Source organism: Rhizobium sp. WYCCWR 11146 (genome assembly GCF_013591995.1).
In the GTDB taxonomy this organism is placed as follows: domain Bacteria; phylum Pseudomonadota; class Alphaproteobacteria; order Rhizobiales; family Rhizobiaceae; genus Rhizobium; species Rhizobium indicum.
Genome location: NZ_JACCEY010000009.1, coordinates 57,672 through 113,976, shown reverse-complemented (window position 1 = coordinate 113,976; position 56,305 = coordinate 57,672). Strand labels below are relative to the sequence as shown.

Genomic DNA, 56,305 nt, shown 5'->3' with positions numbered 1-56,305 from the left:
GTTGGATTTCAGCACATCAAGGGTGATAACGCTGCGGCGGCCCATTTCGACGCCCTGTTCAATGGTGATGCGGACGTTCATATCGGCCTCCGGCGCAAGCGAGACGAGATAGGCGCCAAGCGCCGCGGAAGCGCTGCCGGTTGCCGGATCTTCGGGCACGTTATCGAGGGGCGCGAACATACGGGCGCGAATATTCCATGGATTTTCGGCTGTCCTCACATAGAGGAAGAGCGAGAAGTCGTGGCCGCTCGTCGTCTGGCGGCCGGCAGCTGCCTGGAACCCGGCAAGGTTCGGACGGGCGGCGGCCAGCGCTTCGAGCCCGTTCACTTCTGCGATGGCGAAGTTCAGCCCGACGGATGCAAAGACCGGGGCATGGGTGGTGTCGACGATGACGCCCGGGTCGAGCGAGACGCAGCCGGCGATGGTTTGCGCGGCGATGGTGTCGCCGATCGTCAGCGGCTGCGGCGCGCGGATGGCGGCAGCAGCAACCTTTCCGCCGCTGCGTTTCAGGCTGACTTCGACGATGCCGGCCTTTTCCTCAAAACGCAGCGTATCGCCGACCGGCTTGCCGAAAATCTCCGCCTGCTGGCCGAGCACATAGGCGGTGCCGACGTTCGGATGGCCGGCAAAGGGTACTTCCATCGTCGGGGTGAAGATGCGCACGCAGGCGGAATTTTGCGGGTCTTCCGGCGGCACGACGAAGGTGACTTCGGAATAGTTGAACTCGGTGGCGATCTTTTGCATCGCCACATCGCTCAGACCGCGCGCATCGGAAATGACGGCAAGCGGATTGCCCTCGAAGCGGGTGGAGGTGAAGACATCGACGGTGACGTAGGAGAGGGTGTTCATGGCGGCTCCTGTTGTGACAGGGCGCTATGAGTAATCACGGTTTCTCGCGGAACGAAGCGGTTTCTTGTCGCCGTGACAATGAGAGGGAAGGAAACGGCGGAGAGGGCAGGAAGCTGCGTTCGCCGCTCCCTGCCCATTAGTTCAAAGCTCCAAAACTCAGGCTGCCTTTTCCAGGTCTTTCTTCCAGTTGCCCTTGGCGGCAAGGCTGTTCATCTCGGCGCGGTGGGTGAATTCGCGCTGGCCGGCAGCGACGTTTTCCTGCTTGCCGTTCCAGGCCCTGAGCGCGCTGTCCTGCAGGGCGCGGCCGTAGGAGAAGGTGACGAACCAGGGCAGGTCGCCGCTGGCATTGATCGCCGAAAGATGGGCTGTCGCCTCTTCGGTCGTTTGGCCGCCGGAAAGGAAGGCGATGCCGGGAACGGCGGGAGGAACGGTCGCCTTCAGCACCTTGACGGTGCGCTCAGCAACTTCCGCGACCGAGGCCTTGCGGGCGTTCTTGCCGTCGATCACCATGTTCGGCTTGAGGATCATGCCTTCGAGGTTGACGCGGGCATCGGCCAGTTCCTCGAAAACGATGCGCAGCGTGGATTCGGTCACTTCGGCGCAGCGGTCGATATTGTGATCGCCCGGTTTGCCGTCCATCAGGCATTCCGGCTCGACGATCGGAACGATCCCGGCCTCCTGGCAAAGTGCGGCATAACGAGCAAGCGCCTGAGCGTTGGCGCGGACGGAACCGCGGGTCGGCAAGGTCGACGAGATGGCGATGACGCCGCGCCACTTGGCGAAGCGGGCGCCGGCTTCATAATATCTGGCAAGGCGCTCGCCGAGACCGTCGAGGCCCTCAGTGATGGTTTCAGCGGGATATTTGGCCATCGGCTTGGCGCCGGTGTCGACCTTGATGCCGGGGATGGCGCCGGCTGCGCGGATGATATCGACGAAGGGCGTGCCGTCCGCGGCCTTCTGGAACAACGTCTCTTCGAAGAGGATGACGCCGGAGATATATTTCTTCATCGCCTCGTCTGAGCGGAAGAGCATCTCCCGGTAGTCTCGCCGGCTCGTTTCGGTCGATTCGAGGTTGATCGTGTCGAAACGTTTCTTGATGGTGGAGGTCGATTCATCGGCGGCGAGCAGCCCCCGGCCGCCTGTAACCATCTGCACTGCAATGTCTTCCAGTCGTTCGCTCATTTCGTTCTCTCCACAACAATAAACATCGGCACTTCAGGAATATAGAACGCGGATAACAGAAGTTTATAGGGAGGAAAATGGAAGGCTAAGTCATTGAAACGATTGAATTCAATTCAATCGTTTGAAAGTTGGGATTTTTTTCGTCCTCTGAGCAAAAGACCGCGGAAGCTGTTTTTCTTCCACGGTCTATCCACATGTAAAATCTGCGAAATCAGTCTTGCGGATTACCTTGCAGCGTTGAGGACCGCGACGCCGGGAAGCTCTTTGCCTTCCATCCATTCGAGGAAGGCGCCGCCGGCGGTCGAAACATAGGTGAAATCGTCGGCAACGCCGGCATGGTTGAGCGCCGAGACGGTGTCGCCACCGCCGGCAACGGAGGTGAGCTTGCCGGCTGCCGTGCGCCCAGCGGCGTATTTCGCAGCAGCGACCGTTGCGGCATCGAAGGGTTCGATCTCGAAGGCGCCGAGCGGGCCGTTCCAGACCAGGGTTGCGGCGCGTTCGATCCAGGCGTTGATGGCCTCGACGGATTTCGGGCCGACATCGAGCACCATGGCATCGGCGGGAATGGCGTTGATATCGACCGTCTCGTTGGCGGCACCCGCCTTGAACTCGCGGGCAATCACGCCATCCTCCGGCAGGATGATGGCGCAGCCGGCGGTCGCGGCCTCGATCATGATCTGTTTGGCGGTTTCGGCGAGATCATGTTCGCAGAGCGACTTGCCAACATTGGTGCCGCGGGCGGCGATGAAGGTATTGGCCATGCCGCCGCCGATGACGAGCGCATCGACCTTCTTCACTAGGTTCATCAACAGGTCGATCTTGGTGGAGACCTTGGCGCCGCCGACGATCGCGACAACAGGGCGAGCGGGATCACCGAGGCCCTTCTCCAGCGCTTCCAGCTCGGCCTGCATGGTGCGGCCGGCATAGGCCGGCAGGTGGTGGGCAAGACCCTCGGTCGAGGCATGGGCGCGGTGGGCGGCCGAAAAGGCGTCGTTGACATAGATGTCGCCATTGGCGGCAAGCGCCTTGGTGAAGTCTGCGTCGTTCTTTTCCTCGCCCTTGTGGAAGCGGGTGTTTTCCAGAAGCAGGATATCGCCGTCATTCATCGCGGCAACGGCGGAGGCGGCGGCTTCGCCGATGCAGTCGGGGGCCGTCAGCACGGCATGATCAAGCACTTCCTCGACCGAAGGGGCAATCAGCGACAGCGACAGATCCGGCGAAGGGCCATCCTTCGGCCGGCCAAAATGGGCCAGCAGGATCACCTTGGCACCCTTTTCGGACAATTCGAGGATCGTCGGCGCCACACGCTCGATGCGCGTCACATCGGTGACCTTGCCGTCTTTCACCGGGACGTTGAGGTCGACGCGGACGAGAACGCGCTTGCCGCGGATGTCGGAAAGATCGTCGAGGGTCTTGAAAGAAGGCATGGGGAGGATCCTGTCGTGGTTGGCGAAAGTTGCGCCGAACATAGCAAGGATCATTCGAGACGCAAGGCGTTCAGCGGCCGTTTTCGCGTGTGCCTTCGTCGCGTCCTGCCGGCGGTTTCGGCGTGCTTTCGGAGGCTGCGGTTTCCCGGTTCCGGCGTCCGTTCAGTCGGTCGCGGATGCGCTGGATGATGTCCTTGAGATTGAGGAAGATCGGCAGCGTAATTGCCGGTTCGACGGCTTCGAGCGACATGCCGACGGAGGTGATATGATCGTGCTCGTCTAAATCGCGGACGATGAGGATGATCGAGCCGAGGCGGACGCGGTCGGCATAATCGGCCTTGCCGCCGAGGCGCTGCCGCATCAATTCGGCGATCGTCAGGCCCTTTTCGGATTCGTTGAGCAGGCCGGGGCCATAGGCGGCGTCGAGATCGGCGGCGGGGCGGGCAGGAGAGAGCGCGAAGGCCCCGAAGAATTCGGCATCGTCGTCATCGACAGGCGCCCGGCTGGCGAAGAGCCGGTCGAGCAGGCGGGAATAGCTCGGCACGATGAAGAGGTAGACGAGATCGTGCTCGCGCAGCCGCCCGGCATATTGATAGCGCATCGACTTACCGTCGCGGATGACGAGCGAGGGGGTTGCCCAGCGCGGAATGCGCTCGCCGCGCAGCACCGGGCTATCCTTGATGACGCGGTAGGAGAGCAGTTCGTGGTTGGCCGCGCCCGGCAGGTCGACCTCGACCTTGTCGACGGCGCCGATGCGCGGCGGAATGATCAGCCCGAGCTTTTTGGCGACGGGTTTGATCGTCCAGCCCTGGAGGAGCAGCGAGACCAGCACGATGATGAAGGCCGTGTTGAAATAGATCTGACCGTTCTCAAGCCCGCCGAGGATCGGCATGATGGCAAGCAGGATGGAGACGGCGCCGCGCAGGCCGACCCAGGCAACGAAGCCGATTTCCTGCTGCGTGTAATCGAAGGGAAGCAGCGACAGCCAGATCGCCAACGGCCGGGCGACGAAGATCAGGAAGAGGGCGAGCAGGATGGCCGGCACGATAATGACAGGGAATTGCGACGGCGTGGCGAGCAGGCCGAGCACCAGGAACATGATGATCTGCGCCAGCCAGGTCATGCCGTCCTGGAAGCGCTTGATGGTGCCGATCGCCTGCATCTTCCGGTTCCCGGCGTAGATGCCGGCGACATAGACGGCGAGGAAGCCGCTGCCGCCAACCGCGCCGGTGAAGGAGAAGACGAGAAGAGCGAGCGCCAACACGAAGATCGGTGTCAGGCCGCGATCGGTATCGAGCTTGCTGACGATCAGCACGATCATCATGCCGCCGAGCAGGCCGAGAATGACGCCGAGGCCCATCTGCTGCACGAACATGGCGAGCATGCCGATATTGATGCCGGCATAACGCTCGCCGCTCGCCAGCACCTCGACGAGGGCGATGGTGAGGAAGATCGCCATCGGATCATTGGTGCCGGATTCGACTTCCAGCGTCGAGCGCACCTTGTCGCGGATGTTGATGCCGCCGATGCGCAGCAGGAAGAATACGGCGGCGGCATCCGTCGACGCGACGATCGAGCCGAGCAGCAGTCCTTCCAGCCAGGTGAAATTCAAAAGCCACATGGCGGCGAAGGCAAAGAGCGAGGCGGTGATCAGCACGCCGACCGAGGCGAGCGCCAGAGAGGGCACGGCCGCCAGCCGGAAGGCCTGCATCGGCGTGCCGAAGCCGGAATCGAAGAGGATGATGGCCAGCGCGATGGAGCCGAGAATATAGGCGAGATAATTGTTGCTGAACTCGATGCCGAGGCCATCGACGCCGGCGGCAAGGCCGATCATCAGGAAGAGCAGCAGCAGGGGGGCGCCGAAGCGGAAGGCGAGCAGGCTCGAAAAAGCGGCAAGAAGCACGAGCGCCGTCGAAACCAGCACCACGATATAGAACGCTTCCATGCCCACTCCTTTCCATCGACTGCTTCGCGAACACAGCCGCCCCGGCCGATCCGCCTTTATTCAACCCCTCCGTCACGCGCGGCGATCCGTCAGTAAACGGCAAAACGTCAGAGAAGGGTAGGCCTTGCGGCTTAACCTCGTCGCGATGCTGCTTCATGCTGCTGAACGGCTGCCGGACGGCCAACCGACACGGAATGCTACGGGAGAAATTCTCTATAAGGAATGTATAGGAAAATCAGGCGAGAGCAGGGCAAAAAAGACAGGCATGGATTTTTCCTGCCGGTATCTGCGAATGGCAACAGAATAAGACCCGCTCCTCGTTTCACCCGGCCCGTTTGCCTTGTCCAATGACGGGAAGCCTGGATTGCACGCGCGGATGCGGAGAGGGGAAAATGAGCGCTGAGAGATTTCGATATCGGGTGGACATGCCGGCCGCCCAGCGAGAGCAGCCGGCTGCAGTTTTGTGCCAGAAGCGGCCGGCTCTTGCTCTGCTATCCCAATACTTCCTGAAGTATGACGATGGCGAGAAACGAGAGGCCAATGAACGCGGCGACCCAGATGACCAGACGATTAGCCTTTGCCAACACGGCAGGTCTGACGTCCCGCTTGGGGTGAAACCGTTGCCGCCGTTTGAGGGTGGTGTGGGACAAGCGTTTTTGTGCCTCTGCCATTTATCACCTCCACTTGGCTCATTTTAGCCATTGTGCAGTGCTGCGCACGCATTTCCTCAATCTAGCACGCTTGGCCAGCGGATTGCCAACCCGTGATCAATCCTTGCGGCCAGGGATTTCGTCGACGATGGTTTCGCGCAGGAACGTCTATCGAATTCGAACCCGCCGCTTCGATCTGACTTCGGAACCGGAAAAATGCGGATCGTCGGTCAGTCTTCTGTGTCCTCGCCCTCGTCGGTCAGATCCGCGACCGGGACCAGGAACACGACGAACTCGTCCTCGATGGTCCGTTCGGGATCATCGTCGAATTCATAGGCGTGCTCGACTTCGCTTGCTTCCTCGGCCGTTGCCTTGCGCAGGCTCAGGGCCGCTTTGCGGTCCCAAAGAGGCTTGCCTTCGGATTCCAGGACTGTCAGATCGTCGCGAAAGTCTTCCGCCTCGAAGAAATGCGTCGCTTCCTCGTGATTTTCCGAGCGAAAACTGGCAACGGCGCGGCCGGCGATTTCAACGGTAAAATAATCCATCCATCTCTCTCATTTTCATGCGGGCGACAGTGCTACCGCACGGTATTGGCGTTCCGCACCTGGCCGGTGGCCGATGCGGCGTGAGGAACCGGGCATTTTGGAATGTCCAGGGTGACGTATTCTAACAGATCTCATCCGGGCAATGGGCGAAAACATGCCAGTGCGGGAAGGCCGGTTTCGTTTGGAGGCGCGGCAACAAAAAGCGGCCCGGTTTCCCGGGCCGCTTGCATCTCGATGCCTCAAGTGCGCTCAGATGAGCTTGGCGAAAGCGACTGCCGTGTCGGACATGCGGCTGGAGAAGCCCCACTCGTTGTCGTACCAGGACAGGACGCGCACGAAGTTGCCTTCCATGACCTTGGTCTGATCGGTTGCGAGGATCGACGAGTGGCTGTCGTGGTTGAAGTCACGGGAGACGAGCGGCTCGTCGGTGTAGCCGAGGATGCCCTTCAGCTTGCCGTTGGCAGCAGCCATGATGGCTTCATTGATTTCGCCAACGGTGGTCGCCTTCTTGGAGACGAACTTGAAGTCGACGACCGAAACGTTCGCGGTCGGAACCCGGATCGAGGTGCCGTCGAGCTTGCCTTTCAGATGCGGCAGAACGAGGCCGACTGCCTTGGCTGCACCCGTCGAGGTCGGGATCATCGAGAGGGCGGCCGCGCGGGCGCGATACAGGTCCTTGTGCATCGTGTCGAGCGTCGGCTGGTCGCCGGTATAAGAGTGGATGGTCGTCATGAAGCCGTGGTCGATGCCGACGGCGTCGTCGAGAACCTTCACGACCGGCACCAGGCAGTTGGTGGTGCAGGACGCGTTGGAGATGACCAAGTGCTCCTTGGTGAGCTGGTCATGGTTGACGCCGAAGACGACTGTCAGGTCGGCACCATCGGCAGGCGCCGAGACGATGACGCGCTTGGCGCCAGCCGTCAGGTGAGCGGCAGCCTTGTCGCGGGCGGTGAAGATGCCGGTGCATTCCATCGCGATGTCGACGCCGAGTTCGCGGTGCGGGAGCGTTGCCGGATCCTTGATCGCCGTGACCTTGATCGGCTTGCCATTGCCGACGATGATCGAGTCACCCTCGACCTTCACCGTTGCCGGGAAGCGGCCGTGGATCGAGTCGTAGCGCAGCAGGTGGGCGTTGGTTTCAACCGGGCCGAGATCGTTGATGGCGACGACTTCGATGTCGGTGCGGCCGGATTCGACGATGGCGCGAAGGACGTTGCGGCCGATGCGGCCGAAACCGTTGATGGCAACCTTGACTGTCATGTTCATTCACTCCCGATAGAGTAGGGCCCGATAGTGAGGGCCTGGAATTGAGGAGATGGAGAGCACCTCACGGCGCCCTCATTAAAGCTTTGCTTCCGCGGCCGCAACGACGGCGTCGGCGGTGATGCCGAAATGCTTGTAGACTTCCTTGACCGGGCCGGAAGCGCCAAAGCTCTTCATGCCGATGAAGGTGCCTTCCGGTCCGATGAACGCATCCCAGCCTTCGCGAACGGCGGCTTCGACGGCGATCTTGACCGGCGAGTTGCCGAGGATTTCCCTGCGATAGGCTTCCGGCTGCTCGAAGAACAGTTCCGTGCAGGGAACCGATACGACGCGGACGGTGACGCCCTTGGCTTCGAGTGCCGTACGGGCAGCAACGGCAATTTCGACTTCGGAGCCGGAGGCGAAGATCGTCACCTTGGCGTCGGCATTGCCGGCCAGCGTGTAAGCACCCTGTTCGCAGAGGTTCTTTTCGCTGTATTCGGTGCGGGCCGCCGTGAGGTTCTGACGCGTCAGAGCAAGGCCCGAAGGACGGTTGTGCGTCTTGATGGCGATCTGCCAGCATTCCGCCGTTTCCGTGGCGTCGGCCGGACGGAAGACCATCAGGTTCGGGATAGCGCGCAGACCGGCGAGCTGTTCGACCGGCTGGTGTGTCGGGCCGTCTTCGCCGACGCCGATCGAGTCATGCGTCAGGACGTGTATGACGCGGATACCCATCAGCGAAGCAAGGCGGATCGGCGGGCGGCAATAATCCGAGAAGATCAGGAAGCCGCCGCTATAGGGGATGAGGCCGCCATGCAGCGCAATGCCGTTCATGGCAGACGCCATGCCATGCTCGCGGATGCCCCAATGCATGTAACGACCGGCGAAATCCGTCGGCGTGATCGAATGCATCTGGCTGGTCTTGGTGTTGTTCGACGGCGTCAGGTCGGCGGAGCCGCCGAGCGTTTCCGGCAGGAAGCCGTTGATGACCTCGAGCGCATCTTCCGAAGCCTTGCGGGTCGCAACCGTCGGCTTGGTCTCGGCGAGCTTCTTCTTATATGCGCTGATCGCGGCGTCGAAACCTTCCGGCAGATCGCCTGCCATGCGGCGGGTGAACTCGGCCCTGGCCGGAGCCTTGGCGAGACCGTCTTCCCAGGACTTGACGAGGTCAAGGGAGCGGGCGCCGGCTGCACGCCAGCTGTCGAGAACATCAGACGGGATGACGAAGGCTTCGGCTTCCCAGTTCAGCGCCTTGCGGGTGGCCGCAATTTCTTCGGCGCCGAGCGGGTTGCCGTGGACCTTGTGGGTGCCCTGCTTGTTCGGAGCGCCGAAGCCGATGATCGTCTTGCAGGCGATGAAGGTCGGGCGGTCGGACTTATGGGCAGCTTCGATCGCGTCGGAGATAGCGGCCTGATCGTGACCGTCGATCTCGATCGTGTTCCAATGTACCGCCTTGAAGCGGGCGATCTGGTCGGTGGAATCCGACAGCGAAACGGCGCCGTCGATGGTGATCGAGTTGTTATCCCAGAACAGAACGAGCTTGTTGAGCTTCAGGTGGCCGGCGAGCGCGATGGCTTCGTGGCTGATGCCCTCCATCAGGCAGCCGTCGCCGCAGATCGCATAGGTATAGTGATCCTGGAGATCGGAGCCGAACTCCTCGCGCAGCTTGCGTTCGGCAATCGCCATGCCGACGGAATTGGCAATGCCCTGGCCGAGCGGACCGGTCGTCGTTTCGATGCCGGTGGCGTGACCGTATTCCGGATGGCCGGCGGTCTTCGAGCCGAGCTGACGGAACTGCTTCAGATCCTCGATCGTCATGTCAGGATAGCCGGTCAGATACAGCACCGAATAGAGCAGCATCGAGCCATGGCCGGCCGACAGCACGAAGCGGTCGCGGTTCGGCCAGTGCGGCTTCTTCGGATCGAACTTCAGATATTTGGTGAACAGGACCGTTGCCACGTCGGCCATGCCCATCGGCATGCCCGGGTGGCCGGAGTTCGCCTTTTCGACGGCGTCCATGGCGAGAAAACGGATCGCATTCGCCATCCGGTCGTGTTGTTCGGGAGAGGTCATGGCTTTTCCGCAAGTTCCGGGTGTCGGGGGATGGCCTCGAGCCTCCAAGACCATCGAGTGAAAGCGGCAGAGACATAGCAGTTGGGACGGGCAAGTCAATAAATGGCAGGCCAAATCCGGGCGCGCAGCAGCGATTTTTGACATTTGATCGCACGATTGTACAAATGACGAATCTGATGTGGCGAGCCTATGTAAAACGCTCATCCACAGGATAGGCCGGTGGGCAAGTGACAGGATTTATTGACGGGCCGTCGGCGAGCTGCATATCCTTTTGAAATCGCAGGATCGGCGCGGCGTGCCGATTCGCGGATCCTGCGCGGGAATCGGAAAGACATGATGCCCACAGGCAAAACCATGGAAGCAGCGCTCAACGAATTGAGACAGGCGATATCGAGCCTCGAAAACGCCGTCGACATGCGCGTCGAGCGGCAGCGCGAGCAGGGCGAGATCGAGGGCGAGGTACGGCGTGTGCACGCCGACCGTTCGCGGCTGGCGCAGGAGCTCGACCAGGCCGAATTCCGCGCCAACCGGCTGGAAGAGGTCAATCGCGAGGTATCGCGGCGGCTGGTGACGGCCATGGAAACGATCCGCGCAGTTCTGGATCGCTAGAACAGGATGATTTTAGGCCAGGCCCAAAATCTGAATCCTGTTCTAATTTGAAAAGTTAGAGCATGATGTCGTCCGAAAACCGCTCACACTTTTCGGCATCATGCTCTTATAGAAAGAGTTTGGCATGGCGCAGGTGACGGTAACGATCGACGGCAAGGCCTATCGCATGGCCTGCGAGGAAGGGCAGGAGGATCACCTGACCGATCTCGCCACCCGCTTCGACCGCTATGTCGGCCATCTCAAGGATCAGTTCGGCGAAATCGGTGATCTCAGGATCACCGTCATGGCCGGCATCATGATCGTGGACGAGATTGCCGAGCTGACGCGCCGCGTTGCCGGATTGGAATCCGAGCTCGAGACGCTGCGCGGCAATCGCGATACGGTGCTTGCCGCCACCGCTCGCACCGAGGAAAATCTTGCCGCAGCGCTCAGTGAAGTGTCGAGCCGCATCCGCGGCATCACCGACAAGCTGAACGGCCGGTCGGCCCCCGAACTCAATTGATCTCAATTAAATAGGGGCCGCCTTCCGTCGCCACTGGCGCGCCAGCACAAACGACCTTATATATCGGCATGCGGTCTGCGCCTCTCGACAGGAACCACAATCCCTGGGGCCATACTCGATCCAAAGGGAGCTGTCCCTGGCCAGGCCCGTGGGCCTGGACACACGGCGCCCACCTACGTTTGTAGGCACCCAGGATCGTAAACATCCATCGGTGGTCGTGGATCGCACCCTTTCCTTCCATTTTCAGCGAAGACGCCGGATATGGCGGGCGAACGTGGTTTGCGCGTCCGCCCTTCTTCAGTGCGTCCGTTACTTCTTCAGGCCTGGAAGGGTGACCTGGAAGACTTGGAACATGGTGTCGACGTCGGCACCGCCGTCTGCCTTGTAGGCGGCACCCACCTGGAAACCATCCTGCGTCAAGAAGTCGTTGTCATTGGCGACGAACAGGAAGTAGTCGTCCGGCAGGTTCGGGTCGAGAACGCTCGCAAGACCCATGGCTTCCCACTTTTCCGACAGATTGTTCTTGTCGTTCGGCGCGCCGTTGTGCAAGCCGAAGCGGGCGAGATCGGCCTTGTCGTTGAGGTCGATGAAGGGTGTCAGCGTCGCCTGTGTCAGCGAGGGATCGACGACGCCCTTCGGCGCGATCGGCTTGCCGTCATCGAAATCGCTGCCGGCGATGTCGGTCGCGGCGGAAACGTCGACGATGTCGACCTTGCGGTAGAGCGAGGTGTCGCCCTTCAGGCCTTGGCCGTTGCCGCTGTCACGGGCGAGCATCAGGAAGGTCTTGTCGGAAAGAGCAATGATTTCGCTCTCGGCGGCGATCGTCGTCTTGTCCTTGGCATCCTTGAAGACCGGCAGCGGCACGACATATTCGTGCACCAGTTTCAGGTGATCGGGATCGGCGGCGTCATAGATCAGCGCGCGGGTATTCTGGCGGGTCGAGCCGGAATCGCCGCCGTCCTGGCGGGCAGCCGATTGCAGCACAGCGATGATGAACCTACCATCAGGCGTTATCGCCATGCCTTCGAGACCCTGGTTGTTCTGGCGGCCGGTCTCCGGATCTTTCGGGTCCGGAGCGGAGGCGCCGGGACCGGGATTGTTGGAGGCAAAGCTCAGCGCGCCCTTGCGCATCGGCAAAAGCGCCTTCGGCGGCTGGGTGGCGGAGAGCAGGTGGCCGTCGGCCGAGAAGCGGTAAATATAAGGCCCGTATTCGTCGCTGACGAACATGCTGCCGTCGGCCATGCGGATGATGGCTTCATTGTCGAGCGCGATCTTGCCGTTCGTCGCCTGCGGTAGCGCGGGAAAATTGCCGGCAGCGGGGCGGACGCCGGATTCCGGGTCGAGGCCGGTCATGTCGCCGCCCTTGTCGTCGACGAAGAGTGTGGAATCGACGAGCTTTGCGTCGACGCCCGACTGTTCCTTGCCGGCCTCGGGTGCTGCACCCGGAGCGGTCGGCGTCAGCCCGATCGAGATGGTGTTCAGGCGAGGACGATAGTCGACGGTGCCGACGGCGTTGTAACCGCGGTCGGGCAACAGGTAGAGCGTGCCCTTGTACCCGGCGCCGTCGCGGCTCCAGGCGGCGGGATCGACCGCCATGCCCGAGCCGGAACCGAAGGTCTCGCCGAATTTGTCACGCTGGTTGGCCGGAATGCGGCCGATGCCCACCAGGCCCTTGTTGACGAAGGTGAGGCCGCCGACGGTGGCGGAATTCTCGGCCACTGCGACGACTGGCACGGCGGCGGATGCCGCGAGAACCGCGGCGAACAGCCGCGCTGTGTAAGGTCTGACATTCTTCATGCAAATACCCTCTCGGTCAAAAGCGCTCTCGAAACGGCTTCCGCCCGCAGGCTGGACACCGCTTCAAATGACACCCCCGGCCTGGATTCGATTTCCCGATGGCACAACACGCCCTGGATTTCGTCACCCCATATCCCCGGCAGACGGTCTATGACGGGATCATGATATCTGGATGACGCTTTTCAGTGAAAAGCCCATGCCAAAAGGTGTGAGGCTTTTGCATATCCGCATTTCAGCTCGCTGCTCTATCCGACCGGGTAAGGCCCCTCGGCAAAGACCTCGTCGTGGTAGCCTTTGGAGCCGACATCCAACGCCAAGGGGCTTCGCCACTCCCTGTTGTCGCGCAGGCAATCGAGCACGAAACGGAAATCATATCGCGGCTGCCAGCCGAGTTCCCGCCTTGCGCGTTCGTTGACATAGACACGGTCGAGCGAAGGAAACATTTTCCAACCCCGTGATGCGTAGAGAGAAGCTGCACCCGGGAGCAGTCGTTCGACGACGTGAGGCGCGTCGCGCCTGATCTCGGCAAGATCCCTTGCCGAAAACGGCGTCGTGGCGGAGATGATGTAGCGGCCAAAGCCGATTGCCGGCGCCTTTTCGAGCGCCTGCAGATGAGCGCCGACCACGTCGGTGATATCGACGCGGCGGTGAAGAAGCTCGTTGGCCTGGGCGTTTTCAGCCGAATAGCCGTTGCGAATGTCAGGATCGTCGTCGTTTTCGGGAAAGAAACGCGAAGTCCTGAGAATGACCACCGGCAGACCGGATTTGCGGGCGAAGAGTTCGCATAGACCTTCGGCAGCGAGTTTCGTCACGCCGTAGATGTTTTTCGCGACGGGAAGCACGTCCTCGGTCACCCATGCCGCCGGTTCGCCGGCAGCCGGAGTCAATGCTGCGCCGAAGGTACTGGTGGTGCTGGTGAAGACGAAGCTTGCAACGCCTGCGGCGGCCACTGCTTCTTCGAGCAGGTTAAGGGTGCCGGCGATATTGGTGTCGAGGAAATCGCGATTGTCGTGGGTTGCCACATGCGGTTTGTGCAGCGTCGCGGCATGGATGACGTGGCTGATGCCAGACATCGCCTGGCGGACGAAGGCGCGATCACTGATCGAGCCGACCATGTCGGTAAAAGCCGAGGGCTTGATATCGATGCCGCGCACCCACCGGCTTTCCGCCCTCAAGGTTCGCATCAGCGCCTCGCCGAGATGGCCGGTACTTCCCGTTACCAGTATCGTCATCACATCGTCTCCTGACCGCTCGGCCGCGGACGCTATAAAGACTGGCGTTTCCGGACAACGCATAAATTATGCAGGGGAATGCAGGAAAGCTTGAGGCTCAGCCGATGGTCGTGACGAGGCGGCCGGCGCTACCGTCGGAAAGCATGATCCGTTCCCAGGTCACACGGCCGGCGGCGATTGGCAGCAGCGCATTGCCGTTGGCGCCGGTATCGAGGGTCAACGACGAGAGCCTGCCCTCATGCCAGCCGCGCTCCTCCAGCGACTGCTCGGCGGCGGCGATTTCGGCGGATGCATAAGAGAATATGGAGCGGCCGAGAAAGGCGCCGAGCGGCGCCCGCCACTCCGCCTGCCGCGGGCGAGAGGCGGAGAGCAGCCGGTGGGTGCGGTCGCAGATCAGATGCACCGGCCGGACGGAATCCTCGACCAGCCGCTTCAGCGCCGCATCGACTGCTGCATGTTGCGGTGAGCTGAAAATCCGTTCCAGCTTGGCCGCCTGTTCGGCCGACAGGGCGAGCTGATCGCGCTCCCAGCGTGAGACCGTCGCCTGGTTGACGCGGAGGAGTTCGGCAAGATGTTCCTGCTTCATGCTGCGCAGCAGCCGCATGCGGCGTATGCCGGCGCCCGATATCGTCATCTGCCTGATCCCGTGCCGTTTTGGCCAGCATAAGGCTTCGGCTGGCCGGCAAGCAAGCTGTTGGGCGACTGGATCATTATTCGGGCTGGCCCTCGAGGTCGCCTTTCAGCCGGTCGAGAATCGACAGGGAATGGCCGGCATAGGTGCTGATCCAGCGGTCATAGATGTGTTTGATCGGCAGGCTGTTCAGGTGGTTCCAGCGCTCGCGGCCTTCCTTCCTGGCGATGACCAGGTCTGCCTCCTCCAGCACTTTCAGATGCTGCATCACCGTACAGCGGTCCATCTCCGGAAACATCTCGCAAAGGGTCCCTGTGGTTCGGGGGCCATCCTTGAGCAGATCGAGGATTTCGCGGCGGCGATGATGCGCCAGCGCCTTGAAAACGGGATCGTCGGTTGATTCGCTTGACATGTTATATTTTTATAACATAATGGCGACGAGGACAATGGAATAGACACACTGGAGAAGAGGAGAAGTGTCATGTCTCTCAGAATCCGCATTTCCGGCCGTGTCGGCCGCCCCGTTGCAGAGGTGTTCGATGCCGTCGTCAACCCGAAGAAGCTCAGCAGTTATTTCACCACGATCGGCGGAGCGAGCGCACCGCTCGTGAAGGGCACGACGGTGACCTGGTGGAAGGATGCGCCGGTCGAGGTCGTCGAACTCGTGCCGGAAAGCCGCATCGTGCTGCGCTGGGATGGCGGCACCGGCGAAGACAAGACGACCTATAAGACGCTGGTGGAGATGAACTTCAAGCCGCTGGAAGACGGTGGCACGCTGGTGACCATCGCCGAGACCGGCTGGCGTGAAGACGATGCCGGCCGGCGCGGCACCTATCTCAACTGCGAAGGCTGGACGCAGATGCTCTGCTGCATGAAGGCCTTCGTCGAATACGGCATCAATCTGCGCGAGGGCATGTTCCTCAGCGAGATGAAGGGTGAGCCGGCCAGCGCGCCTGATGTTTGAACGAGTGAGTCGGCATCAAGACGATCGGCGGCGCAATCGTCGCATTTGCCAATATCACCGAGACTTTGCTTGCCTGTCACACTGCGGGTGCTAATTTCCGGATTCGATACTTCATTTCGGTTTCCAGGAGATTCATTATGCAGCTTGGCATGGTTGGTTTGGGCCGCATGGGCAACTATATGGTCCAGCGCTTGATGCGAGGCGGTCACGAATGCGTCGTCTACGACGCCAGGCCGGAAAGCGTTGCCGAGCTCGCAGGCCTCGGTGCGACCGGCAGTGCCTCGCTCGCGGAGTTCGTCTCGAAGCTCGCCCACCCGCGCGCGATCTGGCTGATGCTGCCGGCGGCGATCGTCGACAAGGTGCTGGCGAGCCTAGTGCCGCTGCTTGAGAATGGCGATATCGTCATCGACGGCGGAAATTCTTATTATCATGACGACATCCGCCGCGGCGCCGACCTCATCACCAAGGGCATCCACTATGTCGATGTCGGCACAAGCGGCGGCGTTTTCGGCCTCGAGCGCGGTTATTGCCTGATGATCGGCGGCGAGAAGGGCATCGTCGAACACCTTTCCCCGATCTTCGCGACGCTGGCGCCCGGCGTCGGCAAGACCGAAGCCTCACCGAACCGGAGCGCCGAAGCGGCTGCGGTCAGCACTGCGGAACAGGGTTATCTGCATTGCGGCCCGCATGGCGCCGGTCATTTCGTCAAGATGGTGCATAACGGCATCGAATACGGCCTGATGGCCGCCTATGCCGAAGGTATCAATATTCTGAAACATGCCAATATCGGCGCCGCCTCGCACGAGGCGGATGCGGAAACCGCGCCACTCGCCCATCCGGAACATTTCCAGTATGATTTCAACCTGCAGGATGTCGCCGAAGTCTGGCGCCGCGGCAGCGTCATCACCTCCTGGCTGCTCGATCTCACGGCCGATGCGCTGCATGCCGATCCCGCACTTTCGAAATATGCCGGCCGCGTCTCGGACAGCGGCGAAGGCCGCTGGACCATCATGGCGGCAATCGACGAAAGCGTGCCGACGCCGGTGCTGAGCGCTGCGCTCTACGGTCGCTTCTCCTCGCGCGACAATGACGAATTCGCCAACAAGGTGCTGTCGGCGATGCGCGCGGGCTTCGGCGGTCACGTGGAAAAGCCGGTCCCGAAATCCTGAAGGCAAGCGACTTCACTCACCGTTCCGACAAAGCCGTCATCCTGAAATAGCGAGCGCAGTGCTTCGTTTCGAGGAGGCGGCGAGGTTTGCCTTTACTAGCAATCGGTATGGTTTCCCTACTGCTTGCTGGCGGCAGCGGTCGCGAGTATCCATTGCAAAATGTCAGCGCTGCCTTCTACAAGCGACCGACATTTCATTGGAGGCGGTCATGGAGCGTGGCATGGCAGGAAGCTTGAAGGCCGTCATATTCGGCATGCTGGTATTGCTTGCGCTTTTTTCGGCGGTTTCGCCTGGCTTTTCCCAGACGCCGCCAGCGCAAGTGCCGACCGCGGCCGCCCCGCCGGCCGAAGTGCGTCAGATGATGGAGCTGATGCAGACGCCTCAGGTCAAGCAATGGATGTCGACGCAGATGGCGACGGCGCCCGCGAGCGATGCGGCGGCTGGCGACCAGATGTCGGTGCTCTCAGGTCTGCTCCAGCATGCCCGCCGGCACGTCTCGATGGTCTCCGATGCGGCGATGACGCTGCCCTCGCAGGTCGGCCATGCTTCTTCGCTGTTCTTCGGCGAGATCGCCGCCGCCGGCTGGCCGCGCATGGTGGCGCAGTTTCTGGCGATTTTCCTGCTCGGCACAATCGTCGAGCGCATTGCCCGCTATGCCTTTCGCCGCCGCCGCCAGGGGGCGCAGATGGCGGGCATGCATCTCGCCCCGCGCGTCATCCCGGCGCTGATCTTCGCGATGGCGACGGCGCTTGCTCTTCTCAGCGTCAGCTGGCCGCCGGTCAGCCAGAGCATCGCGATCGTTTGCGTTGTCGCGCTCGTAGTCCAGCGCTTCACGATTTGCCTCGGAGGCGTGCTGGTCGATCTCATCGGGCTGGCGCGAGCCGAGGAAGAACGGCAGGAGATCACCGCGGCAATCATGCCGGCGCGCGCGGTTGCATTCTTCTGGTATCGGCGCTGTGCGACCTTCGTCATCTATTTCATTTTTGGATGGGCGGTGATCCAGTCGATGGAGCCGCTCGGCTATTCTGCGAGCGTGCGGATCCTCGTCGGCTATATCCTGGGCATCGGCCTGCTGCTGATCGCGATCGAGGCGGTCTGGTCGCGGCCGCACAAGGACGAGAAGCGTGGTCACGGGACCTCCTGGGCGCTCACCGTCTATTTCCTCTTGCTCTGGAGCCTCTGGGTCGCAGGCTTCAACTGGCTGCTCTGGCTCGGCATTTACGTGCTGCTGCTGCCGCGCGTGCTTGCCGTCTCGACGATTGCGGTAAAATCGCTGCAGCAGACCGAAGCGAGCTTCCTTGCCACACGCCGTATTGCAGCCGTGCTGTTCGACCGCGGCGTGCGGGCGCTGATCATTGCTGTTGCCGCCATCTGGCTCGGGCATATGCTCGGCGTCGGCGCCGACACGATGGCCGCCGGCGAAACGATGGTCGACAAGATCGCGCGCGGCGTGATCGGCGGCATCGTCATCTTGCTTGCCGCCGATCTGCTCTGGCACGTCATCAAGGCCTATATCGACGGCAAGCTGCTCGATTCATCCGTGGATGGCGGGACAACGGATGAGGAAAAGGCCAAACGCGCGCGGATACAGACGCTGCTGCCGATCTTCCGCAATATTCTCGCCGTGGTGATCGCCGTCATTGCCGTTCTGATGGTGCTCTCCGGCCTCGGTATCGAGATCGGGCCGCTAATCGCCGGCGCCGGTGTTGTCGGCGTCGCGGTCGGTTTCGGCGCGCAGACGATCGTCAAAGACGTCATCAGCGGTATGTTCTATCTCTGGGACGATGCCTTCCGCATCGGCGAATATATCGAAAGCGGCAGCCACAAGGGTGTGGTCGAGGCGTTCAGCTTGCGCTCGGTGAAGCTCAGGCATCATCGCGGGCCGCTGACGACGGTGCCGTTCGGCGAACTCGGGGCGGTGAAGAACCTCAATCGCGACTGGACGATCGACAAGATCAGCCTCAACGTCAAATACGACACCGATCTCGTCAAGGCGAAGAAGGTAATCAAGCAGATCGGCCAGACGCTGCTCGAAAATCCGGAATTCGGCCCTCATATCATCGAGACGCTGAAGATGAAGGGTGTCGAGCAGTTTGGCGAATTCGCGATCGAAATCCGGCTGTCGATGATGACGAAGCCCGGCGAGCAATTTGTCATCCGCCGCAATGCGCTGGCGATGATCCGCAATGCCTTCAATGAAAACGGCATCGAATTCGCCGTGCCGACGGTGCAGGTAGCGGGCGACCGCGACGCGGAGGTGGATGCTGCTGTCGCGCGCTATGCCGCGCATGCGCGGGCGAACGGCGAGCCAGCCGCATGAATGTCCTCACACTGCGCCGGCTGCTGCGATCAGCAGGCCGCCGATGATCGCCAGGTTGGTTTTCCAGGTATTGATCGCGCTGTCGCGCGCCGTTCCCTGCATATCCCAGAAATTCAGCAGCATGACGGTGGCCGTCAGTGTGAAGATGATGAGACCGAATGCCGCTGCCGGGACGAAAAGGCCGAGCATCAGCAGGATGCCGGCGACGATCTGGAACATGCTGCCCAAGACCAGCACCCATTTTGCAAAAGGAACGCCGCGGGCTTCGATCGCCTCGGTCAGCGGCACGATGACGAAAAAATGATGAATGCCGCCAGCGACATAGAGGCCGCCCAGCAGCAGGCGGCCGAGGGCAAGCATCACGAAGGCCGAACCATCCTGCATATCGAACCTTTCTCCCACGTCTCAACTCTCCATCGAGGGCAAGGCTCTGCTGAAGCTTACGAAAATGCAATGCACTGTTACGCCCGCCTGCGCAAATTCGCCCCAATTGAGGATGATTGAGGCGCAGGCGGCGGGGCTGGGGTAGCGGCGGCATGGTTCATAGAGCTTATATGCCTCTCATGTTACGTCATCTGAAATGATTCCCGCCAAGCTGGCAGTTGCAGCAGGGTACGAGAATGTCGGGGCACGGCAATTTGGAAGAGATGGAAGAAACGGGCGGGTTTTCTTTTGGCGGGTTATTCAGACGGTACAGAACGCCGCTGCTGGCAGCCGCGTCACTGGTGGTCTTCTGCCTCGTCGGTTACGCGATCATGCAGCTCACCAACGAGGTGCGCTATGACGACGTCGTCGGTGCGCTCGCCGCCACCAGGCCGAGCTCGATCCTGCTTGCGTTGTTCTTCACGGCGCTCAGTTTCCTCGCACTGATCTTCTACGATCTCAACGCCATCGAATATATCGGCAAGAAGCTGCCCTTTCCGCATGTCGCGCTGACGGCGTTCAGTGCCTATGCCGTCGGCAATACCGCCGGTTTCGGCGCCCTTTCTGGCGGTGCGATCCGCTACCGCGCCTATACGCGCCTCGGGCTCTCGCCGGAGGATATCGGCCGCATCATCGCCTTCGTCACGCTGTCCTTCGGATTGGGGCTTGCGGGCGTCGCGGCAATCGCCCTCATCGTCATCGCCGACGAGATCGGCCCGCTCGTCGGCGTCAGCCCCTTCCTTCTGCGGCTGATCGCCGGTTCGATCGTCGCCATTTTGGGCGCGGTGATGATCATCGGCCGTGACGGGCGCGTGCTCGATCTTGGCCCTGTGGCAATCCGCCTGCCGGATTCGCGTACCTGGTCGCGGCAGTTCCTCGTCACCGCCTTCGATATCGCCGCCTCGGCGTCGGTACTCTATGTGCTGCTGCCGCAGACGGCCATCGGCTGGCCGGTCTTCCTCGCCGTCTATGCGATCGCCGTCGGTCTCGGCGTGCTCAGCCATGTTCCCGCCGGGCTCGGCGTGTTCGAGACCGTGATCATCGCCTCGCTCGGCAGCGCAGTGAACATCGATGCCGTGCTCGGATCACTGGTGCTCTACCGGCTGGTCTACCATGTGCTGCCGCTGCTGATCGCGGTGCTCGCGGTCTCGGCGGCGGAGCTGCGTCGTTTCGTCGACCATCCGGCCGCCTCCAGCATGCGGCGCATCGGCGGAAGGCTGATGCCGCAGCTGCTGTCGGCTCTCGCACTGCTGCTCGGCGTCATGCTGGTGTTTTCGAGCGTCACGCCGACGCCGGACCAGAACCTCGAATTCCTCTCCAACTATCTGCCGCTGCCGATGGTCGAAGGGGCGCATTTCCTCTCCAGCCTGCTGGGGCTGGCACTCGTCGTCGCCGCCCGCGGCCTCGGCCAGCGGCTCGACGGCGCCTGGTGGGTGGCCGTGTTCTCGGCGCTTGCCGCCTTGACTTTATCACTGTTGAAGGCGATCGCGCTCGTCGAAGCCGCGTTTCTTGCCTTCCTCATCTTCGGACTCTTCGTCAGCCGTCGGCTCTTTACCCGCCAGGCCTCGCTGCTTAACCAGGCGCTGACGGCATCCTGGCTGATGGCGATCGCCGTGATCGTCGTCGGTGCCGTCGTCATCCTGCTCTTCGTCTATCGCGACGTTGAATATAGCAACCAGCTCTGGTGGCAGTTCGAATTCACGGCCGAGGCGCCGCGGGGCTTACGCGCCGTTCTCGGCATCACCATCATCTCCTCGGCGATCGCCGTCTTCAGCCTGCTCCGGCCGGCAAGCTTCCGGCCTGAGCAGGCGACGGACGAGGCGCTGGCGCGTGCCGTCGAGATCGTCATGAAGCAGGGCAATGCCGACGCCAATCTGGTGCGCATGGGCGACAAGAGCATCATGTTCTCGGAAAACGGCGACGCTTTCATCATGTATGGCCGGCAGGGCCGCTCCTGGATCGCGCTGTTCGATCCGGTCGGCGACCATCGCGCCGTGCAGGAACTCGTCTGGCGTTTCGTCGAAGCGGCGCGCGCCGCCGGCTGCCGGGCCGTGTTCTACCAGATATCGCCGGCGCTGCTGTCGCATTGCGCCGATGCTGGCCTGCGCGCCTTCAAGCTCGGCGAACTGGCGGTGGCCGATCTCAGGACCTTCGAGATGAAGGGCGGCAAATGGGCGAACCTTCGCCAGACGGCAAGCCGCGCCCAGCGCGACGGGTTGGAATTTGCCGTCGTCGAACCGCAGGACGTGTCTTCGGTCATTGATGACCTTGCCGCCGTTTCGACGGCTTGGCTCGAGCATCACAATGCCAAGGAAAAGGGCTTCTCGCTCGGCGCCTTCGATTCCGATTATGTCTCCTCGCAGCCTGTCGGCATCCTGAAAAAGGACGGCAGGATCGTCGCCTTCGCCAATATCCTCGTGACCGAATCCAGACAGGAGGGCACGATCGATCTCATGCGCTTCTCGCCGGATGCGCCGAAAGGCTCGATGGACTTTCTCTTCGTGCAGATCATGGAATATCTGCGCGGCCAGGGTTTCACCCACTTCAATCTCGGCATGGCGCCCCTCTCCGGCATGTCGAAACGCGAGGCGGCGCCCGTCTGGGACCGCATCGGCAGCACCGTCTTCGAACACGGCGAGCGCTTCTACAACTTCAAAGGCCTTCGGGCATTCAAATCCAAGTTTCATCCGCACTGGCAACCGCGCTATCTTGCGGTATCCGGAGGGGGCAATCCGATGATCGCGTTGATGGACGCGACATTTCTGATCGGGGGCGGGTTGAAAGGGGTAGTGAGAAAATGATCAGGACAATCCTTCTTGCCACGGCATGCGCCTGCATGCTCGCGGCCGCACCGGCTGATGCCGCCGAAGAGACCACACAGAGCTTCGAAGCCGGGCTCATCCCGTCGCCGCACATCTTCCTGCCGGAAGGGGAGGTGAAGGGTACGGTGATGCTGATATCCGATGCTGCCGGCTGGGGCGACTATGAGAAGGCCGAAGCCGACAGGCTGGTTGCCGAAGGCGCCGTCGTCATCGGCGTCGACTTCCCCTCCTATATCCAGGCGCTCAGCCGATACGACGTCAGCCTCAACGACGGTTGCGTCTACATGGTCTCGGACATCGAGTCGCTGAGCCAGCAGGTGCAGCGCGCGACCGGCAACAGCGCCTATCATCTGCCGATCGTCGCCGGCATCGGCGAGGGCGGGGCCTTAGCGCTGGCGATCGCCGCGCAGACGCCGGATGCGACGATTGGCCAGACGCTTGCTGTCGATCCGAAGGCCGGCATTCCGCTCGCCCAGGAACTTTGCACGCCGGCTTCCAAGCAGGTCGTCGGTCAACGCGCCATGTATGGCCTCAGCGACGGCGCTTTGCCGGATCCGATCGTCACCGTCTTCACGCCCAATGCCGACAAGGATGGCAGGGCGCATGCCGAAGCGCTGAAGAAGATCCATGCTGCGGTCGAGATCCGCGATTCCACCGACGATGCGCAGACGGTGTTTGCCGATACGCTCGACGATCTCGTCACCGCCTCCGGCGCCTTCGGCAATCCGCTTGGCCTGCCGCTGGCGATCCTCGAGGCGACCCCCGCCCTCGATACGATGGCGGTGATCTATTCCGGCGACGGCGGCTGGCGCGACATCGACAAGGAGGTCGGCGCCACGCTGCAGAAGGAAGGCATTCCGGTCGTCGGCGTCGATTCGCTTCATTATTTCTGGTCGGAGCGCAAGCCGGAGGAGACCGCCGCCGATCTTTCGAAGATCATCGATTTCTACCGAAAGCAGTGGAAGGTGAAGCATGTGCTGCTCGTCGGATATTCCTTCGGCGCCGATGTCGTGCCGGCCACCTATCAGCTCCTCAAACCAGCCGAAAAGTCGGCGGTGGCGCAATTGTCGCTGCTGTCGCTCTCGCACGAAGTTGACTACGTCATCTCCGTTCTCGGTTGGCTCGGCCAGAAAACGGATGGGGCTGGAGGGGATCCCGTCAGCGATCTGAAGAACATCGATCCGAAGCTCGTACAATGCATCTACGGCAAGGACGACGATGACGACGTCGCCTGTCCGGCGGTGAAGGAGAGCGGCGCCGAGGTCATCGAACTGCCCGGCGACCATCATTTCGACGAGAATTACGACCTTCTCACCAAGACGATCATCGACGGGCTGAAGAGACGGCTGCAGAATTAATGCACAAAACTGTGCAGCGGTTTTGGGACCACGACAGGCATCAAATAGAGACTTGAAGCGCTCGCGCCCCGCAGGACGAGCTAGAGCAATTCCAGGAAAAGTGCGTAGCGGTTTTCCGTCCGGAATTGCGTAAAAATAAAAACTTAGAGCGGTTCTCCGATTCCACGAAAAGCTGAACCGCTCTAACGCATCAGCGTTTCTTCGTTCCAGCCGAGCGCGGTGAGTTCTGTGCCACGAAACCGCGCATCGTCGGCAACGATGAATTCGTCGAGTTGCGGCGGAGCGACGCTGGTGCCGGAAAACATCGCATGCACCTGTCCGCGATGATGGGTCTGATGCTGGAAGAGGTGGCCGAGCACGTCCTCCATCCGCTCCTCCTGGATTCGGTCGCCGCGATGGAGGCTGATGGTCGAGGTGAGCCTCTCCGGCGTCAGGGCGTCGCAAAGTGCCACCAAGCGCTGGTCGACCTTCGCCTGCGCTTCTGCCAGCGAGGAAACGTCATCGAATGGTTCGTCGACCTCGAAGGCCTTGAGCCCGAGCGTGCCGCCTTCCAGGCCGTCGACATAGAACCAGTCGACCGTGATGATGTGGTTCAAGGTTTCCTTGATCGAGGGGAAGAAGCTCGTGCGCGGCGCTTCGAATTCGCCGGGCTCCAATGTCGCGCAGGCCTGAAGCAGGCGGCGGTTGGCAAGGGCGTTGTTATAGGCAAGTTTGCGGAATGGCCTGATAGGATCGAAGGTCGGCATCGGCGCATCTCCTCTTTAAGCGCTTTTGGCGACAGCACCGGGCGCCTTTTGAGGCGCGCAAGGGGCGCTGTAACACCTTGAATTGCTTGCGTCAGTCTTTCCCGTCGAGATCGCCGTCCCGCCAGACGAGATGACGTGGCGCAACGGGCAGGCTCTCGATTTCATCGGCGATGAAATAGGGCGGGATGTCGAGTGCGGTCAGGGCACTACGCGTTGCCGGCACCCATTTGAATTCGAGATGGTTGTCGCCGTCCTCGACCCGATGGATGATCTCGCCCGGCCGGAAGGGGAATTCCGGCGGGATCTCCATCAGGTAATAGAGACCGAGTTCATGCCAGTCGCGCTGTTCGTAGTGGAAGAAGTTCTCGACGATCCACAGCAGGCGGAAGACAGTGACTTCGACGCCCAGTTCCTCCACCATCTCGCGTTTCAGCGTTTCCTCCGACGTCTCGCCGATTTCCGCCCTGCCGCCCGGAAAGGTCCAGAAGGGCTCATGCACGGCGCGATGGACGAGCACGTGGCCATCGCGAAAGCCGAGGCCGGCGATGCGATAGTTGAAACGCTCCGCGCCCGCATTCAGGCGGATGAGAGTGCGCTTGGTCATGCCATTCTATCCAAGATCGATCACGACAATTTCCGGCGGTACGCCGAAGCGCACCGGTGCGATGGAGCAGCCGAGGCCACCGGAAACGATGATATTACGCCCCTCCTCAATCATATGGCCATAGGCGTAGCGGTTACCGTAGCGCGAGGGGACGATCGGGGAACGGCCGAGGAGGCGGATCTGTCCGCCATGCGTGTGGCCCGATAGCGTCAGCGAGACCCGCTCGGGCACGCGCGGAAAGATATCGGGTTCATGGGCAAGCAGGATAACGGGTGCATCGTCTGTCACCTGAGCCATCGTTCCATCGAGATCGTCGAGGCCGAGCATATGCGTGCGGCCCCATTTCCGGCGGGGCAGCAGCGCCAGCTGATCCTCGATGCCTGCCAGCCAGAGGCCGCGGCCATCCTTTTCGAGCCGAACGGCGCGGTTGCCATAGACCGCGATGCCCACGTTGGCGAGGGCCCGGTGTCCGAATGTTTCCATTCCGCCGTTCTTCTGGGCGGCCCTGTCCTCCCACCAATCGTGGTTGCCCATGATCGCATGGACGCCGAGAGGGGCCTGCAAGGTGGCGAGCGCCTTCGACCATTGGCTCGAATGCACGTACTGTGTCACCATGTTCATGCCGGCGGCATAATCGCCGAGCAGGACGGTGATGTCGCCTTCGAGTTCATTTGCCCTGTGGCAGATCGCGGCAATGCGGCTTGCCGACATCCAAGGTTCGCAGGCATGGAGATCGGCGAGCGCAACGACGCGGAGCTTGAGCCCCGGGGTCCATCCCGGCGGCGTCAGCCGATAGCGGGTGATGGCGAGCCGCGCGAGCGGTTCATAGGCGAAGGCGTAACCACCGAGCGACATGACGCCTGCGACACTGCCGCCGAGAACCTTGAAAAATCCGCGGCGGGTGATCACTCAGTTGTCCTCCTGGAACAGCCGGAACTGCGCAGCCTCCATATCCTTGGGCGGTTGCATTCCCAGATGTTTCCACGCGATTGCGGTCAGAACACGGCCGCGTGGCGTGCGCTGAATGAAACCCTGCTGGATCATATAGGGCTCGATGATGTCCTCGATCGCGTCGCGCGGCTCGGAAAGTCCGGCGGCGATGGTTTCGATCCCGACCGGGCCGCCGCCGAAATTGACCGCGATCATGTTGAGGTAACGTTTGTCGAGCTGGTCGAAGCCGACATTATCGACCAGCAGGCGGGTCAGCGCCTCGTCGGCGATCTCGCGAGTGACGGATTCCGCCCTTGCCACCTCGGCAAAGTCGCGCACGCGCCGCAGCAGCCGGCCGGCGATGCGCGGGGTGCCGCGGGCGCGTCTTGCGATCTCGCGGGCGCCCTCTTCGGTGATCGGCAGGTTCATCAGCCGCGCGCCGCGGCGCACGATCAGTTCCAGCTCCTCGACGGTGTAGAAGCTCAGGCGCACCGGAATGCCAAAACGGTCGCGCAGCGGCGTCGTCAACAGGCCGAGGCGGGTGGTGGCCGCCACCAGGGTGAATTTCGACAGGTCGATCTTCACCGAGCGAGCGGCAGGGCCTTCCCCGATGATGAGATCGAGCTGGAAATCTTCCATGGCCGGATAGAGGATTTCCTCGACGGCGGGGTTAAGGCGATGGATCTCGTCGATGAAGAGCACATCACGCTCCTCGAGATTGGTGAGCAGGGCAGCGAGATCGCCGGCCTTGGCGATCACCGGGCCCGACGTCGAGCGAAAGTTGACGCCGAGCTCTTTGGCCATAATCTGCGCCAGCGTGGTCTTGCCGAGGCCGGGCGGACCGACGAAGAGCACATGGTCCAGCGCTTCGCCACGGTTTTTCGCCGCCTCGATGAAGACCTTGAGATTGGCGCGCGCTTCCGCCTGGCCGGTGAACTCGTCCAGCGATTGCGGGCGCAACGTGATATCAAGGTCTTCGCCCCGCTTTTCCGGCGATATCAGGCGGGCGGAGTCGCTCATGTCAAAAGTTCCATTCCAGGTATGGTTTTTGCGGCTTGGTCATCGAATGTCCTGGTTGTCACGCAGCCCGCATCACGATTACGAAGGGCGATGAAGACATCTGCAAATTCTGCATTGGTCCGCACCATGATTGCGAGCGTCTCCTCGACTATTCTTTCATCTTCGAGGATCAGGTCAGCCGAGTCCAACAAGTCTGAAATCGCCTCCATGATCTGTTCTCTTTTCAGCTTGATCCGTTGTCTCAAGAACCACACGCATTCCATCAGCGTGATGCAATTTATATAGCCCGGTGCCGTCTCGGAAAGGCTGGCAAAGAGCGCTGTGACCTTCTCTGTCTGGACAGCGTCGTCCTTCAGGAAGAAGCGCAGCAAGATATTGGTGTCGAGACCAATCATCTTGCTCTATTCACATGATCGGCGATGGCTTCGCCAATTGCCTCGTCCATTTCCTTCAAAGTGATCGTCGGTCGATTCGCATCGTGAAACTTGCCTGCGAGGTCGATGGCGCGTTTGTTCTTGGCTTTCATGATGATTTCGCCATCGCGGTTGATGTAGCGGATCCTGTCGCCGGACTTTAGATTCAGCAATTCACGAACTTCCGCCGGAATTGTTGTCTGGCCCTTCGATGTCATCGTACCGTAGTAGATATTCATGCGGATCTCCTTACCAATCAAGTTTAGTAAGGAATTGCGATATATTCAAGGAGGTCACCGCGCCCCCAGTTCCTTCAATCCCAGCCTGATCAGTTTGGCGCTGTCGGCGCCATCGCCCGCCGTCTTCATTGCCGCGGCGATTGCGTTCGCCGCCTGGTCGCGGGAATAGCCGAGGTTGGTCAGCGCGGATACCGCATCGGCGACGGGTGCTGCCGCAACACCTTCGCCGAGTTCCTGCTTGAGGGCGATATTGATCGCTTCGCCGGCAAAGGCCGGCGCCCGGTTCTTGAGTTCGGTGACGAGGCGCATGGCCACCTTGGGACCGACGCCCGGCGCACGGGAGACGGCGGTGCGATCCTGCAGGGCGATCGCATTGGCAAGTTCGCCTGGGGTCAGCGTCGAGAGCACGGCGAGCGCCACCTTGGCGCCGACGCCCTGAACGCTCTGGAGCAGGTTGAACCATTCCCGCTCCAGAGCGGTCATGAAACCGAAGAGCTTCAGTTGATCCTCGCGCACATAGGTTTCGATAAACAGCACGCAGGCCCCACCAGTCGAGCCAAGCTTCGACAGGGTACGGGCCGAGCAATGGGCGACGTAGCAGACGCCGTGCACATCGACGAGCACATAGTCTTCGCCGATTTCGTCTATGGTGCCTTTCAGCTTGCCGATCATGGGTCGCGGTCTCTCAGCAGATGGAACAAGTCAGGTATAGATTAACCGGCCAGCGCCTGCCGCATCCGGTTGCTGCCGCGATTATGCGCATGGCAGATGGCGATCGCCAGGGCGTCGGCGGCGTCGTTGCCCTTGAATTCGACCTTCGGCATCAGGATCTTCAACATCATGTGGATCTGCTGCTTTTCGCCATGGCCGACGCCGATGACGGCCTTCTTCACGGCGTTCGGGGCATATTCGGAGACCGGCAGCCCGGCGCGCGCCGGCACCAGCATAGCAATGCCGCGGGCCTGGCCAAGCTTCAGGGTCGCCACCGCATCCTTGTTGACGAAGGTCTGTTCGACGGCGGCCTCATCCGGCTTATAGCTGTGGACGATCTCCGCCAGGCCGTCGTGCAATTGGCAAAGGCGGGAGGCAAGGTCCATGTCGCCATCGGAAGTCACGGTTCCAGACGCGACAAACCGCAGGGAATTGCCTGATGTCTCGATGATTCCCCAGCCGGTGCGGCGAAGTCCGGGATCAATACCGACGATGCGAATCGTATTTTGCATGGTTCAACCTATAGCGATCGCGAAATAACTGCCATCGATATGTGAACAAAACAAAAACACTCCCGGATTTAGGCCCCGACATTTACCGCGAATTAAAACAGATGCCTGAATTCTAGTCATCAATACGAGAGGGGCTTCTTTTCGCGAAGATTAAGCCTCCGATGTTCTGTTTACAGGTCGGTCGATGAGGCATGCGCTGCATGCCCGGCTGGCAAGCGCGTTCAGAAGGGGTTCGTCGTACATGGCACAGAGATTTCAATCCCTGTCCTTCAAGGTCATCGTCACATTCATTCTGCTGACCGTGCTGTCGATCGCGGTCATCGACGTGCTGGCCTATTTCGCCAGCAGCCGCATCTCCGACGAGCAGGCGCTGAAGGCCAAGGAAAGCGTGCTGATCTTCCGCGGCGACATGCTGCAGGACCAGCTGACGCAGCTTGAAAACCAGGCCAACTCGATTGCGCGCATCGAGGCGCTGCAAATGTCGATCACCAGCCTGAAGAGCGGCTGGAAAACCATCGAGAAAACCTCGGGCGACGCTCGTGCCGAGCTGAAGAAGGTTTTCATATCGAACAATCCCAACCCGGCCGACCAGCGCGAGAAGCTTATGAAGCCGGAAGGGCCGAGCGGCTTTTATTATTCGAACCATGAGAAGACGCAGGGCGAAGTCGCCCGCGTCCTCGAGGATACCGCCTTCAGCGACCTGCTGATCGTCGATCTCGAGGGTACCGCGCTTTATTCCTATAAGAAGGAAGATGATTTCGCCGAAAATCTGAAGGCGGACGCCTGGAAGACAACCGGCGCCGGCATCGCTTTCGCCAAGGCGATCGAGAATACCGCCAAGGCGACCGATGACGCCGCGCCGACAGGCTTCTCCGGCCTTCGCGTCGATGCCGGCAGCGGTAAATCGGCGATCTTCTATGCCGTGCCGATTATCAAGCTTGGAGCGGCCAAGGGCATCATCCTCTTCAAGGTGCGCGACGACATCGTCACGGGCATCCTCTCCAAGGGAATCGTTCAGGGCAGCACGGCGCGGGCGGCGATCGTCTCAGGCGATGGCTCCGCCGTCGGCCTCGACGGAAGCGGCAAGCTTGCGACGCTCGATGCGACGCCCTTCACCTTTATCCAGAGCGCGCTTGCCAGTTCGGCGATGACGGTTGCCGATTTCGACCGGGCGGACGGTACGGCTCGTGCCTATGTCCGCGGCATCGACTATCGCGGCGACCGCTTCCTCGTTGTCGAGAGTGTGCTCTTGAGCGAGCTCAATGCCGGCTCGATCGAGATCGCCACCTTGCTGACGATGATCGGCATCGGCGTGCTCGTCGTCATGGCGGTCGCGACCGGGCTCGTCACCAATTTGCTGTTTTCGCCGCTTGCGCGGCTTGCCGGCGTCACCCGCGATGTCGCCGATGGCAAGCTCGACAGCGAGATCGGCAGCCTGAACCGCAAGGACGAGATCGGCACGATGGCCAATGCGCTCGACCGCTTCCGCCACTCGCTGATCGAGAGCCGCGAGCTCGAAGCCGCCAGCGAGGAGACGCGCCTGCGGGCCGAGCAGGACCGCCAGCAGAATCTGGCCGAGCGTGAGGCCGAGGCGAAAACGCTGCAGCAGGTGGTCGAGGCGATTGACGAGGGCCTGCATCATCTGGCGAGCGGCGATCTCGCCTATCAGATCGATACCCGTTTCCCGAACGAACTCGAAAGCCTGCGCGTCAATTTCAACGAGGCGCTGGCGACGCTCAGCGAAACCATGACGGCCATCGGCGGCAACTCGATGGCGGTGCGCGCCGGCTCCGAAGAGATGCGCACCGGCGCCGACGAACTTGCCGGGCGCACCGAGCGCCAGGCCGGCTCGATCACCGAGACGGCGAATGCGATCAGCGCCATCACACAGTCGGTCCGCCGGCAGATCGAGCGAGCCGAGCAGGCCGAGCGCATCGCCCGCGACGCCAAGAAGGAGACGACCGGCTCAGGCCAGATCATGCGCGAGACGATCGCGGCGATGGAGGCAATCCAGGTCTCCTCGCGCCAGATCAACACGATCATCTCCGTCATCGACGACATCGCCTTCCAAACCAACCTCCTGGCGCTCAATGCCGGTGTTGAGGCAGCGCGTGCGGGTGAATCCGGCAAGGGCTTTGCCGTCGTCGCCATGGAAGTGCGCGAGCTTGCCCAGCGCTCATCGAGTGCGGCCAAGGAGATTTCCAGCCTGTTGCAGAAATCGACGCATGAGGTGGAAAGCGGCGTTACGCTTGTGGAAAAAGCGGGCGTTGCCCTGACGGGCATCGGCGCCCATGTCGAGGCGATCAACGGGCAGATCAACGAGATCATGAGTGCGACCCGCGAGGAGGCCAATACGCTGCGCGAGATCAATAGCGCCGTTGCCGAACTCGACGCGATGACGCAGCAGAACGCCTCGATGGTCGAGGAGACGACGGCGGCTATCCACCGGCTGGCGACGGAAGCCCTGGAAATGGACCGCCAGCTCGGCAATTTCACGCTGCCGCATGGCCATCACCAGCCGAGCGCCGAGGTGCATGTGCTACGCCGTCAGCGGTAAGCTACACCTTTCCACATTGCATAAGGGCCGCGCTGGCGCGGCCTTTTTTGTTTGCGCGCATGGTTTGGAATGGCGCGGGTGCGAACCTACATAGACGGCATCGTTCAACTGCCCGGCAGGTTTCCCATGGTTCCCTTCTCCATACTCGACCTTTCCCCCGTTGCCGAAGGCAGCACCGTGCGCCAGTCCCTCGAGGCCTCGGCGCGGATGGCTGTGAAGGCCGAGGAATTCGGTTACAAGCGCTTCTGGCTTGCCGAACATCACGGCATGCCGGGGATTGCCAGTGCTGCCACCGCCATCGTCATCGGCCATGTCGGGGCTGCGACAAAGCGCATCCGCATCGGCTCCGGCGGCATCATGCTGCCCAATCATTCGCCGCTCGTCATCGCCGAGCAGTTCGGCACTCTGGAGGCGCTCTTCCCCGGCCGCATCGATCTCGGCCTCGGGCGGGCGCCGGGAACGGACATGCGCACGGCACAGGCGCTGCGGCGCAATCTCGAGGCCGGCGCAAACAGCTTCCCGAACGACGTGGTGGAACTGCAGCAACTTCTCGATACGCCGGTCGAGAACCAGGCGATCCTAGCGGTTCCCGGTAATGGCTCGCATATCCCGATCTGGCTGCTCGGCTCCAGTCTCTACAGCGCTCAACTCGCCGGCATGCTGGGGCTTCCCTATGCCTTCGCTTCGCATTTCGCGCCCGACATGCTGCTCGATGCGATCGCGATCTACCGCGACCGCTTCCAGCCCTCGGCGACGCTCGACAAGCCGCATGTGATGGTCGGCGTGATGGGCGCGGTGGCGGCGACGGATGAGGAGGCTCGCTATCATTTCACTTCCGCAGAGCAGCAGTTCGTCAATCTGCGCCGCAATGTCCGCGGCCCGTTCCCGCGTCCGGTGGCCGATATGGCGGACTTCTGGTCGCCGATGGAAAAGATGAATGTCGAACACACGCTGCGTTATGCCGTGGTCGGCTCGCCGAAGACGGCCGAGGCGAAACTGACGGAGTTTCTACAGGAAACGCAGGCCGACGAGGTGATCATCTCGATGCCGATCCACGACATCGAGGCGCGGCTGACATCGGTGGAACTATTCGCGGGGCTGGGAAATTTCATGCGAGCCGCCGCGTAGGGGCCGCGCGAGGCGCACTCCGACGGCCACCTTTCCTGCAAGAAAAACCCGGCGTTGCAGCCGGGTTTTTATTTGACACCTGCCTGAGGAGATCAGGCCGAGAGCTTCGCCAGCACTTCTTCCGAGACTTCGAAATTGGAATAGACGTTCTGCACGTCGTCATCGTCTTCCAGGCTGTCGATGAGTTTCAGCAGCGACTGGGCTTTTTCCTCGTCCACCGGCACGTTGTTCTGGGCGCGCCAGACGGCCTTGACGGTTTCGGCTTCGCCGAGGCTCGATTCCAGCGCTTTTGCCACTTCGCCGAGGGCTTCGAAGGCGCAGGTGATGTAGTGGCCGTCTTCGTCGGACTCGACGTCGTCGGCGCCGGCTTCAATCGCGGCTTCCATCACCTTGTCGCCATCGCCAACGGAAAGCTTGTAGGTGATTTCGCCGACATGGTCGAAGGAGAAGGAAACGGAACCGGTTTCGCCGAGAGCGCCGCCGGCCTTGGTGAAGCTCGAGCGAACGTTGGAGGCGGTGCGGTTTCGGTTGTCGGTCAGCGCCTCGACGATGATCGCCGTGCCGCCGGGGCCATAGCCCTCATAGCGGACTTCGTCATAATTTTCGCCGTCGGCACCGGCTGCCTTCTTGATGGCGCGGTCGATATTGTCCTTCGGCATGGACTGAGCCTTGGCGTTCTGGATCGCCAGGCGAAGTCGGGCGTTCATCGTCGGGTCGGGCAGGCCGGCCTTGGCGGCAACGGTGATTTCGCGCGCAAGCTTGGAGAACATTTTCGACCGCACGGCATCCTGACGGCCTTTGCGGTGCATGATGTTTTTAAACTGTGAATGGCCAGCCATGGCACCCCTGTTCACGTCTCATTGTTCGGAATGGGCCGCCTTATAAGAGCGAAACGGCACCCGTTCAAGGAAAAAGCAGTTCGGAACAAAGGCGAGGGGATGACGTTTCAACCGAACTCCATCCAACGGAAAGGAACGGTCATGGCAAGTCTCAGCGAGGCGCAGGAACATCCAGCACGTCAGCTCTGGGATCAGGTCAACGATGTCCATGCCGGCATGCTCGGAATTTCCGGACTGGATATGCACATGCAGCCGATGGCGCCGCATGCCGATCCCACCACCAACACCATCTGGTTCTACACCAAGACCGATGCCGACATCGTGCGCGCCATCAAGCCCGGCAGCCGCGCGCATTTCTGCGTTATCGGCAAGGATCACGACTATCACGCCTGCCTTGCCGGCGTGATCGAGGTGCATCCTGACCCTTCCAAGATCGAGGAATATTGGAGCTCGATCGTCGCGGCCTGGTATGACGGCGGCAAGAAGGACCCCAAGCTCACCATGCTGTCCCTCCATGTCGACGATGCCGAGATCTGGGTTTCCACAGGCAACAAGCTGAAATTCGGCTGGGAGATCGCCAAGGCCAATCTCGACGACGACAAAATGCCGGATGTCGGCATCAAGCGCCATCTGCAGTTCGCTTGACGCGCAGTGCTCCTGCAGAATTCCTTAAATCGGAATCGATTTAAGGATAAAATTATGCAGCAATTCAAAGTGCTACAGCGGCCTTTGCGCGTCTGAAAAGAGCCGCGGCGCTGTAGAAGGGAAACCGCCGGGCCTTTTTTACTGCACACCCTTCAAGACATAGATCAGCGGCTTTTTCGGCAGGGTACGCATCGAGACGGTGATACTGTCATCGGACGCATTGGCGACGTCGAAATCCTTGCCGAACATCGAGACGAAGGCTTCGACCGGCGGGCCGCGCCGGTGCATCGGCAGGATCAACGACGAGCGCAGCCGCTTGATGACGCGGCTCATGCTGTCGGCGCCCATGGTCAGGCCGCCATCGACGGGGACCATGACGATGTCGAGCCGGCCGATCTCGGTATAATGGGCATCCGTCAGCTCGTAATGCAGGTGGCCGAGATGGCCGATGCAGAGGCCGGCGATCTCGAAGATGAAGATGGAATTGCCGTTCTCATGCGCGCCGCCGAGGCCGTAGCTGAAGCGGATATCCGTGGGGACGTTGCGGATATAAGCATCGCCGACGACGAGATTGACGTTGGCCTTCTCGCCCGGAATGTCGCTCCACCCATGCAGCACATGTTTGATGCCGGGATCGGGGGTCAGGGTATAGTGGGTCGTGTGCGCCTTGTTCATGGTCACGACATCGGGCGGCGTTGCCGGCCTGTACCAGCCATTATAGTCGGTTGCGATAACGATACCGCCGGGCGTATCGATCTCGAAGGTCGAATGGCCGAGGAAGGTCAGTTTGACGTCCTCGCCCTCGGAGACGGCAGGCACCAGCGGCGGGGCGCCGGAAAAGCTTGCGAAGGTCACCTTGGGGATGGTTTGCGCGATCGCCTGGCACTGGCTGACCGGCGGCCGCTGCTCTTGTGCCCCGGCAAGATTCGGCACGGCGAAGGCCGTAAGGCATGCGATAGCGAGGACAAGATATCGCGGCTTCATGCCACCCCTCCGGCGCTCTATCACCCTTCGATCGGCGCGTAATCCGTTCCGAAAATCGATTCCGATTTTCGGGGTTATGCGCGAATGGCGGGGAGGATGCGGCATGAGGCCGCAGGGGTCCAGACGGCGGGTTCTCACAATTGCGTGTTGAACGGCGCCTGTCGCCTGTTACCGCCAGAACTCCGGCACCGTCTCGGCCAGCCGCGGCCCGAGCCGGAGTGGCGCGATCTTTTCGGCAAGTCCTGTCGTATCCGAGATTTCCACGCCGACGCCGCAGATCGTCGCGGGGCCGTTCGCGGCTTCCATGCGGCCCTTTGGCATCTTGGAGATGAAGCGGTTGAGCGGCTCCTCCTTGTCCATGCCGAGGGAGGAGTCGTAGTCGCCGCACATGCCGGCATCCGACATATAGGCGGTGCCGCCGTTCAGGATCTGTGCGTCGGCGGTCGGTACATGCGTGTGGGTGCCGACGACGAAGCTGGCGCGGCCGTCGACGAAATGGCCGAAGCACTGCTTCTCGCTGGTCGCCTCGGCATGGAAATCGAAGATGATCGCGTCGGCCTGTTCCTTCAGCGGGCAGGCGTCGAGGATGACCTCCGCCGATTTGAAGGGGTCGTCGAGTTCGGGGTGCATGAAGACCCGTCCCATGACGTTGGCAACAAGCACACGCGCGCCGTTCCTGGCATAGAAAAGGCCGGAGCCGCGGCCAGGCGTGCCTTGCGGATAGTTGGCCGGCCGCAGGAACTGATCGTGGCGGCCGGCAAAAGCGACGGCTTCCTTCTGGTCCCAGACGTGATTGCCCGTCGTCACCACATCGGCGCCGGCATTGATCGTTTCCAGAAAGATGTCCTCGGTGATGCCGAAGCCGCCAGCGGCGTTCTCGCCGTTGACGATGACGAAATCGAGCTTGAGGTCGGAAACCAGGCCGGGAAGACGGTCCCACACCGCCGTGCGTCCCGTCTTGCCGACCATGTCACCCAGAAAAAGCAGCCGCATTCCCTATCCAATCCAAGAGGCAAAAAAGCGAAGGCCGCTTTCTGTCAGGATGGCATCCAGGCTTATGTCGTGCGGCTCGTCGGGCACATGTGCCACTTCCTGGCAGTCGAATGCAATGCCGATCAGCTTCGGATGCAGGCCTTTTTGTCTGAGCCGGCTGATGGCGCGGTCGTAGTGGCCGGCACCGTAGCCGATGCGGTGGCCGCGGGCATCGAAGGCCGAAAGCGGCACCAGCATGATCTCGGGATCGAGAATGGCGGCATCCGTGCCGGGGCCGACCGTGCCGAAACCGGTATCGATGAGGGGCGCACCTTCCGCCAGCTCGCGAAAGACGATCGTCTGCCGATCGAGGATCGCCGGCACGCAGAGCCGCGCCCCGCGCACGGCAAAGCGCGCCATCAGCGGCCTGAGATCGGCTTCCGAACGGATCGGCAGGAAGCCGGAGACGATCGTATCCAGCGCAAAACCGACGGCCTCGCCGGCATGGTCGGCCATTGCGAGGCTTTTGGAGGCGCGTTTCTCGGCGGGGATAGCGTCGCGGGCCGACAGCCGTTCGTTGCGCAGCTGCGCTTTCAATTCTTTCGCGGTCATTGGATCTGCCGGTTCTGAGAGATTTATCCGAGCATAGACGGCTGGATGTCCGATGCAAATGCAGGATGCGACGGTATCACGCTCGTTTCACGCCTCGGTCACCGGCAGCAGCGATCGTCAGACGACGATGCTTGTCGGTATTGTCGCCGTGGCGATGGAGAAGCCTGCTATATTGGCCCCAGCCTGCCGGTCCTGCTGCCGCAACTCGCGCATCGCCTTTTCGAGCACTTGCTTGAGTTCGCGCACAACCGCCTTGAACTCTTCCATCGTTTCGCGATCATCGGCCGAAATGCCTGAAAATTTCGGGGCATCCTCGGCGACGCTCGCATAGGCGTTGCGGGCGTTGGCGGTAGCGTCCGGTTCCTGCGAGCCGGTCTCGCCGGCCGCAGTTTCTCCTGAAGTATCCGTCAGAGCAGCAGCGGCCCCGCTGGTTGCGACTGCTGTTGCATCCGTAGTTGCGTCCATCGGAACAGCCGTTGCGGGACTGCCGGTCGCGACTGATGATGCGAATTCGGAGGCGGCGGTGCCGACCTTGCGCGCCAGTTCGGCGGCCAGCCGGGCGACCACCTCAGGTGCCATGTTGGAGCTGCGCAACATCTCCAACTGCTGTTTTGCCTCTTCGAGCTTGCGTTGTGCCTTCGCCTTGGCCTCGTCTCCCGAGTTCGCCAAAGTCTGGCGCATCTGCTGCAGCGCCTGGGTGGCGCGCTGCAGCTTCAGCACGCCTTGATCGGTCTCGCTTCCGGCGGCCGCAATGGCTGCCGTCGAAGACGCGCCGCGCAAGATGATGGAGGCAGACGTGGTTGCAACCTGCATGAACAATTCCCCGATTTTTAATTCGGGCCCCGATTGCGATTCGGGCGCATTCTGCAACGTCAGACTTGCGTGGACCTGTGTCTCTGGGATTCGGGAAGCGCAGCGGCCAGCCGCTGCATCGTCTCGTCGAGCAGAGGGGCTCCGCCGGGTGCCCAGCCGAGTGCTCGGATTTTCGCAGTGTTCATGGGATTGAGCGCGACGCTATCGACAGGGGCCGGCAGCGCGTGCCGACAGCCCGTCTCGCGGCGGATGGATGAAAGGATATCGCGCGTATCGACTGGCATGTCCGAGACGTTGAAGACCTCGCCGGAGATGCGAGTGCTTTCCGTCTCCAGCATCAGTCTCACCGCCCGACCAAGGTCGCGGCCATGAACTTCCGTTCCCAGACGGGCAGCAACCGGCTGGCCCGCGAGGTAATCGGCGATGAGGCCGTCCCATTTGTTCGGCGAGAGATCGCCATAGACGCCGGTCGCCCTCAGGCTTACGCCGGCAAAACCCGGCGTGGAGAGATGGGCAAGCGCGCGTTCGGCATCGAGCTTGACCTGGCCGTAGAGTGTTTCGGGCTTGGCCAGCATTGTCTCCCTCAGTTCGGTTGCCTCGGGATGTTCGCCGTAGGCGGCGCGGCTGGACAGGAAGACGCAGCGGCGCGTGCCGGCGCGTTTGGCGGCTTCGAAAAGCCGGACGGTGCCGTCGAGGTTCAACCTGTGGAAGGTCTTCGGATCGTCGCCTTCGCCGCCGCGATATTTGCCCGGAACATGACTGAAAGCGGCGTGGACGAAGAAATAGGCGTCATCGAAGACATCGATCTGATCCTTGTCGGGATCGAGCGAAAGCGCTGCGAACTCGACCGGGCGGGAGAAGAGGCGGGGCAGCGGCGCGCGGCGCCCGCCGACGATCACCTGATATCCGGCGGCCAGCAGTTCCTCGACGACATACCGGCCGACGAGACCCGTTCCACCCGATACAAGTACCTTCATGCTGCCCCTTCCGGATTGTCCAGCGCCGTGATCTCAGGCACGTCGCCGCCATCATGGAAACGGTGCCACAGATCGATCAAAGGTTGTAGTCGCGCTGCCTTGGGATGATCCTTTTCCCACGGTTTTTCATACTGGTAATGCAGGATCGAAATGCTCTTCCAGTCCCAAAGGTCCGGCATGGTGAACCATACATATTGCAGCATGTTGAAATAAACCGGCAGGCCGTGCCAATCCGGGAAGAATGTCTCGAGAAAGGTCTGATCGGTGCGCCGCCAGAAGGCGTCCGGCCTGTCGAGCCTTTCGAGCATGTGCCGGAACGTGTCATGCGAGGGCGTCGCGACGAAGACGCCGGAATTCATGCGGTGGAAGTCGGCGAGGCTTTCGTAGACATTGGGGGCGGCGGAAAATTCCGGGTAGAGGAAGAGCCTGTCGACGTTCTTCAGCACGAGGGCGTCGGCGTCGATGAAGACGCAGCGCTGGTATTCGACGAGCTGCCAGAGCCTGAGCTTGCAGAAATTGTCGAGCGGCGAATGGAAATCCGGCTTGCGGCCCTTGGTGAAAGGAGCTGCGGAATGGAGCTGACCGCGGGCGTGGCGCTCGTTGAAGGCCGCAGAGAGCGGCAGGTGTTCGACCTCGATCAGGCGGCAGTCGAGCGCTTCGAGTGGTGAGAGGGCGGCTTTGTCGACGCCGCCGGTGTGGAGAATGACGATGTCGGCGTCGGCGTCGGTTCCGGTTCGGCGCAGGGAATGGGCGAGAGCGGTCGCTCCCATGGCATAGTCGGCGTTGGTAACAAGGGTGATGTAGGCGAAGCGATGAGATGGTCGCGTGGTTACGTGCGCCATTGCCGCACTTCCTTGTTCCTGTCCTTGGTCAAGCCCAAGGACAGGACGGAGGAGAGGTTGTGCCGTGGCCACCCCCCTCTGCCCTGCCGGGCATCTCCCCCACAGGTGGGGAGATTAGCTAGGCGCGACGGCTTCCCCAAACAACCGGCGTTCAGCATCGCAAAACGGTCAATGGGCGGGAAGCGCGAGCCGCTTGTGATCTCCCCATCTGTGGGGGAGATGCCCGGCAGGGCAGAGGGGGGCTCACACGGTATGCCCTCTCCTTCCCACATAAACTGACTTGGTAAGGGAGTCTCCATGGGGCCTTCCAATATGAACACGCCCTCGCTCACGAGACGGATTTCAGCCGTTTGCCTTCCGGATCGTGATTGATCGTCGCGGCGATGTCCTTGGTCCAGGCGGAGACGGCCGGCACGCGTGCGCGGTCGACGCGATAGGCGAACTTCTTCGCGACATCGACGATCTCGCCGAGCAGGCCCGCTTCCAGCGTGATCGGTTCGAGGCCGAGATCGCGGAATTTTTCGTTCCGGACGATCAGCTCGTTCTCGGCGGCTTCCTTGCGCGGGTTGGGCAGCCAGGCAATCTTGGCGCCGCTCATCCTGGCGATCATCTCGGCAAGGTCGCGCACCCGGTGGGTTTCTGTCATCTGGTTGAAGATCTCGACGCGGGCGCCGCGAGCCGGCGGGTTTTTCAGCGCCAGCTCGATGCAGCGGACCGAATCCTGGATATGGATGAAGGCGCGGGTCTGGCCGCCGGTGCCGTGCACCGTCAGCGGATAGCCGATCGCCGCCTGGATGAGGAAGCGGTTCAGCACCGTGCCATAATCGCCGTCATAGTCGAAACGGTTGATCAGCTGCGCGTGGCGGCGCGTCTGCTCGGTATGCGTGCCCCAGACGATGCCCTGGTGCAGATCGGTGATCCTCAGACCATCATTCCTGGCGTAGAACTGGAAGAGAAGCTGATCCAGGCACTTGGTCATGTGATAGATCGAGCCGGGATTGGAGGGATAGAGGATCTCCTGGCTGACCGTCTCGCCGCCTGCGGTTTCGATGCCGACCGGCAGGTAACCCTCGGGGATCGCCGCCCCGACCGTCGAATAGCCGTAGACCCCCATGGTGCCGAGATGGATGAGATGGGCATCGAGATTGAGTTCCGTCAGCCCGTTCAGCAGATTGTGCGTGGCGCTGACATTGTTGTTGACGGTGTAGTTCTTGTGGCGGTCGCTCTTCATCGAATAGGGCGCGGCCCGCTGCTCGGCGAAATGGATGACGGCATCCGGGCGGTGTTCGGAAAGCCAGTTCTTCAGGAGTTCGTAATCCTTGGCGAGATCGATCAGATTGAAGTGGATGCGCCGTCCGGTTTCGGCATGCCAGATGCGGGTGCGCTCCTGGATCGAATCCATCGGGGTCAGCGACTGAACGCCAAGTTCGGTGTCGATCCAGCGGCGCGAGAGATTGTCGAGAATATGGATGTCGTGCCCGGCATCGGAGAGATGCAGCGACGTTGGCCAACCAATGAAACCGTCTCCGCCCATAACCGCAATCTTCATCGCATCGTCTCCTGATTGGTCGTTCATTATCGGCAATAGTTAGGAATTGTGACAATCATTCAATGCCTGCCGGCCGGGCATTCAATGCTTGCCTGCCGGGAAGCGTTGCGCCAAACAGGGCACCTGAGTTTGGAGAAAATTATGACGGAACGCCCTTTTTCCATTTCGGGAGAGCTGACGGAGGCTGGACACCGCCTCGTCCAGCGGGTCTATTATGAAGATACGGACTTCTCCGGCCTGGTCTATCACGCCCGCTACCTGCATTTCCTGGAGCGCGGCCGCACCGATTATCTGCGCTGCCTCGGCGTCGAGCAGCGCGAACTCGTCAGCGCCGACGAGGAGGGGCTGGTTTTCGTCGTCCATCGCATGGAGATCGACTTCAGGAGCCCGGCGCGCATGGACGATGTGCTGACGATCCTGACGCATACGGAAAAAGCCGGCGGCGCCAAGATGGTGCTCAATCAGCAGATCCGCTCGGGCGAGACGCTGCTGATCGCCGCCAAGGTGATCATCGCCGTCATCAACGCCCGGGGGCGGCCGAGGCGGCTGCCGGAAAGGCTGGCGGTGAAATTCCTGGAGGGCAGCACGCCGTTGTAGTCAGAATCGCTTGAAATTCAGCTCTTGTCCGAACTTGAGTTTTATGTGAAGGAATTCCCGCGCCGCAGGATGAGCGCTCTTTAGGCAACCGGACCTTGCTCCGGTCAAGTAATCCATGGAACGAAATCTTCCGAACACAGGCTTACTGTCACAGTCCGGCACTAACGATCTATTAACCATAATAGTGTCTTACTGGGAAAGTCGGAGTTTGTGCGGTGCACGCCTTCCTTTGACCAAATTTGACGGCAAGAAGGCGGAAGATGAGCTTGGAAGTTTGACCAGGGCTTTGGGCGGCGGCCGCCGGACACTTCTTGCGAGATCAGTTTGTGCCGCCCGGTCTAGCGCCGGGCGTTTGGATTCGGGGATTTTGGACCAATGGAACAAGTAGGATTGGCAGCAGCAACGACGGACGTCAGCCTCTGGTCGCTTTTCATGCAGGCCGGCATTGTCGTCAAGCTCGTCATGCTCGGGCTCATCGCAGCCTCGGTATGGACGTGGGCGATCGTCATCGACAAATATCTGGCCTATGGCCGCGCACGGCGCCAGTTCGACAAGTTCGAGCAGGTGTTCTGGTCGGGCCAGTCGCTGGAAGAACTCTACCGCTCGCTGTCGGAACGCAGCAATACCGGGCTGGCGGCAATCTTCGTGGCCGCCATGCGCGAGTGGAAGAAATCCTTCGAACGCGGCGCCCGCTCGCCGATCGGCCTGCAGATGCGGATCGACCGTGCGATGGACGTGACGCTCGCCCGTGAAACCGAATTTCTCGGCGCCCGTCTTGGATCGCTCGCGACCATCGGCTCGGCCGGTCCGTTCATCGGTCTGTTCGGCACGGTCGTCGGCATCATGACCTCGTTCCAGGCGATCGCCGGTTCGAAGTCGACCAACCTTGCGGTGGTTGCGCCCGGTATCGCCGAAGCGCTGCTTGCCACCGCGATCGGCCTCGTCGCCGCTATCCCCGCGGTTATCGCCTACAACAAGTTCTCTGCCGATGCCGGCAAGCTCTCGGGTCGAATGGAAGGTTTTGCGGATGAATTCTCCGCCATACTTTCGCGCCAGATCGACGAGAAACTGCAGCCGCGCGCTGCCGCTCAGTAACCAACGGAGTATTCTCACATGGGTATGGCTGTTGGAGGCAATGGCGGCGGGGGCGGCGGACGCCGCCGTCGTGGCGGTCGGAACAGGGCCGTGATGTCCGAAATTAATGTGACGCCGCTAGTCGACGTCATGCTGGTGCTTTTGATCATCTTCATGGTCGCGGCACCGATGATGACCGTCGGCGTGCCGATCGACCTGCCGGAAACGCAGGCCAAGGCGCTGAATTCCGAGACGCAGCCGATCACCATTTCCGTCAAGAATGACGGCGAGGTGTTCCTGCAGGAAACGCCGATCCCGGCCGCGGAGATCGCCGCCAAGCTCGAGGCGATCGCCACCACCGGTTATAACGAACGTATCTTCGTGCGCGGCGACGCGACAGCGCCTTACGGCGTCATCGCCGACGTCATGGCCCGTATCCAGGGCGCAGGCTTCAAGAATATCGGCCTCGTGACGCAGCAGAAGAAGGACCAATAGCGCGCAAAATGAAGGCCAGTGTCATCACATCCGCTGTTTTGCACGGCCTGGTGCTCACCTGGGCGATGGTGTCGCTCGGCGCTCCGGAATCCTTCAAGGTGGAGGATTTCGAGGCGATGCCGGTCGATCTCGTGCCGGTGGAGTCCATTACCCAGATGCAGCAGGGCGACAAGAAGGCTCCGAAGAAGGAGACTTCCGCGCCTGTGCCGACGACGCGGCCGCCGATCGCGCAACCGGCGGAGAACGCCGGCGATAACAATGTCGACCTGAAAACGCCTCCGGTGCCGAACGCCAAGCCCAGCAATACGGAGGCTGCCGCGGCGAATTCGAGCGACAAGCCGATGCCGAAGATCGATCCGAAGCCGAATGACGTCAAGGAGATCGTCAAGGAGGAAACGGAAGTCGAGCAGCCGAAGGAGGTCGCCTCCATTCCGCCGCCGAAGCCGGTCGAAGTGACGCCGCCGAAGCCTGAGGAAAAGCCGCCGGAAGAGCAGGCCAAGCCGGAGGAGCCGCCGAAGCCCGATGCCGAGGCGCTGCCGGACAATGTGCCGACGCCCGTCGCCAAGCCGCAGGTGAAGCCGCCAGAACCACAGAAGCCCGCCGAAAAGCCGCCGGAAAAGACAGCCGACCAGCCGAAGGCTGCCGAGAAGCCGACCGAAAAGAAGAAGGCTGATCAGAAGCAGGAGACGGCGAAATCCGCTTCGGCGATGAAGAGCGATTTCAATGCCGATGAGGTTGCGGCGTTGCTGAACAAGACCGATCCTTCAGCAGGCGGGGCTAAGCGCTCGACGCAGGAGGCATCGCTCGGTGCGAAGAAGAGCAATGGCGGCTCCAAGCTTTCGATGAGCGAGATGGATGCGCTGAAGAGCGCCATCGCCGGCAATTGGTCTGTCATTCCCGGCATGGAAGGCGTGAGCGATGTTCGCATCAAGGTGCATATGAATCTCGATCAGGACGGCAACATCGTCGGCGAACCGGAAGTCGAGGCGGTCGGTGGCGATAACGAATCCACGCGTCGGGCACTCGCCGGCGGCGCTTATCGCGCCATCATGAAATCGGCTCCTTTCTCGTCGCTTCCAAAAGACAAATACGATGCCTGGAGCGAAGTCGTCGTCAACTTCGATCCAAGCGATCTAGGAATTTAGATGCTGAAGAGCCTGTCTAATTTCGCGAAGTCTTTCGGGATACGTGCGGTGCTGATGGGGATCGTGATTGGCTTGGCGTTGCCGCTCGAAGCAAATGCGGAGACGGTTGATCGGGTAAATGGCGGCAAGGAAGCATCCGCTATCAGCTCGGCTACCGCTGTCGCGATGCGAGATGCAATCCAGAGGCAGTTCAATATCGATGCCAGGCTGGAAGGCATCGGCAGCGTGCGTATGACGATTCACCTAAAGCTTGATAGAGATGGCCAGATCGTAGGCGTTCCTGACGTGGAGGCCAGTGGTGGTAGTGAGAGCACGCGACAAAGCATTACCAATGCCGGCGTTCGCGCAGTTCGTCGCGCAGCTCCTTTTACGATGCTTCCTAAAGATAAATATGATGCCTGGAAGGAAGTTATTTTGAACTTCGACACCAGCGCTCTTACGCAATAAGATGCTGAAAGGCTTGTTTGATATGGTCAAGTGTTCCCTTATCCGCGCGCTCGTAGTCGCCGTCGGCATGGCTGCCGCCGCTCTTGTTGCATCGCCAGCGAACGCGCTCGTCGAAATCAACATCAACAAGGGTAATGTCCAGCCGCTGCCGATTGCGGTGACTGACTTCCTGCAGGGCGACATGGGCGCGCAGGTCTCGCAAGTGATTGCCGCGGACTTGCAGCGTTCCGGCCTGTTTGCTCCGATCAGCAAGACCGCCTTCATCGAGAAGATTGCGAATCCCGACGCTGCGCCACGTTTCGAGGACTGGAAGGTTATTAACGCGCAGGCGTTGGTTACTGGCCGGGTTACGCAGGAAGCGGATGGTCGTCTTCGTGCCGAGTTCCGCCTCTGGGATACCTTTGCCGGCCAGCAGATGGCCGGCCAGCAGTTTTATACGCAGCCGGAGAACTGGCGTCGCGTCGCCCATATCATCGCCGATGCGATCTACAAGCAGATCACCGGTGAGGAAGGCTATTTCGACACCCGCGTCGTCTTCGTCTCCGAATCCGGCACCAAGCAGCAGCGCAAGCGTCAGCTGGCGATCATGGACCAGGACGGCTTCAACATCCGCATGCTGACCGATGGCAGCGATCTCGTACTGACGCCGCGCTTCTCGCCGAGCCGGCAGGAAGTCACCTACATGTCCTTTGCCAACCAGCAGCCGCGGGTCTATCTGCTTCAGCTGGAAACCGGGCAGCGCGAGGTCGTCGGCAATTTCCCCGGCATGACCTTCTCGCCGCGCTTTTCGCCGGATGGTCAGAAGGTGATCATGAGCCTGCAGCAGGATGCCAATTCCAACATCTATACGATGGACCTGCGCTCGCGCACGACGACCCGGTTGACCTCGACGGCGGCGATCGACACGTCGCCCTCCTATTCGCCTGACGGCGCACGCGTCAGCTTCGAAAGCGACCGCGGCGGAAAGCCGCAGATCTACGTGATGAACGCCGATGGTTCCGGCCAGACCCGTATTTCCTTCGGCGACGGCTCCTATTCGACGCCGGTCTGGTCGCCGCGCGGCGATCTCATCGCCTTCACCAAACAGGCCGGCGGCAAGTTCTCGATCGGCGTGATGAAGCCGGATGGTTCGGGCGAGCGCATCCTGACGACCGGCTTCCACAATGAGGGCCCGACCTGGGCGCCGAACGGCCGTGTGCTGATGTTCTTCCGCCAGGCGGCGGGGTCGGGCGGTCCGCAGCTCTATTCGATCGATCTGACCGGTTACAACGAGCAGCTCGTGAAGACGCCGACCTACGGCTCCGACCCCGCCTGGTCGCCGCTTATGGAGTAGGCGATGCGCTGCTGCCTTCTTGTCGCCCCAAAGTCATGGAACCGAGCGGCCAAGGGACAAAGTAGCAAATCGTTAACCATAATCTTTGAGGGGCGGTTAACCGAGTGCGGTTACTGTCCGGAAACCCTGATGAAATCGCAAGGAGACCGGCCATGAGCCGAATTCATACCCCGGCAATGAGCCGCATGCAGAATTTCGCCCGCAACCCCGTCATGATCGCGCTTGTCGCCGGCCTCGCGCTGGCAAGCTGCGCCAAGAAGCCGCCGAACAGCGCCGGCGACCTCGGCCTCGGCAGCGGTGCTGGTGGGGCTGCAACGCCGGGCTCTGCCCAGGACTTCACGGTCAATGTCGGCGACCGCATCTTCTTCGATACCGACTCCTCGTCGATCCGCGCCGATGCCTCGCAGACGCTCGACCGTCAGGCCCAGTGGCTCGGCCGGTACCCGAACTACCAGATCACCGTCGAAGGCCATGCCGACGAACGCGGCACGCGCGAATACAACCTCGCGCTCGGCGCCCGCCGTGCGGCTGCCGCCAAGGACTATCTCGCTTCGCGCGGTGTCCCGGCGCAGCGCCTGAAGACGATTTCCTACGGCAAGGAACGTCCGGTCGCCGTCTGCGATGATATTTCCTGCTGGTCGCAGAATCGTCGCGCGGTTACCGTGCTTGGCGGCGCCGGCATGTAATTGCCGAGCAACAATTCGCTTTTTCGACAGGCGGTCCCACCAGGGGCCGCCTTTTCTTTTTGACCACACTTTGGCCAGACTCCGTTGCTTTTTGAAAGCAATTGGAAAAGTCTCCTGTTCGTGCCATCGAGGTGCGAAGAATCACTGGGACAGGACGATACATATGAAGAAACTTGTCGTGGCAGGCATGCTGTGCCTCGCGGCTGTGACCGGAAGCGAACGGGTGGCCTATTCCGCCTCGTTCTTCGGGCTACATCTCGGCGGCCGATCCGCGGAAAACCAGGCGGCGCCGCCTGTCGTCAAGGTGCAGAGCGGTGATGCGGAGGTCCGCGTGCAGCAACTCGAAGAGCAGTTGCGGCAGCTGAACGGCCGGATCGAGGAGATGAGCTTTCAGCTTCTGCAGATGCAGGAGACGATCCGCAAGCAGCAGGAAGACAATGAATTCCGCTTCCAGCAGCTCGAAAAGACGGGCGCCGGTGGCGCCGTCAAGGCGCCTGTCAAGAAGAGCGAGACCGATGCCGCCCCGGCTGCCTCCGGCGGCGACGACATCGCCAAGGTGATCCAAGCACCGCAGGGAGCCGAAACGGATCCCTCCACCGGCGTGCCGGAGAATAGCGGTCTCGGCCAGCCGCCGAAGGAGCTCGGCTCGATCGATTTCGATCAGAATGGCAATCCGATCGGCGGAAGCGTCGACGAAAATGCCACGATCGGTTCCGGGCCGATTCCCGATGCCAATGCCAAAACACCGCAGCAGACCGCCTCGCTTGGCAGCGAGGCCGACCAGTACAAGGCCGCCTATGGCCACGTGCTATCCGGTGATTACAGCACGGCCGAACAGGAATTCACGCAGTACATCACCCGCTACCCGAGCAGCGCGCGGGCGGCGGACGCCAATTTCTGGCTCGGCGAAGCGCTCTATTCGCAGGGCAAGTACAATGAGGCGGCCAAGACCTTCCTCAATGCGCATCAGAAATACGGCTCATCGGAAAAGGCGCCGGAAATGCTGCTGAAGCTCGGCATGTCGCTTGCGGCCCTCGACAATAACGAGACGGCCTGTGCGACGCTGCGCGAAGTGTCGAAGCGTTATCCAAAGGCTTCGCGTGCCGTCATAAGCAAGGTTGCGAGCGAACAGAAGCGCCTCTCCTGCTAAGGTCTTCCGGAATGTCTCCGGAAGCCGCATCGCCTCAACTGGCGATCCTCCAGTTTCTCACGTCGCTTCAAAGCCCCGCACGCATTCTCGTCGCGATATCCGGCGGCAGCGATTCCACCGGCCTGCTTCTTCTGCTCGATGAAGCCGTGAAGGCCGCGCCCCATCTCAAGATTTCCCTTTGCGCTGCAACCGTTGATCATGCGTTGCGCGCCGGCTCCGCAGACGAGGCGCGTAAAGTCGCAGCCCTTTGCGCATCGCTTGGCATTCCCCACATCATCATGATCTGGCAGGGCGACAAGCCGAAAACCGGCATCATGGCTGCGGCCCGAGAGGCACGCTACGGCCTGCTTGCGACCGCCGCCAATGACTTCAAAGCCGATCTCATTGTTACGGGGCATACGTTCGACGACCAGCGCGAAACGCTTGCCATGCGTGGGATGCGAACGGAGCAGGTTTCGACCGGTATTGCAGATGCGGTGCTCTTCGACCGGCGTTTCTGGATTCTACGGCCGCTTCTTTTTTCCACCCGGACAGATATCCGCGCTTTCCTGAAGGAGCGGGGCGTGCCGTGGATCGACGATCCCAGCAACGAGGATATGAAGTACGAGCGCGTGCGGATGCGCCGGCAGCTTTCGGCCGATGCAGGCATGGAGAAGGATATTAGCGCGGCCTGGGAGGAGCGGCTGGCTCTTTCAACCAAGGGCGCAGACTGGCTGGATCGTTACTTCACGCTTCACGGCGGTCTGCTAGGACAGGTGATGCTTGACGGCTTGAGGCAGGATTGGGCCGTCTTCGATTATGCGCTTGGGCGCCTGACGGCCGTTTTCGGCGGGCAACCGTTTGCGCCGGGGAGGGCGCATATGGAGCGTATCCTTGCATTTGCCACCGGCAGTGAACCGGGACGGATGACCGCTGGCAGGGTGGTTTTTGATCTCAGGTGTGACGGGCTTTATCTGACGCGAGAGAGCCGGGGGATAGTGCCGCTGGTGTTGCAATCGGGGGAGGCTGGGGTTTGGGATGGAAGGTTTTATGTGTGCAATGGTTTGTCCACATCGATAGTGGTCGAGGCCGCCACTCCAAACGCTTCCTCATTCCTGTCCTGTGACTTGATCCGAGGGATGTCACAGGAATCCAGTGCGCCCAAGTCCTTGGGCGCGCAAGACACTTCACGCTTTATTGAGTCAATCACCACGCAGACGCGCGGTGGCTGGATTCCTGTGACATCCCTCGGATCAAGTCCGAGGACAGGAATGAGGGAGCGTATGCATCACCTTCCCAAGGCGGCATGGAAGCGCGCCATCGCCTCCGCGCCGGCTTTAACCTCCGAAGGAGCCCCTTTATCTGAGGAATCCTCCCGGATGATCGAGCTCATGCCCTATTTCGCACCCTTCGACCGCTTTTTGACACGATTTGACTTCATCTTTGCGAATAGGCTTTCGGCGGTTTTCGCGACGGCGCCCTATGCGAGGCTGCCTTTAAGAAGTATTGACGGAAAAACCATCTGACTTAGGGGATCGCCTTGGCAATCGCACGGCGCAACCCTATGTTAGAAACGAATAAGACGGTCGCCATGAGGCGGCTGTTCCATGCTGGGGAGTTCAATGAACCCTAACTTACGTAATTTCGCCTTGTGGGCGATCATAGCGCTTCTGCTGATCGCCCTTTTCAGTATGTTTCAGACGGCGCCGGCGCAAACGGGCTCCCGCGAAATCCCTTATTCGCAGTTTCTGCGTGAGGTCGATGCGGGCCGTGTGAAGGACGTCGTGGTCACGGGCAACCGTCTCTCCGGAAGCTATGTTGAAAATGGCACCACCTTCCAGACCTATTCGCCTGTGATCGACGACAGCCTGCTCGATCGCCTGCAGTCGAAGAATGTCCTGGTTTCCGCCCGTCCTGAAACGGACGGCTCTTCGGGTTTCCTCAGCTATCTCGGCACGCTTTTGCCGATGCTTCTGATTCTTGGCGTCTGGCTGTTCTTCATGCGGCAGATGCAGGGCGGCTCGCGCGGCGCGATGGGCTTCGGCAAATCCAAGGCCAAGCTGCTCACCGAAGCGCATGGCCGCGTGACTTTCGAAGACGTTGCCGGTGTCGACGAGGCCAAGCAGGATCTCGAAGAAATCGTCGAATTCCTGCGTGATCCGCAGAAGTTCCAGCGTCTCGGCGGCAAGATCCCGCGCGGCGTGCTGCTCGTCGGCCCTCCGGGTACCGGCAAGACGCTGCTCGCCCGCTCGGTCGCCGGCGAAGCCAATGTGCCCTTCTTCACAATTTCGGGCTCCGACTTCGTCGAAATGTTCGTCGGCGTCGGTGCAAGCCGTGTGCGCGATATGTTCGAGCAGGCGAAGAAGAATGCGCCCTGCATCATCTTCATCGACGAAATCGATGCTGTCGGCCGTCATCGCGGCGCCGGTCTCGGCGGCGGTAATGACGAACGCGAGCAGACGCTGAACCAGTTGCTGGTCGAAATGGACGGCTTCGAGGCGAATGAAGGCGTGATCCTGATCGCGGCCACCAACCGTCCCGACGTTCTTGACCCGGCGCTGCTGCGTCCCGGCCGTTTCGACCGTCAGGTCGTGGTGCCGAATCCCGACATCGTCGGCCGCGAGCGTATCCTCAAGGTGCATGCCCGCAACGTTCCGCTGGCGCCGAATGTCGATCTCAAGATCCTCGCCCGCGGTACGCCCGGTTTTTCCGGCGCCGACCTGATGAACCTCGTCAACGAAGCCGCCCTCATGGCCGCCCGCCGCAACAAGCGCGTCGTCACCATGCAGGAATTCGAGGACGCCAAGGACAAGATCATGATGGGCGCCGAGCGCCGTTCCTCGGCGATGACCGAGGCGGAAAAGAAGCTCACCGCTTACCATGAGGCCGGACACGCCATGACCGCGCTCAATGTCGCCGTCGCCGATCCGCTGCACAAGGCGACGATCATTCCGCGCGGCCGTGCGCTCGGCATGGTCATGCAGCTTCCCGAGGGCGACCGCTACTCGATGAGCTACAAGTGGATGGTCTCACGCCTCTGCATCATGATGGGCGGCCGCGTTGCCGAAGAGCTCACCTTCGGCAAGGAGAACATCACTTCGGGTGCCTCCTCCGACATCGAGCAGGCCACGAAGCTTGCCCGCGCCATGGTCACGCAGTGGGGCTTTTCCGATCAGCTCGGTCAGGTCGCCTATGGCGAGAACCAGCAGGAAGTCTTCCTCGGCCACTCGGTTTCGCAGTCGAAGAATGTTTCGGAAGCAACCGCTCAGAAGATCGACAATGAAGTGCGCCGCCTGATCGATGAAGCCTATACGCAGGCCCGCAAGATCCTGACGGAAAAGCACGACGAATTCGTCGTGCTTGCCGAAGGTCTGCTCGAATACGAGACACTGACCGGCGAAGAGATCAAGGCGCTGATCCGCGGCGAAAAGCCTTCCCGCGATCTCGGTGATGATTCGCCACCGAGCCGCGGCTCGGCTGTTCCGAAGGCCGGCGCACGGCCTGCCACCAAGGGTGACGAGCCCGAAGGCGGCCTCGAACCGCAGCCGCATTGAACAGCGGCACTACCTTGAACAAGGCCGGATTTCCGAAGTGGGAGATCCGGCCTTTTCTATTGGTAACGGGATATAATCATTTTTCTTGCTAATTTACGTGCTGATCGCCGCATTTTGTGGCATTCCGCTGAATTGAGGCGAGCATGAATCACGCTCCTGGATTGACGACATTCCACTGAAGCCGGATTCGCTTGGAACGATGCGCTGCCTTGAATGGCGCGCGGAAAGCACAGGAGTGCAGATGAAGAGACGCTATTTCGGTACGGACGGCATTCGCGGCCAATCCAACGTCTTCCCGATGACGCCGGATCTCGCCATGCGGGTCGGCATTGCCGCCGGTACGATCTTCCGCCGCGGCAATCACCGCCACCGCGTCGTCATCGGCAAGGATACGCGCCTTTCCGGCTATATGCTGGAGAACGCCATGGTCGCGGGCTTCACGGCCGCGGGTCTCGACGCCTTTATTCTCGGCCCGATCCCGACACCAGCTGTTGCCATGCTGACACGCTCGCTGCGTGCCGACCTCGGCGTGATGATCTCCGCTTCGCACAATCCTTACGAGGATAACGGCATCAAGCTCTTCGGCCCTGATGGTTACAAGCTGTCCGACGACATCGAGGCCGAGATCGAGGATCTGCTCGAAAAGGACCTGAATGCGCAGCTTGCCAAATCCGACGACATCGGCCGCGCCAAGCGTGTCGACGGCGTGCATGACCGCTATATCGAACATGCCAAGCGTACGCTGCCGCGCGACGTGACACTGCAAGGCCTGAGGATCGCCATCGATTGCGCCAATGGGGCTGCCTACAAGGTGGCGCCGGCAGTGCTCTGGGAGCTCGGCGCCGAGGTCGTCACCATCGGCAACGAGCCGAACGGCACCAACATCAATCTCAATTGCGGCTCCACCAGCCCCGTCGCGTTGCAGAAGAAGGTCGATGAGGTGCGCGCCGATATCGGCATCGCCCTCGATGGCGATGCGGACCGCGTCATCATCGTCGACGAGAACGGCTCGATCGTCGACGGCGACCAGCTGATGGCAGTCATCGCCGAGAGCTGGGCCGAGAGCCAGCAGCTGCGCGGCAATGGTATCGTTGCGACCGTCATGTCCAATCTCGGCCTCGAGCGTTTCCTCGAGGACAAGGGCCTCGGCCTTGCCCGGACGAAGGTCGGTGACCGTTATGTCGTCGAGCATATGCGCCAACACAATTACAATGTCGGCGGCGAACAGTCCGGCCACATCGTGCTTTCGGACTACGGCACGACCGGCGACGGTCTCGTCGCCGCCTTGCAGATCCTGGCCGCGGTCAAGCGCACCGGCAGGACCGTCAGCGAGGTCTGCCGGCGTTTCGAGCCGGTGCCGCAGCTCCTGCGCAATGTCCGCATCAGCGGCGGCAAGCCGCTGGAGGATATCCAGGTGCAGAAGGCGATCGCCGATGCCGAAGCCGAGCTTGCCAGGAACGGCCGCCTCGTCATCCGCCCTTCAGGCACCGAGCCGCTGATCCGCGTCATGGCCGAGGGTGACGACCGCGCCCAGATCGAACGCATCGTCAACGAGCTGATCGGCACGATCTCGAACGTCCGGACCGCTGCCTGATTTTTCGGGACGAAATGTCAAAAGCCGGTGCGCAAGTGCCGGCTTTTTCGTTATTGGCGCCTTCGGTTCGAAGATCCACTCCGGATCGACTTCCCGCCGGAACCGATTCCGCTCTTCCGAAGACAATATGTCAGTGACTTGCCAGCTTGGCTTCCGGTAGGGAGCAAGCCTCGGCAGCCGCATCCTCGGAAATTTGCCGATGCCTTGGTGACAGCGCTGTCAACTTCCACACGCGGATGCTACACGGCGGCGTTTGCATTCAAAGGAAATATCATGAAAAAAGTGGTGCGCCTGCTGCTGACGATTGCTCTCGCGTTCGTCGTCTTTACCGGTTTCCGCTGGTACCGCTACATCACCAACACCGACAGCCCTTACGATGAAATTGGCATAACGCTCAACAATGCCATGCCAGGCCCGATCAATGCCTGGGGCTGTGACAAGCTCAAAACGACCTTTGGCACTTCCTTACCCCCGTACGGCTGCGCTGCCGAAAACGCGACGCAATGGAAGTAACAGCAAGACTTGCCGATTGGAGCGGCCGATCGATCTGACGGGGCGGGGTTCTTGGCGTTGCGGCTGGTGGTCTTCGGCAGATCCGGGGCTGTCAGCCTTTGGCCGAGTTTCACCATATCGAGGAACTTGCCCCGCCAATCTCTCTCTTAACGTTTCTTCCCATTTATAGTTAAGCAGCTTTTAACGTTTCCAATTCATTATCCATACGAAGCGTACCAGATTGGCGGCGATTGAGCCTGCCGACGCAACGAGATTTTGGAGTGGGATCCATGAAAAGAAGCTTGTCCGGCGTCCTCGCCGCATTGTTGATTGCGACAAACGCCTATTCCGCGGACTTCGCCCCTGCCGAGCCTATCCCGGAGCAGCCGCCTGAGGTGACGGTCACCGAAGCGACCGGCTGGTACCTGCGCGGCGATGTCGGTTATGCATTCACCGATCTGCGCGGCGCCCGCTATTTCCAGGGCAGCAACGCCACGGAGGTCGATTTCGACCGTGCCGACCTGGACGACGCATGGACGGTCGGCGGCGGTGTCGGTTATCAGATCAACAGCTATCTGCGCACCGATCTGACCTTCGACTATCTCACCCAGGCAGATTTCAAGGGCTCGACGGTTGGGCAGTGCGGCTTTCCGCTGGTGGACTGCACCTCGAGCGACCGCTCTTCGCTGACAGCCTATACGCTGCTCGCCAATGCCTATGTCGATCTCGGCACCTACGGCTATGTCACGCCTTATGTCGGCGCCGGTATCGGTGGTTCTTACGTGAAGTGGAAGAACCTGCGCAACGTCGCCTGCGCCGATGACGGCAGCTTCTGCGACGACCAGGTCACCCATGGCGGCAAGGGCAACTGGCGCTTTACCTACGCCCTCATGGCCGGCGCTTCGATCGACGTGACCTGCAACGTCAAGGCCGATGTCGGCTATCGCTACCTGCATATCGACGGCGGCAACATGTTCGGCTATGCCGACAATGGCGGCCCGGGCCGCGACAAGGGTCTCAGCGTTCACGAAGCCCGCGTCGGTGCCCGCTATCTCTTCGGCGGCTGCGCCCAGGCGAGCTACGAACCGCCGCCGGAAATCCCGCTGCAGCAGCCTGTCTACAAGTAAGTCCAATTCCCAGACATCTGAAAGCCGCCCCAACCGGGCGGCTTTTCGTATTGCGGCCCTACCGCTCTGCGTCAAAATATGTTCCCCCCGCGACACTTCGATCTTGACTATGACGCGCCGGATCCATACACACGGCGGCGGGACACCCTTCCCCAACGAAGGGCTTTCTATCTGAGAGGATAGCATCATGGCGAAGACCGCAAAGCCGGACATCCGTCCGCACAATACCCATTTTTCTTCTGGCCCCTGCTCGAAGCGCCCCGGTTGGTCGCTCGAAGCCCTTTCCGACGCGGCCCTTGGCCGTTCGCACCGCGCGAAGGTCGGCAAGGCCAAGCTCAAGCAGGCCATCGACCTTACCCGTGAAATTCTCGAAGTGCCGGCGGATTACCGCATCGGCATCGTTCCGGCGTCCGACACCGGCGCCGTCGAAATGGCGCTCTGGTCGCTGCTTGGCGAACGCGGCGTCGATATGCTCGCCTGGGAAAGCTTCGGCGCCGGCTGGGTCACCGATGTCGTCAAGCAGCTGAAGCTCAAGGATGTGCGCAAGCTCGAAGCCGGTTACGGCGAGCTTCCCGATCTCTCCGCCGTCGATTTCGACCGCGACGTCGTCTTCACCTGGAACGGTACCACCTCAGGCGTGCGCGTGCCGAATGCCGATTTCATCCCTGATAACCGCAAGGGCCTGACGATCTGCGACGCCACCTCGGCCGCTTTCGCGCAGGCACTCGATTTCGCCAAGCTCGACGTCGTCACCTTCTCCTGGCAGAAGGTTCTGGGCGGCGAGGGCGCGCACGGGGTCATCATTCTTTCGCCGCGCGCCGTCGAGCGTCTGGTCACCTATACGCCGGCCTGGCCGCTGCCGAAGATCTTCCGCATGACCTCGGGTGGCAAGCTGACGGAAGGTATCTTTCAGGGCGAGACGATCAACACGCCGTCGATGCTCTGCGTCGAGGACTATATCGATGCGCTTGTCTGGGCTAAGGGCCTCGGCGGCCTCAAGGGGCTGATCGCGCGTGCCGACGCCAATGCCAAGGTCATCCACGATTTCGTCGCGGTTAACGACTGGATCGCCAACCTTGCCGTCAAGGCGGAAACGGCCTCGAACACGTCCGTCTGCCTGAAGATCGTCGACAAGGATATCGCAGCGCTTGACGACGACGGCCAGGCGAATTTCGCCAAGGGCCTGGTCGGCCTCCTGGAAAAGGAAGGTGTCGCCTATGACGTCGGCCACTACCGCGACGCGCCGTCCGGCCTGCGCATCTGGGCCGGCGCCACGATCGAGGCATCCGACATGCAGAAGCTAATGCCCTGGCTTTCCTGGGCCTTCGAAACGCAGAAGGCGCAGCTTAATCAGGCCGCCGCCTGAGGTGATCGCATTCGGCTCCGCCATAGGGCGGAGCAGCATTCCTGATTCATTCATCGCTGAACACTTTTGAAGGAGGCCCTCATGGCACCTCGCGTTCTCGTATCCGACGAATTGTCGGAAACCGCCGTCCAGATCTTCCGCGACCGCGGCGTCGAAGTCGATTTCGAACCGCAGCTCGGCAAGGACAAAGACCGTCTGCTCGAAGTCATCGGCAAGTATGATGGCCTGGCCATCCGCTCCGCCACCAAGGTGACGGAAAAGATTATCGAGGGGGCGACGAACCTCAAGGTCGTCGGCCGTGCCGGCATCGGCGTCGACAATGTCGATATCCCGGCCGCCTCGCGCCGCGGCATCATCGTCATGAACACGCCCTTCGGTAACTCGATCACGACGGCCGAACACGCGATCGCACTGATGTTCGCCGTCGCCCGCC

The 56,305-nt window shown here is 61.3% G+C and carries 54 protein-coding genes and 1 other RNA gene (2 of these 55 only partly in view); 26 read left to right on the top strand and 29 right to left on the bottom strand.

The genetic code is table 11. From position 1 onward, the window contains the following. The 8 genes from HX899_RS04880 to tkt form a co-directional block, all read right to left on the bottom strand. Positions 1–849 carry the 5' portion of a PhzF family phenazine biosynthesis protein gene (locus HX899_RS04880; RefSeq protein WP_181291756.1) on the bottom strand. Its footprint begins 75 nt before the window's first position, so 849 of the gene's 924 nt are visible here — the first part of the coding sequence; its start codon is at positions 847–849; its stop codon lies beyond the left edge, outside the window. A gap of 156 nt (positions 850–1,005) precedes the next feature. Continuing rightward, positions 1,006–2,031 (bottom strand): class I fructose-bisphosphate aldolase, encoded by a 1,026-nt coding sequence (locus HX899_RS04875; protein ID WP_072640618.1) that lies wholly within the window; start codon positions 2,029–2,031, stop codon positions 1,006–1,008. Between the two features lie 224 nt (positions 2,032–2,255). Then, the gene (locus tag HX899_RS04870) at positions 2,256–3,458 is read right to left on the bottom strand and encodes a phosphoglycerate kinase (RefSeq protein WP_171600625.1); all 1,203 of its coding nucleotides are present in this window, start codon (positions 3,456–3,458) and stop codon (positions 2,256–2,258) included. A gap of 70 nt (positions 3,459–3,528) precedes the next feature. Then, positions 3,529–5,403: a potassium/proton antiporter gene (locus tag HX899_RS04865; protein WP_029871942.1), complete on the bottom strand. Its 1,875-nt coding sequence runs from the start codon at positions 5,401–5,403 to the stop codon at positions 3,529–3,531. A gap of 491 nt (positions 5,404–5,894) precedes the next feature. Beyond that, positions 5,895–6,074 (bottom strand): hypothetical protein, encoded by a 180-nt coding sequence (locus HX899_RS04860; protein WP_017989358.1) that lies wholly within the window; start codon positions 6,072–6,074, stop codon positions 5,895–5,897. Between the two features lie 209 nt (positions 6,075–6,283). Further along, positions 6,284–6,598, bottom strand: a complete 315-nt coding sequence (locus tag HX899_RS04855) for a hypothetical protein (RefSeq protein ID WP_181291755.1) — start codon at positions 6,596–6,598, stop codon at positions 6,284–6,286. A gap of 249 nt (positions 6,599–6,847) precedes the next feature. Beyond that, positions 6,848–7,858 (bottom strand): type I glyceraldehyde-3-phosphate dehydrogenase, encoded by a 1,011-nt coding sequence (gap, locus tag HX899_RS04850; protein WP_181291754.1) that lies wholly within the window; start codon positions 7,856–7,858, stop codon positions 6,848–6,850. Between the two features lie 81 nt (positions 7,859–7,939). Further along, positions 7,940–9,913, bottom strand: a complete 1,974-nt coding sequence (gene tkt / locus HX899_RS04845) for a transketolase (RefSeq protein WP_181291753.1) — start codon at positions 9,911–9,913, stop codon at positions 7,940–7,942. 333 nt (positions 9,914–10,246) lie between these two features. Between tkt and HX899_RS04840 the strand changes: the two genes are divergently transcribed. The 3 genes from HX899_RS04840 to ssrS all read left to right on the top strand — a co-directional run bounded on the left by HX899_RS04840 (position 10,247) and on the right by ssrS (position 11,252). Beyond that, a complete protein-coding gene (locus HX899_RS04840) occupies positions 10,247–10,522 on the top strand; it encodes a DUF4164 domain-containing protein (protein ID WP_012758879.1) in 276 nt (91 codons plus the stop codon). Between the two features lie 124 nt (positions 10,523–10,646). Next, entirely contained in the window at positions 10,647–11,024 is a 378-nt protein-coding gene (locus HX899_RS04835; protein ID WP_181291752.1) for a cell division protein ZapA, read from the top strand. 69 nt (positions 11,025–11,093) lie between these two features. After that, a non-coding RNA gene (gene ssrS / locus HX899_RS04830) (6S RNA) lies at positions 11,094–11,252 on the top strand. 81 nt (positions 11,253–11,333) lie between these two features. Here the strand turns inward: ssrS and HX899_RS04825 are convergent. From HX899_RS04825 to HX899_RS04810, 4 genes are all read right to left on the bottom strand, one after another. Further along, complete coding sequence (locus HX899_RS04825) at positions 11,334–12,821, bottom strand: esterase-like activity of phytase family protein (protein WP_181291751.1); 1,488 nt, start codon at positions 12,819–12,821, stop codon at positions 11,334–11,336. A gap of 245 nt (positions 12,822–13,066) precedes the next feature. Beyond that, on the bottom strand, positions 13,067–14,053 hold the full coding sequence (locus HX899_RS04820) for an NAD(P)-dependent oxidoreductase (RefSeq protein WP_181291750.1): 987 nt from the start codon (positions 14,051–14,053) through the stop codon (positions 13,067–13,069). A 97-nt stretch (positions 14,054–14,150) separates the two neighbouring features. Continuing rightward, the gene (locus HX899_RS04815; protein WP_138390935.1) at positions 14,151–14,687 is read right to left on the bottom strand and encodes a helix-turn-helix transcriptional regulator; all 537 of its coding nucleotides are present in this window, start codon (positions 14,685–14,687) and stop codon (positions 14,151–14,153) included. Between the two features lie 76 nt (positions 14,688–14,763). After that, positions 14,764–15,096, bottom strand: coding sequence for a helix-turn-helix transcriptional regulator (locus HX899_RS04810; RefSeq protein WP_138390934.1), 333 nt, complete (start codon positions 15,094–15,096; stop codon positions 14,764–14,766). A 69-nt stretch (positions 15,097–15,165) separates the two neighbouring features. Here HX899_RS04810 and HX899_RS04805 point away from each other — a divergent pair, with 69 nt between their 5' ends. The 3 genes from HX899_RS04805 (at position 15,166) to HX899_RS04795 (ending at position 19,137) form a co-directional block, all read left to right on the top strand. Beyond that, positions 15,166–15,648 (top strand): SRPBCC domain-containing protein, encoded by a 483-nt coding sequence (locus HX899_RS04805; RefSeq protein ID WP_138390933.1) that lies wholly within the window; start codon positions 15,166–15,168, stop codon positions 15,646–15,648. A gap of 137 nt (positions 15,649–15,785) precedes the next feature. Then, on the top strand, positions 15,786–16,817 hold the full coding sequence (gene gnd / locus HX899_RS04800; RefSeq protein ID WP_138390932.1) for a phosphogluconate dehydrogenase (NAD(+)-dependent, decarboxylating): 1,032 nt from the start codon (positions 15,786–15,788) through the stop codon (positions 16,815–16,817). 208 nt (positions 16,818–17,025) lie between these two features. Next, positions 17,026–19,137, top strand: a complete 2,112-nt coding sequence (locus HX899_RS04795; RefSeq protein ID WP_181291749.1) for a mechanosensitive ion channel family protein — start codon at positions 17,026–17,028, stop codon at positions 19,135–19,137. 6 nt (positions 19,138–19,143) lie between these two features. Here HX899_RS04795 and HX899_RS04790 read toward each other — a convergent pair whose 3' ends face one another. Further along, positions 19,144–19,521, bottom strand: a complete 378-nt coding sequence (locus HX899_RS04790; protein ID WP_181291852.1) for a DoxX family protein — start codon at positions 19,519–19,521, stop codon at positions 19,144–19,146. A gap of 236 nt (positions 19,522–19,757) precedes the next feature. On the opposite strand from HX899_RS04790, the gene mprF reads away from it, so the two are divergent. Both mprF and HX899_RS04780 read left to right on the top strand, forming a co-directional pair. Next, positions 19,758–22,361 carry a bifunctional lysylphosphatidylglycerol flippase/synthetase MprF gene (gene mprF / locus HX899_RS04785; protein ID WP_181291748.1) on the top strand — a complete coding sequence of 868 codons (2,604 nt, stop codon included), beginning with the start codon at positions 19,758–19,760 and terminating at the stop codon, positions 22,359–22,361. Further along, positions 22,358–23,740: a virulence factor family protein gene (locus HX899_RS04780; RefSeq protein WP_181291747.1), complete on the top strand. Its 1,383-nt coding sequence runs from the start codon at positions 22,358–22,360 to the stop codon at positions 23,738–23,740. The genes mprF and HX899_RS04780 overlap by 4 nt, the downstream gene beginning before the upstream one ends. Positions 23,741–23,922: 182 nt before the next feature. Here HX899_RS04780 and HX899_RS04775 read toward each other — a convergent pair whose 3' ends face one another. The 8 genes from HX899_RS04775 to ruvC form a co-directional block, all read right to left on the bottom strand. Continuing rightward, positions 23,923–24,486, bottom strand: a complete 564-nt coding sequence (locus tag HX899_RS04775) for a DinB family protein (RefSeq protein WP_181291746.1) — start codon at positions 24,484–24,486, stop codon at positions 23,923–23,925. Positions 24,487–24,577: 91 nt separating this feature from the next. Then, on the bottom strand, positions 24,578–25,090 hold the full coding sequence (locus tag HX899_RS04770; RefSeq protein WP_181291745.1) for an NUDIX hydrolase: 513 nt from the start codon (positions 25,088–25,090) through the stop codon (positions 24,578–24,580). Positions 25,091–25,096: 6 nt separating this feature from the next. Continuing rightward, on the bottom strand, positions 25,097–25,999 hold the full coding sequence (locus HX899_RS04765; protein ID WP_181291744.1) for a metallophosphoesterase: 903 nt from the start codon (positions 25,997–25,999) through the stop codon (positions 25,097–25,099). Continuing rightward, positions 26,000–27,040 (bottom strand): Holliday junction branch migration DNA helicase RuvB, encoded by a 1,041-nt coding sequence (ruvB, locus tag HX899_RS04760; protein WP_138333452.1) that lies wholly within the window; start codon positions 27,038–27,040, stop codon positions 26,000–26,002. It lies immediately after the preceding gene. Continuing rightward, positions 27,037–27,435, bottom strand: coding sequence for a PIN domain-containing protein (locus tag HX899_RS04755; RefSeq protein ID WP_168315343.1), 399 nt, complete (start codon positions 27,433–27,435; stop codon positions 27,037–27,039). The genes ruvB and HX899_RS04755 overlap by 4 nt, the downstream gene beginning before the upstream one ends. Continuing rightward, the gene (locus tag HX899_RS04750; protein WP_181291743.1) at positions 27,432–27,692 is read right to left on the bottom strand and encodes a type II toxin-antitoxin system PrlF family antitoxin; all 261 of its coding nucleotides are present in this window, start codon (positions 27,690–27,692) and stop codon (positions 27,432–27,434) included. The genes HX899_RS04755 and HX899_RS04750 overlap by 4 nt, the downstream gene beginning before the upstream one ends. Before the next feature lie 54 nt (positions 27,693–27,746). Beyond that, a complete protein-coding gene (gene ruvA / locus HX899_RS04745) occupies positions 27,747–28,364 on the bottom strand; it encodes a Holliday junction branch migration protein RuvA (protein ID WP_181291742.1) in 618 nt (205 codons plus the stop codon). A 41-nt stretch (positions 28,365–28,405) separates the two neighbouring features. Beyond that, positions 28,406–28,915 (bottom strand): crossover junction endodeoxyribonuclease RuvC, encoded by a 510-nt coding sequence (gene ruvC / locus HX899_RS04740; protein WP_003542749.1) that lies wholly within the window; start codon positions 28,913–28,915, stop codon positions 28,406–28,408. 241 nt (positions 28,916–29,156) lie between these two features. Here ruvC and HX899_RS04735 point away from each other — a divergent pair, with 241 nt between their 5' ends. After that, on the top strand, positions 29,157–31,472 hold the full coding sequence (locus tag HX899_RS04735) for a methyl-accepting chemotaxis protein (RefSeq protein ID WP_181291741.1): 2,316 nt from the start codon (positions 29,157–29,159) through the stop codon (positions 31,470–31,472). 126 nt (positions 31,473–31,598) lie between these two features. Beyond that, the gene (locus HX899_RS04730; protein ID WP_138333548.1) at positions 31,599–32,600 is read left to right on the top strand and encodes an LLM class flavin-dependent oxidoreductase; all 1,002 of its coding nucleotides are present in this window, start codon (positions 31,599–31,601) and stop codon (positions 32,598–32,600) included. Between the two features lie 92 nt (positions 32,601–32,692). Here HX899_RS04730 and HX899_RS04725 read toward each other — a convergent pair whose 3' ends face one another. Next, positions 32,693–33,439, bottom strand: coding sequence for a YebC/PmpR family DNA-binding transcriptional regulator (locus HX899_RS04725; protein WP_011653412.1), 747 nt, complete (start codon positions 33,437–33,439; stop codon positions 32,693–32,695). A gap of 141 nt (positions 33,440–33,580) precedes the next feature. On the opposite strand from HX899_RS04725, the gene HX899_RS04720 reads away from it, so the two are divergent. Beyond that, complete coding sequence (locus HX899_RS04720; protein ID WP_012758860.1) at positions 33,581–34,084, top strand: pyridoxamine 5'-phosphate oxidase family protein; 504 nt, start codon at positions 33,581–33,583, stop codon at positions 34,082–34,084. Between the two features lie 138 nt (positions 34,085–34,222). Here the strand turns inward: HX899_RS04720 and HX899_RS04715 are convergent, their stop codons facing one another. From HX899_RS04715 to HX899_RS04685, 7 genes are all read right to left on the bottom strand, one after another. Then, positions 34,223–35,068, bottom strand: coding sequence for an MBL fold metallo-hydrolase (locus HX899_RS04715; protein WP_181291740.1), 846 nt, complete (start codon positions 35,066–35,068; stop codon positions 34,223–34,225). Between the two features lie 168 nt (positions 35,069–35,236). Beyond that, a complete protein-coding gene (locus HX899_RS04710; RefSeq protein ID WP_011653409.1) occupies positions 35,237–36,061 on the bottom strand; it encodes a TIGR00282 family metallophosphoesterase in 825 nt (274 codons plus the stop codon). Between the two features lie 3 nt (positions 36,062–36,064). After that, on the bottom strand, positions 36,065–36,652 hold the full coding sequence (locus tag HX899_RS04705; protein ID WP_072637242.1) for a 5-formyltetrahydrofolate cyclo-ligase: 588 nt from the start codon (positions 36,650–36,652) through the stop codon (positions 36,065–36,067). Between the two features lie 117 nt (positions 36,653–36,769). After that, a complete protein-coding gene (locus tag HX899_RS04700; protein WP_181291739.1) occupies positions 36,770–37,465 on the bottom strand; it encodes a hypothetical protein in 696 nt (231 codons plus the stop codon). A 59-nt stretch (positions 37,466–37,524) separates the two neighbouring features. Beyond that, complete coding sequence (locus tag HX899_RS04695) at positions 37,525–38,442, bottom strand: NAD(P)-dependent oxidoreductase (RefSeq protein WP_181291738.1); 918 nt, start codon at positions 38,440–38,442, stop codon at positions 37,525–37,527. Next, positions 38,439–39,284: a glycosyltransferase gene (locus HX899_RS04690; RefSeq protein WP_181291737.1), complete on the bottom strand. Its 846-nt coding sequence runs from the start codon at positions 39,282–39,284 to the stop codon at positions 38,439–38,441. Before HX899_RS04690 ends, HX899_RS04695 begins: the two co-directional genes overlap by 4 nt. 328 nt (positions 39,285–39,612) lie before the next feature. Further along, a complete protein-coding gene (locus tag HX899_RS04685) occupies positions 39,613–40,833 on the bottom strand; it encodes an NAD-dependent epimerase/dehydratase family protein (RefSeq protein WP_181291736.1) in 1,221 nt (406 codons plus the stop codon). Between the two features lie 141 nt (positions 40,834–40,974). Here HX899_RS04685 and ybgC point away from each other — a divergent pair, with 141 nt between their 5' ends. The 15 genes from ybgC to serA all read left to right on the top strand — a co-directional run. Next, complete coding sequence (gene ybgC, locus HX899_RS04680) at positions 40,975–41,430, top strand: tol-pal system-associated acyl-CoA thioesterase (protein ID WP_181291735.1); 456 nt, start codon at positions 40,975–40,977, stop codon at positions 41,428–41,430. A gap of 375 nt (positions 41,431–41,805) precedes the next feature. After that, positions 41,806–42,525 carry a protein TolQ gene (gene tolQ / locus HX899_RS04675; protein ID WP_003552507.1) on the top strand — a complete coding sequence of 240 codons (720 nt, stop codon included), beginning with the start codon at positions 41,806–41,808 and terminating at the stop codon, positions 42,523–42,525. Positions 42,526–42,543: 18 nt separating this feature from the next. Continuing rightward, positions 42,544–42,999: a protein TolR gene (tolR, locus tag HX899_RS04670; protein WP_181291734.1), complete on the top strand. Its 456-nt coding sequence runs from the start codon at positions 42,544–42,546 to the stop codon at positions 42,997–42,999. 8 nt (positions 43,000–43,007) lie between these two features. Beyond that, positions 43,008–44,144: a cell envelope integrity protein TolA gene (locus HX899_RS04665; RefSeq protein ID WP_181291733.1), complete on the top strand. Its 1,137-nt coding sequence runs from the start codon at positions 43,008–43,010 to the stop codon at positions 44,142–44,144. Next, entirely contained in the window at positions 44,145–44,591 is a 447-nt protein-coding gene (locus HX899_RS04660; protein ID WP_181291732.1) for a cell envelope integrity protein TolA, read from the top strand. It abuts the gene before it with no gap. 22 nt (positions 44,592–44,613) lie between these two features. Further along, positions 44,614–45,924: a Tol-Pal system beta propeller repeat protein TolB gene (tolB, locus tag HX899_RS04655; RefSeq protein ID WP_181291731.1), complete on the top strand. Its 1,311-nt coding sequence runs from the start codon at positions 44,614–44,616 to the stop codon at positions 45,922–45,924. Positions 45,925–46,076: 152 nt separating this feature from the next. Further along, the gene (pal, locus tag HX899_RS04650; protein ID WP_181291730.1) at positions 46,077–46,610 is read left to right on the top strand and encodes a peptidoglycan-associated lipoprotein Pal; all 534 of its coding nucleotides are present in this window, start codon (positions 46,077–46,079) and stop codon (positions 46,608–46,610) included. Between the two features lie 163 nt (positions 46,611–46,773). Beyond that, positions 46,774–47,760, top strand: coding sequence for a tol-pal system protein YbgF (ybgF, locus tag HX899_RS04645; RefSeq protein WP_181291729.1), 987 nt, complete (start codon positions 46,774–46,776; stop codon positions 47,758–47,760). An 11-nt stretch (positions 47,761–47,771) separates the two neighbouring features. Next, complete coding sequence (gene tilS, locus HX899_RS04640) at positions 47,772–49,265, top strand: tRNA lysidine(34) synthetase TilS (protein WP_181291728.1); 1,494 nt, start codon at positions 47,772–47,774, stop codon at positions 49,263–49,265. A 96-nt stretch (positions 49,266–49,361) separates the two neighbouring features. Next, positions 49,362–51,293 carry an ATP-dependent zinc metalloprotease FtsH gene (gene ftsH, locus HX899_RS04635; protein WP_011653398.1) on the top strand — a complete coding sequence of 644 codons (1,932 nt, stop codon included), beginning with the start codon at positions 49,362–49,364 and terminating at the stop codon, positions 51,291–51,293. 241 nt (positions 51,294–51,534) lie between these two features. Next, a complete protein-coding gene (glmM, locus tag HX899_RS04630) occupies positions 51,535–52,887 on the top strand; it encodes a phosphoglucosamine mutase (RefSeq protein ID WP_029871976.1) in 1,353 nt (450 codons plus the stop codon). Positions 52,888–53,160: 273 nt separating this feature from the next. Next, entirely contained in the window at positions 53,161–53,400 is a 240-nt protein-coding gene (locus tag HX899_RS04625; protein WP_181291727.1) for a hypothetical protein, read from the top strand. A 269-nt stretch (positions 53,401–53,669) separates the two neighbouring features. Continuing rightward, positions 53,670–54,506 (top strand): outer membrane protein, encoded by an 837-nt coding sequence (locus HX899_RS04620; protein ID WP_181291726.1) that lies wholly within the window; start codon positions 53,670–53,672, stop codon positions 54,504–54,506. 187 nt (positions 54,507–54,693) lie between these two features. Then, positions 54,694–55,872 (top strand): phosphoserine transaminase, encoded by a 1,179-nt coding sequence (locus tag HX899_RS04615; protein ID WP_171600610.1) that lies wholly within the window; start codon positions 54,694–54,696, stop codon positions 55,870–55,872. 81 nt (positions 55,873–55,953) lie between these two features. Further along, positions 55,954–56,305, top strand: partial view of a phosphoglycerate dehydrogenase gene (serA, locus tag HX899_RS04610; protein WP_180196186.1) — the 5' portion only. The gene runs 1,244 nt beyond the window's last position; the window shows 352 of its 1,596 coding nt (coding positions 1–352); it begins with the start codon at positions 55,954–55,956; the stop codon falls past the right edge of the window.

Excerpts from the sequence above, each read along its gene's own strand:
- HX899_RS04775 (WP_181291746.1), bottom strand. The coding sequence starts at position 24,486 with ATGCCGACCTTCGATCCTATCAGGCCATTCCGCAAACTTGCCTATAAC.
- HX899_RS04815 (WP_138390935.1), bottom strand. The coding sequence starts at position 14,687 with ATGACGATATCGGGCGCCGGCATACGCCGCATGCGGCTGCTGCGCAGC.
- ruvB (WP_138333452.1), bottom strand. The coding sequence starts at position 27,040 with ATGAGCGACTCCGCCCGCCTGATATCGCCGGAAAAGCGGGGCGAAGAC.
- pal (WP_181291730.1), top strand. The coding sequence starts at position 46,077 with ATGAGCCGAATTCATACCCCGGCAATGAGCCGCATGCAGAATTTCGCC.
- HX899_RS04620 (WP_181291726.1), top strand. The coding sequence starts at position 53,670 with ATGAAAAGAAGCTTGTCCGGCGTCCTCGCCGCATTGTTGATTGCGACA.
- HX899_RS04615 (WP_171600610.1), top strand. The coding sequence starts at position 54,694 with ATGGCGAAGACCGCAAAGCCGGACATCCGTCCGCACAATACCCATTTT.
- tolB (WP_181291731.1), top strand. The coding sequence starts at position 44,614 with ATGGTCAAGTGTTCCCTTATCCGCGCGCTCGTAGTCGCCGTCGGCATG.
- HX899_RS04625 (WP_181291727.1), top strand. The coding sequence starts at position 53,161 with ATGAAAAAAGTGGTGCGCCTGCTGCTGACGATTGCTCTCGCGTTCGTC.
- HX899_RS04700 (WP_181291739.1), bottom strand. The coding sequence starts at position 37,465 with ATGCAGGTTGCAACCACGTCTGCCTCCATCATCTTGCGCGGCGCGTCT.
- ybgC (WP_181291735.1), top strand. The coding sequence starts at position 40,975 with ATGACGGAACGCCCTTTTTCCATTTCGGGAGAGCTGACGGAGGCTGGA.
- HX899_RS04730 (WP_138333548.1), top strand. The coding sequence starts at position 31,599 with ATGGTTCCCTTCTCCATACTCGACCTTTCCCCCGTTGCCGAAGGCAGC.
- HX899_RS04865 (WP_029871942.1), bottom strand. The coding sequence starts at position 5,403 with ATGGAAGCGTTCTATATCGTGGTGCTGGTTTCGACGGCGCTCGTGCTT.
- HX899_RS04725 (WP_011653412.1), bottom strand. The coding sequence starts at position 33,439 with ATGGCTGGCCATTCACAGTTTAAAAACATCATGCACCGCAAAGGCCGT.
- HX899_RS04690 (WP_181291737.1), bottom strand. The coding sequence starts at position 39,284 with ATGGCGCACGTAACCACGCGACCATCTCATCGCTTCGCCTACATCACC.
- HX899_RS04770 (WP_181291745.1), bottom strand. The coding sequence starts at position 25,090 with ATGACCAAGCGCACTCTCATCCGCCTGAATGCGGGCGCGGAGCGTTTC.
- HX899_RS04795 (WP_181291749.1), top strand. The coding sequence starts at position 17,026 with ATGGAGCGTGGCATGGCAGGAAGCTTGAAGGCCGTCATATTCGGCATG.
- tilS (WP_181291728.1), top strand. The coding sequence starts at position 47,772 with ATGTCTCCGGAAGCCGCATCGCCTCAACTGGCGATCCTCCAGTTTCTC.
- HX899_RS04870 (WP_171600625.1), bottom strand. The coding sequence starts at position 3,458 with ATGCCTTCTTTCAAGACCCTCGACGATCTTTCCGACATCCGCGGCAAG.
- HX899_RS04685 (WP_181291736.1), bottom strand. The coding sequence starts at position 40,833 with ATGAAGATTGCGGTTATGGGCGGAGACGGTTTCATTGGTTGGCCAACG.
- HX899_RS04805 (WP_138390933.1), top strand. The coding sequence starts at position 15,166 with ATGTCTCTCAGAATCCGCATTTCCGGCCGTGTCGGCCGCCCCGTTGCA.
- HX899_RS04715 (WP_181291740.1), bottom strand. The coding sequence starts at position 35,068 with ATGAAGCCGCGATATCTTGTCCTCGCTATCGCATGCCTTACGGCCTTC.
- HX899_RS04835 (WP_181291752.1), top strand. The coding sequence starts at position 10,647 with ATGGCGCAGGTGACGGTAACGATCGACGGCAAGGCCTATCGCATGGCC.
- tkt (WP_181291753.1), bottom strand. The coding sequence starts at position 9,913 with ATGACCTCTCCCGAACAACACGACCGGATGGCGAATGCGATCCGTTTT.
- tolR (WP_181291734.1), top strand. The coding sequence starts at position 42,544 with ATGGGTATGGCTGTTGGAGGCAATGGCGGCGGGGGCGGCGGACGCCGC.
- HX899_RS04710 (WP_011653409.1), bottom strand. The coding sequence starts at position 36,061 with ATGCGGCTGCTTTTTCTGGGTGACATGGTCGGCAAGACGGGACGCACG.
- ybgF (WP_181291729.1), top strand. The coding sequence starts at position 46,774 with ATGAAGAAACTTGTCGTGGCAGGCATGCTGTGCCTCGCGGCTGTGACC.
- HX899_RS04875 (WP_072640618.1), bottom strand. The coding sequence starts at position 2,031 with ATGAGCGAACGACTGGAAGACATTGCAGTGCAGATGGTTACAGGCGGC.
- HX899_RS04820 (WP_181291750.1), bottom strand. The coding sequence starts at position 14,053 with ATGACGATACTGGTAACGGGAAGTACCGGCCATCTCGGCGAGGCGCTG.
- HX899_RS04720 (WP_012758860.1), top strand. The coding sequence starts at position 33,581 with ATGGCAAGTCTCAGCGAGGCGCAGGAACATCCAGCACGTCAGCTCTGG.
- tolQ (WP_003552507.1), top strand. The coding sequence starts at position 41,806 with ATGGAACAAGTAGGATTGGCAGCAGCAACGACGGACGTCAGCCTCTGG.
- HX899_RS04755 (WP_168315343.1), bottom strand. The coding sequence starts at position 27,435 with ATGATTGGTCTCGACACCAATATCTTGCTGCGCTTCTTCCTGAAGGAC.
- HX899_RS04750 (WP_181291743.1), bottom strand. The coding sequence starts at position 27,692 with ATGAATATCTACTACGGTACGATGACATCGAAGGGCCAGACAACAATT.
- HX899_RS04660 (WP_181291732.1), top strand. The coding sequence starts at position 44,145 with ATGCTGAAGAGCCTGTCTAATTTCGCGAAGTCTTTCGGGATACGTGCG.
- ruvC (WP_003542749.1), bottom strand. The coding sequence starts at position 28,915 with ATGCAAAATACGATTCGCATCGTCGGTATTGATCCCGGACTTCGCCGC.
- HX899_RS04695 (WP_181291738.1), bottom strand. The coding sequence starts at position 38,442 with ATGAAGGTACTTGTATCGGGTGGAACGGGTCTCGTCGGCCGGTATGTC.
- HX899_RS04705 (WP_072637242.1), bottom strand. The coding sequence starts at position 36,652 with ATGACCGCGAAAGAATTGAAAGCGCAGCTGCGCAACGAACGGCTGTCG.
- ruvA (WP_181291742.1), bottom strand. The coding sequence starts at position 28,364 with ATGATCGGCAAGCTGAAAGGCACCATAGACGAAATCGGCGAAGACTAT.
- HX899_RS04665 (WP_181291733.1), top strand. The coding sequence starts at position 43,008 with ATGAAGGCCAGTGTCATCACATCCGCTGTTTTGCACGGCCTGGTGCTC.
- HX899_RS04840 (WP_012758879.1), top strand. The coding sequence starts at position 10,247 with ATGATGCCCACAGGCAAAACCATGGAAGCAGCGCTCAACGAATTGAGA.
- HX899_RS04780 (WP_181291747.1), top strand. The coding sequence starts at position 22,358 with ATGATCAGGACAATCCTTCTTGCCACGGCATGCGCCTGCATGCTCGCG.
- HX899_RS04735 (WP_181291741.1), top strand. The coding sequence starts at position 29,157 with ATGGCACAGAGATTTCAATCCCTGTCCTTCAAGGTCATCGTCACATTC.
- glmM (WP_029871976.1), top strand. The coding sequence starts at position 51,535 with ATGAAGAGACGCTATTTCGGTACGGACGGCATTCGCGGCCAATCCAAC.
- HX899_RS04810 (WP_138390934.1), bottom strand. The coding sequence starts at position 15,096 with ATGTCAAGCGAATCAACCGACGATCCCGTTTTCAAGGCGCTGGCGCAT.
- gnd (WP_138390932.1), top strand. The coding sequence starts at position 15,786 with ATGCAGCTTGGCATGGTTGGTTTGGGCCGCATGGGCAACTATATGGTC.
- HX899_RS04825 (WP_181291751.1), bottom strand. The coding sequence starts at position 12,821 with ATGAAGAATGTCAGACCTTACACAGCGCGGCTGTTCGCCGCGGTTCTC.
- HX899_RS04860 (WP_017989358.1), bottom strand. The coding sequence starts at position 6,074 with ATGGCAGAGGCACAAAAACGCTTGTCCCACACCACCCTCAAACGGCGG.
- HX899_RS04790 (WP_181291852.1), bottom strand. The coding sequence starts at position 19,521 with ATGCAGGATGGTTCGGCCTTCGTGATGCTTGCCCTCGGCCGCCTGCTG.
- mprF (WP_181291748.1), top strand. The coding sequence starts at position 19,758 with ATGTCGGGGCACGGCAATTTGGAAGAGATGGAAGAAACGGGCGGGTTT.
- ftsH (WP_011653398.1), top strand. The coding sequence starts at position 49,362 with ATGAACCCTAACTTACGTAATTTCGCCTTGTGGGCGATCATAGCGCTT.
- gap (WP_181291754.1), bottom strand. The coding sequence starts at position 7,858 with ATGACAGTCAAGGTTGCCATCAACGGTTTCGGCCGCATCGGCCGCAAC.
- HX899_RS04855 (WP_181291755.1), bottom strand. The coding sequence starts at position 6,598 with ATGGATTATTTTACCGTTGAAATCGCCGGCCGCGCCGTTGCCAGTTTT.